Origin of the sequence: Acinetobacter sp. ANC 4910 (genome assembly GCF_004331035.1) — a bacterium.
Classification (GTDB): Bacteria; Pseudomonadota; Gammaproteobacteria; order Pseudomonadales; family Moraxellaceae; genus Acinetobacter.
In genome coordinates this window covers 1-57671 of sequence record NZ_SJNT01000006.1, presented here as the reverse complement: position 1 = coordinate 57671, position 57671 = coordinate 1, and the positions used below count along the sequence as shown (strand labels likewise).

48 protein-coding genes and 1 tRNA gene (1 of these 49 running past the window's edge) are annotated in these 57671 nt (G+C 43.2%); 33 read left to right on the top strand and 16 right to left on the bottom strand.

Translation table 11 applies throughout. The features are described from left to right. Nucleotides 1–384, top strand: partial view of a response regulator gene (locus E0H82_RS08215; RefSeq protein ID WP_116759105.1) — the 3' portion only. Its footprint begins 267 nt before the window's first position; 384 of the gene's 651 nt are visible here — the last part of the coding sequence; its start codon lies off the left edge, out of view; its stop codon occupies nucleotides 382–384. Nucleotides 385–448: 64 nt separating this feature from the next. Here E0H82_RS08215 and E0H82_RS08210 read toward each other — a convergent pair whose 3' ends face one another. Continuing rightward, nucleotides 449–1216 carry a hypothetical protein gene (locus E0H82_RS08210; RefSeq protein ID WP_131264184.1) on the bottom strand — a complete coding sequence of 256 codons (768 nt, stop codon included), beginning with the start codon at nucleotides 1214–1216 and terminating at the stop codon, nucleotides 449–451. 435 nt (nucleotides 1217–1651) lie between these two features. Next, on the bottom strand, nucleotides 1652–5143 hold the full coding sequence (locus tag E0H82_RS08205; protein WP_131264183.1) for a PAS domain-containing hybrid sensor histidine kinase/response regulator: 3492 nt from the start codon (nucleotides 5141–5143) through the stop codon (nucleotides 1652–1654). Between the two features lie 184 nt (nucleotides 5144–5327). Between E0H82_RS08205 and E0H82_RS08200 the strand changes: the two genes are divergently transcribed. The 4 genes from E0H82_RS08200 to E0H82_RS08185 all read left to right on the top strand — a co-directional run bounded on the left by E0H82_RS08200 (nucleotide 5328) and on the right by E0H82_RS08185 (nucleotide 10400). Next, entirely contained in the window at nucleotides 5328–5660 is a 333-nt protein-coding gene (locus E0H82_RS08200; RefSeq protein ID WP_131264182.1) for a DUF485 domain-containing protein, read from the top strand. Continuing rightward, nucleotides 5660–7375: a cation acetate symporter gene (locus tag E0H82_RS08195; protein WP_131264181.1), complete on the top strand. Its 1716-nt coding sequence runs from the start codon at nucleotides 5660–5662 to the stop codon at nucleotides 7373–7375. Before E0H82_RS08200 ends, E0H82_RS08195 begins: the two co-directional genes overlap by 1 nt. Before the next feature lie 199 nt (nucleotides 7376–7574). Next, a complete protein-coding gene (locus tag E0H82_RS08190) occupies nucleotides 7575–8258 on the top strand; it encodes an ion channel (RefSeq protein WP_131264180.1) in 684 nt (227 codons plus the stop codon). A gap of 168 nt (nucleotides 8259–8426) precedes the next feature. Next, the gene (locus E0H82_RS08185; protein ID WP_131264179.1) at nucleotides 8427–10400 is read left to right on the top strand and encodes a BCCT family transporter; all 1974 of its coding nucleotides are present in this window, start codon (nucleotides 8427–8429) and stop codon (nucleotides 10398–10400) included. 52 nt (nucleotides 10401–10452) lie between these two features. Here the strand turns inward: E0H82_RS08185 and omp33-36 are convergent, their stop codons facing one another. Beyond that, nucleotides 10453–11355: a porin Omp33-36 gene (gene omp33-36, locus E0H82_RS08180; RefSeq protein WP_131264178.1), complete on the bottom strand. Its 903-nt coding sequence runs from the start codon at nucleotides 11353–11355 to the stop codon at nucleotides 10453–10455. Nucleotides 11356–12432: 1077 nt separating this feature from the next. Here omp33-36 and blaOXA point away from each other — a divergent pair. Next, entirely contained in the window at nucleotides 12433–13266 is an 834-nt protein-coding gene (gene blaOXA / locus E0H82_RS08175) for an OXA-1036 family carbapenem-hydrolyzing class D beta-lactamase (protein ID WP_131264323.1), read from the top strand. A 200-nt stretch (nucleotides 13267–13466) separates the two neighbouring features. After that, nucleotides 13467–15170, top strand: coding sequence for a GGDEF domain-containing protein (locus E0H82_RS08170; protein WP_131264177.1), 1704 nt, complete (start codon nucleotides 13467–13469; stop codon nucleotides 15168–15170). Between the two features lie 34 nt (nucleotides 15171–15204). Here E0H82_RS08170 and E0H82_RS08165 read toward each other — a convergent pair whose 3' ends face one another. The 3 genes from E0H82_RS08165 to uvrA form a co-directional block, all read right to left on the bottom strand. After that, nucleotides 15205–15999, bottom strand: coding sequence for a toxin-antitoxin system YwqK family antitoxin (locus E0H82_RS08165; protein WP_165492935.1), 795 nt, complete (start codon nucleotides 15997–15999; stop codon nucleotides 15205–15207). 325 nt (nucleotides 16000–16324) lie between these two features. Next, nucleotides 16325–17194 (bottom strand): AbiJ-NTD4 domain-containing protein, encoded by an 870-nt coding sequence (locus E0H82_RS08160; RefSeq protein WP_131264175.1) that lies wholly within the window; start codon nucleotides 17192–17194, stop codon nucleotides 16325–16327. Nucleotides 17195–17311: 117 nt separating this feature from the next. Next, nucleotides 17312–20143 carry an excinuclease ABC subunit UvrA gene (gene uvrA / locus E0H82_RS08155; protein ID WP_131264174.1) on the bottom strand — a complete coding sequence of 944 codons (2832 nt, stop codon included), beginning with the start codon at nucleotides 20141–20143 and terminating at the stop codon, nucleotides 17312–17314. Between the two features lie 245 nt (nucleotides 20144–20388). On the opposite strand from uvrA, the gene E0H82_RS08150 reads away from it, so the two are divergent. The 4 genes from E0H82_RS08150 (at nucleotide 20389) to E0H82_RS08135 (ending at nucleotide 23117) form a co-directional block, all read left to right on the top strand. Next, nucleotides 20389–20991 (top strand): TetR/AcrR family transcriptional regulator, encoded by a 603-nt coding sequence (locus E0H82_RS08150; protein WP_131264173.1) that lies wholly within the window; start codon nucleotides 20389–20391, stop codon nucleotides 20989–20991. 3 nt (nucleotides 20992–20994) lie between these two features. Then, entirely contained in the window at nucleotides 20995–21972 is a 978-nt protein-coding gene (locus E0H82_RS08145) for a zinc-binding dehydrogenase (protein WP_131264172.1), read from the top strand. Nucleotides 21973–22041: 69 nt separating this feature from the next. After that, the gene (locus E0H82_RS08140; RefSeq protein WP_131264171.1) at nucleotides 22042–22395 is read left to right on the top strand and encodes a DUF1304 domain-containing protein; all 354 of its coding nucleotides are present in this window, start codon (nucleotides 22042–22044) and stop codon (nucleotides 22393–22395) included. Nucleotides 22396–22775: 380 nt separating this feature from the next. Further along, a complete protein-coding gene (locus E0H82_RS08135; RefSeq protein ID WP_016168795.1) occupies nucleotides 22776–23117 on the top strand; it encodes a GlpM family protein in 342 nt (113 codons plus the stop codon). Nucleotides 23118–23160: 43 nt separating this feature from the next. Here E0H82_RS08135 and E0H82_RS08130 read toward each other — a convergent pair whose 3' ends face one another. The 3 genes from E0H82_RS08130 to tenA form a co-directional block, all read right to left on the bottom strand. Beyond that, complete coding sequence (locus E0H82_RS08130) at nucleotides 23161–23967, bottom strand: SDR family NAD(P)-dependent oxidoreductase (RefSeq protein WP_131264170.1); 807 nt, start codon at nucleotides 23965–23967, stop codon at nucleotides 23161–23163. A 93-nt stretch (nucleotides 23968–24060) separates the two neighbouring features. Beyond that, complete coding sequence (locus E0H82_RS08125; protein WP_131264322.1) at nucleotides 24061–24432, bottom strand: MerR family transcriptional regulator; 372 nt, start codon at nucleotides 24430–24432, stop codon at nucleotides 24061–24063. Between the two features lie 68 nt (nucleotides 24433–24500). After that, nucleotides 24501–25175 carry a thiaminase II gene (gene tenA, locus E0H82_RS08120; protein WP_131264169.1) on the bottom strand — a complete coding sequence of 225 codons (675 nt, stop codon included), beginning with the start codon at nucleotides 25173–25175 and terminating at the stop codon, nucleotides 24501–24503. A gap of 210 nt (nucleotides 25176–25385) precedes the next feature. Here tenA and E0H82_RS08115 point away from each other — a divergent pair, with 210 nt between their 5' ends. The 7 genes from E0H82_RS08115 to E0H82_RS08085 all read left to right on the top strand — a co-directional run bounded on the left by E0H82_RS08115 (nucleotide 25386) and on the right by E0H82_RS08085 (nucleotide 34514). Further along, complete coding sequence (locus tag E0H82_RS08115) at nucleotides 25386–26462, top strand: DUF475 domain-containing protein (RefSeq protein ID WP_131264168.1); 1077 nt, start codon at nucleotides 25386–25388, stop codon at nucleotides 26460–26462. Between the two features lie 159 nt (nucleotides 26463–26621). Beyond that, entirely contained in the window at nucleotides 26622–27986 is a 1365-nt protein-coding gene (locus tag E0H82_RS08110; RefSeq protein ID WP_131264167.1) for an MFS transporter, read from the top strand. Nucleotides 27987–28037: 51 nt separating this feature from the next. After that, a complete protein-coding gene (gene ssb / locus E0H82_RS08105; RefSeq protein WP_116759084.1) occupies nucleotides 28038–28619 on the top strand; it encodes a single-stranded DNA-binding protein in 582 nt (193 codons plus the stop codon). A gap of 889 nt (nucleotides 28620–29508) precedes the next feature. Then, nucleotides 29509–30228, top strand: coding sequence for an ABC transporter ATP-binding protein (locus E0H82_RS08100; RefSeq protein WP_131264166.1), 720 nt, complete (start codon nucleotides 29509–29511; stop codon nucleotides 30226–30228). Beyond that, entirely contained in the window at nucleotides 30225–31178 is a 954-nt protein-coding gene (locus tag E0H82_RS08095) for an efflux RND transporter periplasmic adaptor subunit (RefSeq protein WP_131264165.1), read from the top strand. The genes E0H82_RS08100 and E0H82_RS08095 overlap by 4 nt, the downstream gene beginning before the upstream one ends. Before the next feature lie 37 nt (nucleotides 31179–31215). Beyond that, a complete protein-coding gene (locus tag E0H82_RS08090; protein WP_131264164.1) occupies nucleotides 31216–32409 on the top strand; it encodes an ABC transporter permease in 1194 nt (397 codons plus the stop codon). A 665-nt stretch (nucleotides 32410–33074) separates the two neighbouring features. Then, a complete protein-coding gene (locus tag E0H82_RS08085; RefSeq protein ID WP_131264163.1) occupies nucleotides 33075–34514 on the top strand; it encodes an amino acid permease in 1440 nt (479 codons plus the stop codon). Between the two features lie 66 nt (nucleotides 34515–34580). On the opposite strand, the gene E0H82_RS08080 is transcribed toward E0H82_RS08085, so the two are convergent. Then, the gene (locus E0H82_RS08080) at nucleotides 34581–36080 is read right to left on the bottom strand and encodes a PLP-dependent aminotransferase family protein (RefSeq protein WP_213073960.1); all 1500 of its coding nucleotides are present in this window, start codon (nucleotides 36078–36080) and stop codon (nucleotides 34581–34583) included. Nucleotides 36081–36236: 156 nt separating this feature from the next. Between E0H82_RS08080 and gabT the strand changes: the two genes are divergently transcribed. From gabT to ahpC, 3 genes are all read left to right on the top strand, one after another. After that, nucleotides 36237–37535 carry a 4-aminobutyrate--2-oxoglutarate transaminase gene (gabT, locus tag E0H82_RS08075; protein ID WP_131264161.1) on the top strand — a complete coding sequence of 433 codons (1299 nt, stop codon included), beginning with the start codon at nucleotides 36237–36239 and terminating at the stop codon, nucleotides 37533–37535. Next, entirely contained in the window at nucleotides 37532–38989 is a 1458-nt protein-coding gene (locus E0H82_RS08070) for an NAD-dependent succinate-semialdehyde dehydrogenase (protein ID WP_131264160.1), read from the top strand. Before gabT ends, E0H82_RS08070 begins: the two co-directional genes overlap by 4 nt. Nucleotides 38990–39207: 218 nt before the next feature. After that, nucleotides 39208–39771, top strand: a complete 564-nt coding sequence (gene ahpC, locus E0H82_RS08065; protein WP_131264159.1) for an alkyl hydroperoxide reductase subunit C — start codon at nucleotides 39208–39210, stop codon at nucleotides 39769–39771. Between the two features lie 93 nt (nucleotides 39772–39864). Here the strand turns inward: ahpC and E0H82_RS08060 are convergent, their stop codons facing one another. Next, entirely contained in the window at nucleotides 39865–40821 is a 957-nt protein-coding gene (locus tag E0H82_RS08060; protein ID WP_131264158.1) for a LysR substrate-binding domain-containing protein, read from the bottom strand. 84 nt (nucleotides 40822–40905) lie between these two features. Beyond that, nucleotides 40906–41532, bottom strand: coding sequence for an isochorismate family cysteine hydrolase YcaC (gene ycaC, locus E0H82_RS08055; protein WP_131264157.1), 627 nt, complete (start codon nucleotides 41530–41532; stop codon nucleotides 40906–40908). Nucleotides 41533–41839: 307 nt separating this feature from the next. Here ycaC and E0H82_RS08050 point away from each other — a divergent pair, with 307 nt between their 5' ends. The 3 genes from E0H82_RS08050 (at nucleotide 41840) to E0H82_RS08040 (ending at nucleotide 45306) form a co-directional block, all read left to right on the top strand. Further along, a complete protein-coding gene (locus E0H82_RS08050) occupies nucleotides 41840–42727 on the top strand; it encodes a pirin family protein (protein WP_131264156.1) in 888 nt (295 codons plus the stop codon). A gap of 436 nt (nucleotides 42728–43163) precedes the next feature. After that, nucleotides 43164–44462, top strand: coding sequence for an FAD-dependent oxidoreductase (locus E0H82_RS08045; protein WP_116759076.1), 1299 nt, complete (start codon nucleotides 43164–43166; stop codon nucleotides 44460–44462). Nucleotides 44463–44466: 4 nt separating this feature from the next. Beyond that, complete coding sequence (locus E0H82_RS08040) at nucleotides 44467–45306, top strand: SAM-dependent methyltransferase (RefSeq protein ID WP_131264155.1); 840 nt, start codon at nucleotides 44467–44469, stop codon at nucleotides 45304–45306. Nucleotides 45307–45361: 55 nt separating this feature from the next. Here E0H82_RS08040 and E0H82_RS08035 read toward each other — a convergent pair. The 3 genes from E0H82_RS08035 to E0H82_RS08025 form a co-directional block, all read right to left on the bottom strand. Next, nucleotides 45362–45437 (bottom strand) — tRNA-Thr (locus E0H82_RS08035). 126 nt (nucleotides 45438–45563) lie between these two features. Then, nucleotides 45564–45704, bottom strand: coding sequence for a hypothetical protein (locus E0H82_RS16680; protein ID WP_228258639.1), 141 nt, complete (start codon nucleotides 45702–45704; stop codon nucleotides 45564–45566). A gap of 225 nt (nucleotides 45705–45929) precedes the next feature. Next, nucleotides 45930–47174 carry an MFS transporter gene (locus tag E0H82_RS08025; protein WP_131264154.1) on the bottom strand — a complete coding sequence of 415 codons (1245 nt, stop codon included), beginning with the start codon at nucleotides 47172–47174 and terminating at the stop codon, nucleotides 45930–45932. Nucleotides 47175–47295: 121 nt separating this feature from the next. Between E0H82_RS08025 and E0H82_RS08020 the strand changes: the two genes are divergently transcribed. Both E0H82_RS08020 and E0H82_RS08015 read left to right on the top strand, forming a co-directional pair. Beyond that, nucleotides 47296–48216: a LysR family transcriptional regulator gene (locus E0H82_RS08020; RefSeq protein ID WP_131264321.1), complete on the top strand. Its 921-nt coding sequence runs from the start codon at nucleotides 47296–47298 to the stop codon at nucleotides 48214–48216. Between the two features lie 158 nt (nucleotides 48217–48374). Next, nucleotides 48375–48839 (top strand): surface-adhesin E family protein, encoded by a 465-nt coding sequence (locus tag E0H82_RS08015; protein ID WP_131264153.1) that lies wholly within the window; start codon nucleotides 48375–48377, stop codon nucleotides 48837–48839. A gap of 23 nt (nucleotides 48840–48862) precedes the next feature. On the opposite strand, the gene E0H82_RS08010 is transcribed toward E0H82_RS08015, so the two are convergent. Then, nucleotides 48863–49744 carry a LysR family transcriptional regulator gene (locus E0H82_RS08010; RefSeq protein ID WP_131264152.1) on the bottom strand — a complete coding sequence of 294 codons (882 nt, stop codon included), beginning with the start codon at nucleotides 49742–49744 and terminating at the stop codon, nucleotides 48863–48865. A gap of 169 nt (nucleotides 49745–49913) precedes the next feature. Between E0H82_RS08010 and E0H82_RS08005 the strand changes: the two genes are divergently transcribed. From E0H82_RS08005 to E0H82_RS07975, 7 genes are all read left to right on the top strand, one after another. Further along, nucleotides 49914–51431 (top strand): CoA-acylating methylmalonate-semialdehyde dehydrogenase, encoded by a 1518-nt coding sequence (locus E0H82_RS08005; protein ID WP_131264151.1) that lies wholly within the window; start codon nucleotides 49914–49916, stop codon nucleotides 51429–51431. Nucleotides 51432–51442: 11 nt separating this feature from the next. Further along, nucleotides 51443–52333, top strand: coding sequence for a 3-hydroxyisobutyrate dehydrogenase (mmsB, locus tag E0H82_RS08000; protein ID WP_131264150.1), 891 nt, complete (start codon nucleotides 51443–51445; stop codon nucleotides 52331–52333). Between the two features lie 85 nt (nucleotides 52334–52418). Beyond that, nucleotides 52419–54080, top strand: coding sequence for an AMP-binding protein (locus E0H82_RS07995; RefSeq protein WP_131264149.1), 1662 nt, complete (start codon nucleotides 52419–52421; stop codon nucleotides 54078–54080). Between the two features lie 120 nt (nucleotides 54081–54200). Further along, entirely contained in the window at nucleotides 54201–55325 is a 1125-nt protein-coding gene (locus E0H82_RS07990) for an acyl-CoA dehydrogenase family protein (RefSeq protein ID WP_131264320.1), read from the top strand. Nucleotides 55326–55418: 93 nt separating this feature from the next. Beyond that, nucleotides 55419–56222 (top strand): enoyl-CoA hydratase, encoded by an 804-nt coding sequence (locus E0H82_RS07985; RefSeq protein ID WP_131264148.1) that lies wholly within the window; start codon nucleotides 55419–55421, stop codon nucleotides 56220–56222. Between the two features lie 15 nt (nucleotides 56223–56237). Next, on the top strand, nucleotides 56238–57296 hold the full coding sequence (locus E0H82_RS07980) for an enoyl-CoA hydratase/isomerase family protein (protein ID WP_131264147.1): 1059 nt from the start codon (nucleotides 56238–56240) through the stop codon (nucleotides 57294–57296). Between the two features lie 137 nt (nucleotides 57297–57433). Then, a partial coding sequence (locus E0H82_RS07975) for a transposase (protein ID WP_171458274.1) occupies nucleotides 57434–57671 on the top strand: 238 nt, incomplete at its 3' end.

The following is a 57671-nucleotide window of genomic DNA, read 5'->3' as shown; positions in this document are numbered from 1 at the left end:
ATTCAGCGTGCCATTGCACATGGTGCTATGGGCTATATTCCGAAGTCAGCGCATCCGAGCCATATTGGTGAAGCGATTCGCCAAGTCTTGGAAGGTGAAATTTGGTTACCACCAAATTTACCAAGCAATATGACTTTTGATCCGCGTGCAGCAGATGAAACTGAATTGGCAGAGCGCATTCAATCGCTGACCCCACAACAGTTCCGTGTGTTAATGATGGTTGCGGAAGGTTTGCTTAATAAGCAGATTGCCTATGAACTGGATGTATCAGAAGCCACGATTAAAGCACACGTGACGGCCATTTTCCGTAAATTAGGGGTGCAAAATCGTACTCAGGCGGTATTGGCCATTAATGCTTTGAATATTGATGAAAAGAAAATGTAAGGCTGTGAAGCACAAAAAATAAAGACCTATTAGAGGTCTTTATTTTTGTCTATATAAAACTGTATTAAGCCAAACAGTCTTGTTTGTACACGGTGTTGTCACAATAAAGTGGATTGAGTGCACATTCCAATTCATCAATTTGTTCTTGGCTAATATAACCTTTCGATTTTAAATATTCTGCGACGCGATCATCTCTTAAGCTCAAGAATGCAGCGTCATAGACGCCTAAATCTACAAACAATGCAGCGGTTTCTAAACTGTTAAAACGGTCAAGATAGATTTGATTGTCATGCATGAGGAAGATGTGATCGTATGGGTCATTTACATCGACCATCAACCAATTTGCCAATTCAAGCGGTGGTGTTTTAATAAAGAGTAGATCAGACAGTTCATCAAATTGGCTGGTGTCCAACTGGTCTAAATTGGTTTTCACTTTACCCAACCATGCTTTGAATACCAGTACAGCACCGCCACGAAGTAACATGCTCCAAATTTGATGACGAATTGCAGGGCTTAAACTGCGTGTTTCGGCTTGGAGCACTTGTAACAGTTTTTCCTCTTGTAGCGTGAGTTTTTCAAACAGGCCTAGCCCTTGTGGTTTATATTCAGCAGGGGTAAACACATCAAAATTGAGTTCGTCAAAAACTTGCAGTGCAAGCGGGACAGCACTTTGATAGAGGGTATTCAGCGCTTCAACATGAGTTGGGGTAATTTTACTTTGTTCAAATATCTGGTTCCAATCAATATCAGGCAGTAGTGCATTCACACCATAAAGGCGATGGAATTGTTGAGCTTGATGTAAATCATGTGGAACCATGTCTGAAATGTTCATGGAGGTCTCCTGAAAGCTTGTACAATGTGGGCGAGCATTGACAATTGAGCCATTGGTCTTGTGAATTTTTTTGCTCGGGGATGTCCTCATTTATGGAATTTCTACTTTGGAAAATGTATAAGACTAAAGTCGTATATGGTGGAAAATAAGTAATAAATATCAATAAAATGATGAGGTTGAAATTTTGTAACTAAGTGTACAACTGTACATTAATGTAACCTGAATGAATCTGCCATAGCCAAAAAAACAAAAGGCGAGAATGACTCCCTAATTTTTTGTAATTTTTTTATTTTCAATCATTTAATTTTATATATAGCCGTTGCAAATGGCATGGACTAAAATTTTTTGCCGTTGTTGAGGTCATAGTTGGCATTTTAAAGCAAAATGGTGCATTCAGAACACTCTGAATGCACCGTAGATTTGTACAATCGGAGCTTAGTCACTGGAAATTTTTAGTCCAGATAACCATGATCTGAGCGAGGCAGGCTTTAAAGGTTTCCTTAACAAGACAATGTTCAGTTCTTTTAAAGTCTGTGGCAATTCAGGATCAGAGTCTGCCGTAATGAGTGCGACGGGTACTTTTTCTTGACGATTTTGCAAAATAAAGTCCAGTCCTATTTTTTCATCATTTAAATGTTGGTCGACCAACCACACCTGAATGTTTTCTTGCTGAATTAAGGCAAGGGCTTGCTCAGGTTCTGTGGCTTTAAAGACTTGATAGCCCCATTTGGTTAGTAGGGTACTCATTCCTTCTAAAATGGTTTCATCATTGTCCAAGCATAAAATCCGATAGGCTTTGGTTTTTAATGGAATAGCCTGCACAGGTGTAGTGGTGATTTTGGGTGCTGCGACTACGGGTACTTCAATCATGAAGCAAGAGCCTTTCCCGAGTTCGGAATAGACATGTACTGGATAATCTAACAGGCCTGTCATGCGTTGTACGATTGCCAAACCTAGCCCTAGCCCCTGTTCACCCCAAGGGGAGGTGTGTCCGCAACGCTCAAACTCTTGAAACAGCTTGATTCGCTGCTCTTCAGCAATACCAGGCCCAGTATCCCAAACTCCAATCCGAATATGCTGTGGGCGTTCTGAAGCACGCAGAACCCCCACAATGACCCGTCCTTTGGCTGTATAGCGTAAGGCATTGCTGACAAAGTTCTGAATAATACGGCGAATCCATTGTGGGTCGGTATCAATCCAGAACTGAGCATCATGCACATGCAGTTGAATACCACGTTGTGCTGCAATCGATTTAAACTGTAATTCTAAGTCGCTCAACAAGTCATGTAGCGGATAGGCTTGACGTTTCGGTTGAATTGTACCGCCTTCTAAGCGAGCAATATCCAATAATGCCGATAACATACTTTCCGCACCATGCAACGCACGATCTAGTTGTTGTAAGGTTTTACGGTCTTCTTCGGATTGAACACTTTGCTCTAAAGCTGTACTGAACAAACGTGCAGCATGCATGGGTTGTAACAGGTCATGACTGGCTGCGGCAATAAATCGGCTTTTCGACATATTGGCTTTATCTGCCTGTTCACGTGCTACTTGTTGTTCTGTCAAAGCATCAGCAAGCTGTTGGGTCCGATCTTGCACCCGTGCCTCTAACATCGCTTCATTTTCTCGGAATGCGGTAATGTCGGCAAAGGTGGTCACAAACCCCCCACCTTCAATCGGATTACCACGCATTTGAATGACGCGACCATCTTTACGAATCCGTTCAAATTCGTGTGCACTGCCGACTTTCATCCAGTGAATACGCTTACGCACATGTTCTTCAACTGAACCTGGTCCACATTCACCACGTTCTGCGTTATACCGAATCAAATCGGCAATTGGGCAACCGACATAGGCCAGATCTTTAGGATAATCGAATAATTTAAGATATTGATTATTCCACGCCACCAAGCACATGTTTTCATCGACCACACTCACGCCTTGGGTCATGTGATCGATCATGGTCATAATCAGGTTTTGATTAAAGCGTTGCCATTGAGAGGCTTGGTCTAAAATATTGGCTACTTGCCCCAAAGCTAAGCCATTATTGACCATCGCGGTCGTCAATAAGGTACGTGCAGACGCTGCACCAATGGTGCCCGCCAAATACTGTTCCGTAAAGCGCCACCACATGCCATTGGCGCTGCTGTTGGCATTTAAAACCACATTATTTTGCTGACAGAATTGTTCAAAAGCTCGGGTTGTAGGTCCATCTCCAGTAATACGTTTGGCTAAGGTAATTAAATCTGCAACTTTTAAGCGTGCTACATCATGATGTAAATAGTTGATTTCAGAAGATGTATTTTGTGCAGGCAAGGGCTTGGTTTCATAATAGAAGAAGCTTTCGGCTTGAATCTGTTCTGCAATACTTGGTCTGAAAATACGAGAAATCCAAATGTACAGCAGAATGTTGAGTCCCAAAGCCCAAATCACGCCGTGGGTTAATGGAGCAAAAGATTCAAAACCCAGTAGGGCTTCTGGACGTAACCAGCTCATGCCGAATGGGCCATGAAGTAAAAACTGCATGGTGAAAGCGGTGTAATCTTCGGGGAAGCTGCGTAATATGGTGGGGAGCAATAGGGTATAAGCCCACATCATGAAACCAACACTTAATCCTGCGTAAACACCTTGTTTACTCCCGCCACGCCAGTACAAGCCGCCAATCAGGGCAGGGGCAAATTGTGCCACGGCACTAAAAGCCAATAAGCCAAATACAGAGAGCTGATTAATATCATTAAAGAAACGAAAGAATAAAAAGCCCAGTAACATGACTGCTAAAATACAGACGCGACGGGTGAATTTCAGTACCAAAGGCATGCGTTTATCATGCCGAGAAAGGAAATTAAAGTGCCATAGAGCAGGCATGATCAAGTCATTGCTGAGCATAATCGACAATGCGACTGAAGACACCAATAACATGCCTGTCGAGGCAGAGAATCCACCTAAAAATGCCAAGATGGTGAGCCAATCTTGATTGTAACTAATGGGCAGTGAAAGTACTGCAACATCGGGAATCGCTAAATATTCAGGTGCAGCATGTAATGCCCAACTAGCAATCGGAATAATGGCCAGTGTGGTGAGAATCAGATAAATGGCAAACCAGCGTCGTGCACCACGAATATGTTTTTCATCACGCAATTCGACCACGGCCACATGGAATTGGCGGGGTAAACAGATGATGGCTAAAGCGGCTAACAGCGTTTGAATCCAGAAGGTTTCCGGTACGCCAAAAAGTTGGACATCTTTGAAAGTTTTGGCCACATCATGCGAAATTTGTCCGAGATTTTCAGGCTCGGCGAAAACAAAGAAAATGGCCACGCACAGCAAGGCGAATAATTTGACGAAAGATTCAAACGCCACAGCAAGCATTAATCCACCATGCTGTTCGGTATTGGCGATCTGCCTTGTGCCGAAAATCATAGCCAAAATAGCCAGAATCCCTGTCAGGAAAAGCACACTGTTGGTGGTGCTTTCCAACCCCGTATTTTGTTGCAAGATAACGGTTGCACTCAGCGCAATCGCGCGCAGTTGCAGTGCAAGATAAGGAATAATGGCAATTACAGCCAAAATGGTGACCAGTGACGCCAAGGGGCCACTTTTACCATAGCGTGCTGCCATAAAGTCGGCAATTGAAGAAATGGCATGGTGTTGGCGCACACGACCGAGCCTGCGCCAAATGTCATAGCCCAAAGCAACGAACAGTAAGGGACCTAAATAAATCGGCAGAAAGATAATGCCTTCCCGAACTGCGGCACCTGTTGCACCGTAAAAAGTCCATGAAGAACAATACACGCCTAAAGTTAAGCTGAATAACAGCATCCGTCCGCGCGTGCTTAGACGAGTTGCATGTTTTTCGCCATAGAAGGCACAAATAAAAAGTAATACGATGTAAAGGGCGAGAACGCCAATAATAAGCCAACTGTTCATAGTGCCGAATTGTCCCGAGTTACGGGCTTATCATAGCCTATTCAAGTTCATGGCAGTTTGATTTGATTAAAATTTAACGACCAAAGTCTAAATTACAAGAACCCTACAACATTGTTAAGTTTGTATACGAAATAATTCAAATTAAAAATGCGTCTATGGCTGGACGCTTCACAGGAGCAAGATTATGGATGAGGTTCAGGTAAACCAGATTCTACAAAATCCCAAATTTAAGGAAATGGTCAGTCGCAAAAGTAAACTCAGCTGGACACTGACGACCATTATGTTAGTTGTGTATGTTGGTTTCATGCTGTTGGTTGGCTATAACAAAGAGTTTTTGATGACTTCAGCCAGTGGTGGTGTGACCACGATTGGTATGCCATTGGGTTTAAGCATTATTGTATTGTCTTTCGTTTTATGTGCCGTGTATTCGTATATTGCGAATAACAAACTCGATCCATTAAATGAAGAAGCAATGCGTGAAGTCAAAGCAATTGCGCAAGAGAAAGGACAGCACTAATGAAATGGAATTCGTTGAAAGCACTTACAGTCGCTGCAACTACCCTATTGGCTTCAAGTGTTGCACTTGCGAGTCCAGATTTAGGTACAGCTGAACAACAAGCGACCAACTGGCATGCGATTATCATGTTTGCCATTTTTGTTGGTTTTACCTTGTTTATTACCAAATGGGCGGCAAAACAAACCACCAGCACCACAGACTTCTATACAGCAGGTGGTGGGATTTCAGGTTTCCAAAATGGTTTAGCAATTGCGGGTGACTATATGTCCGCAGCGTCATTCTTGGGTATTTCCGCAATGGTTTTCAGCTCAGGTTTTGACGGCTTGCTGTATTCATTGGGTTTCATGGTGGGTTGGCCAATCGTATTGTTCTTGGTGGCTGAACGTTTACGTAACTTAGGTAAGTTCAACTTATCTGACGTGGTGTCATTCCGTTTAGCGGAAAAACCAGTACGTACACTTGCAGCAGTCAGTTCATTGGTTGTGGTGGCGTTCTATCTGATTGCTCAGATGGTGGGTGCGGGTCAGCTGATTAAACTTTTATTTGGTTTGAACTACAACATTGCTGTGGTGATTGTTGGTCTTCTTATGATGGCTTACGTAATCTTCGGTGGGATGTTGGCAACGACTTGGGTACAGATTATTAAAGCGGTAATGCTTTTGTCTGGCGCAACATTCATGGCATTTATGGTCATGAAAGGCGTGGGCTTCAGCTTCGCTGAAATGTTCTCTCAATCGATTGATGTTTTTGCAAAAGTACATGAAATTACTGTATCTGAAGCAGGCAATATCATGGGCCCTGGTAAACTGGCAGCGAACCCAATTGATGCGATTTCTTTAGGTCTTGCATTGATGTTCGGTACAGCAGGTCTACCTCACATCTTAATGCGTTTCTTTACCGTTAAAGATGCAAAAGAAGCACGTAAATCAGTGGTTGTAGCAACAGGTTTCATTGGCTACTTCTACCTTTTAACCTTCATTATCGGCTTTGGTGCGATCCTTTATGTATCGAACAACCCACAGTTCCTTGATGTTGCGAAAATGGCAATGACTGGCAAGCTAGAGCTTGTTGGTGGTAACAACATGGCTGCGGTTCACTTGTCTGATGCACTTGGCGGTGACTTGTTCATGGGCTTCATTTCAGCAGTGGCGTTCGCAACCATTCTTGCAGTTGTTGCAGGTCTAACATTGTCTGGTGCTTCAGCAATCTCGCATGACTTGTATGCAAACGTATTCAAGAAAGGTCAAACTACACCTGAATCTGAACTTCGCATGTCTAAAATTGCAACTTTAGGTTTGGCTATTTTTGCGATGATTTTGGGTATTTTGTTCGAAAAACAAAACGTTGCTTTCATGGTAGGTCTAGCATTCTCTGTAGCGGCATGTGCGAACTTCCCAGTACTTGTATTGTCAATGTTCTGGAAAGGTTTAACCACACGTGGTGCGGTCATGGGTGGCCTTGCGGGTCTAATCACTGCAGTTGTACTGATTGTCTTAGCGAAAGCAGTTTGGGTCGATACATTGGGTATTTCTGATACGCCAATCAACCCATTCAATGGTCCAGCAATCTTTGCAATGCCATTGGCATTCTTCTGCTGCTGGTTGTTCTCTGTGACAGATAACTCTGCACGTGCTCAAGCAGAACGTAAAGCATTTGATGCACAGTATGTACGCTCTATGACAGGTATTGGTATTTCAGGCGCATCTGATCACTAATTCTGTATCAAGCAATAAAAAAGCTCCGTTAGGGGCTTTTTTATTGTGTATTCAAAGTCACACAATAATGAACACCAAATATCTACTAGACCCAACTCACTAAATACGCTAAAACAGAATCAGCAAAAGAAAAGATTCCTCAAAAACAAGTAAAAACAAAGATTTGAGATAACTCCATTTATTGATAAGGCAGACCAATATGCAAGTGATGATCGACTTCTGGAAAGGATTTCGCTTATTGCCATCGGCATGGTTATTGTTGGTTCAATTTTGTATGTTGTGGCTGTCGATAATCGGTCATCGGGGGTTGTCATATCGGGCATTTATGTGGTGTCTGGGGGTATTGGCCTTACTCATCATTGCCAAAGTAATTCGACAAACGCCGGTTTATACTTTTTTGGGTTTAAGCTTTGTCGGAGGGGCTTTTATTTTTTCTTTTCTTATTTTGTTGGGCTTCGACACCGTAGCGATACAGGTTATTGCACACAGTTTTGAAAGTTTGGCTTATTTTTTGGCAGCCTATGGTTTGGTCCGTTATATGTTTGCAGACCGTTATTTAACCAAAGATGAAATGTTTGCAGCAGGTGCTGTGTTTACGCTCATCGCTTGGGGTTTTGCGTTCTTATACAATATTTGCCAACTCCTGATGCCCAATAGTTTCCAAAGTCCAACTGCGGGTCTGCAATCTTGGTTGAACCTGTTATTTTTAAGTTTTAGTTTACAGTCTGCTACAGGGCTATCCGATATTATGCCAATGACTCCAGCAACGCGTATTTTGGCGATGTTACAAATGTTTTGCGGCGTCATGTATTTGGCCTTAATTGTGTCCAGACTCATTGCGCTACAATATATTCGGCATAATCCTCGCCAAAATAATGACTAATGCAACGCGGTAAATCGTTACAGGAATTGAACTGCCTCGGCTGACAATATTTATTATCATCATCAAGAATTGTTAAAATTTAACAGATTCACTTCTTAATAAGACTCGCGAAATTAACCTGATTGGTTTCATCTTTTTTACATTTATAAAAATCTTCTGGGGGAAATTATGCCTTCCATCAAGACGTCTCCATTTGCCAATGTCAAACGGAATGTATTTTTAAGTACTGTCGCCATTATCGTGCTCTTTTTGGCTTTAATTTTATTTGACCCAAGTGGTTTTGAAAATTTAACCAAGCATTTAAATCAATGGATTATTGATTCTTTTAGCTGGTTTTATGTTTTAGCAGTTGCGTTCTTTCTTATTTTACTTATTTTTGTCGCTATGTCGGATATGGGTAAAATTAAACTGGGACCCGATCATAGTAGTCCCGAATACAGTAAAAGCTCTTGGTTTGCGATGCTATTTACTGCTGGTATGGGAATTGGACTGATGTTTTTTGGCGTGGCTGAACCCGTCATGCATTATGTCAATCCACCGACTGGAGAAGGGGAAACTTTAGCTGCGGCCCAACAAGCAATGCGGATTACTTTTTTCCATTGGGGCTTACATGCATGGGCCATCTACGCACTAGTGGGATTATCACTGGCTTACTTTTCTTTTCGGCATAATTTGCCGCTTAAAGTCCGCTCAGCATTGTATCCGCTGGTCGGCAAAAAAATATATGGTCCTGTGGGTGATGCAGTCGACACCTTTGCAACTTTGGGCACCATTTTTGGGGTAGCCACCACACTCGGTTTTGGGGTCACACAAATTAATTCAGGCTTGAATTACTTATTCGGTATTCAGCAAAGTGTTGCTATTCAAGTGGGGCTGATTATTTTTGTCAGCTTTTTAGCGGCATTATCGGTCGGCTTTGGTTTGGATAAAGGGATTAAACGCCTGTCTGAGCTGAATCTGATTCTTGCTCTGGTTTTACTCTTATTCGTTTTTTTCGCGAGTTCCTCAATTTATATCCTACAAACCAGCATTCAAAATGCAGGGCAATATATCTCCAACTTGTTCACGATGACCTTCAACTTGTACGCCTACCAACCCAATGGCTGGATTGGTGGTTGGACCATTATGTATTGGGCATGGTGGATTTCATGGTCACCATTTGTCGGGATGTTTATTGCCCGGGTATCCCGTGGACGCAGTATTCGAGAGTTTATTGTGGGCGTGTTATTTATCCCGACAGGTTTTACTTTAATCTGGATGGGCTTTATGGGTAATGCGGCGCTGTTCAGTATTATTCACGATGGGCAAAGCTCCTTGATTGCAGCGGTGCAGCAAGATTCATCCGTGGCACTATTTGAGTTTCTGACACATCTTCCATTTGCACAAATTTCTTGCCTGATTGCAACGGTACTGGTGGTGCTATTCTTTGTCACTTCTGCCGATTCAGGCTCACTTGTGATTGATTACTTAACCGCAGAAAGTGAAAACTCACCTTTATGGCAGCGATTATTTTGGACGGTTTTAATTGCACTGCTCTCGATTATTTTGTTGGTGGCAGGTGGCTTGGCAGCATTACAGTCCGCCACCATTATGAGTGCTTTACCATTTACCTTTATTATGTTGTTAATGTGTTGGGGTTTAATCAAAGCACTCCGTTTGGATTTGACCAAAATGCAAGCGCTGCAAGAAGCCCGTATTACACCACGAGCCATTCAAAATCCACGCAGTTGGCAACAGCGTTTGGGATTGATCATGCATTATCCGCATACCCAACAAGAAGTGGAACAGTTTATTCAACAAGATGTGCAGCACGCTTTTCTGCAAGTACAAAAGGAATTTCAGCGCCGTCAGCTTGAAGTGACCATTCGACCGATTGAACAGGGATTGCAATTGCGCGTTGATCATCACAATGAAATCAATTTTATTTACCAAGTCGTTTCACGTAAAACTCAGCCGCCGAGTTTTATGGCAGATGCACGAGAGCAAGATCAGCCGTTCTATCAAGCTGAAGTTTTCTTGCGCGAAGGTGGACAAAATTATGATGTGATGGATTGGACCTTGGAGGATTTACTGCAAGATATTATTGATCAGTACGAACGTCATCTTCATTTCTTGAGTTTGGTTCGTAGCCCGAACGTATAAGCAATAAAAAAGGACGCATGTAGCGTCCTTTTTTGATTCAGTGTCTAATCAATTAGAAACGGAATTTAGCATTTAAGCCAACAGTTTGCGTATCACCAGCATATGAAACCGCTTGGCCTTTATCTGCTTGGTAGTTAGCATTTACGTAACTCGCACCTACAGCAACTGCTGGAGTGATGAAGTAGTTCACGTTTGCACCCCAAGCTGAGTCAGGTGTACCTTCGTAGCTAGATTCAGCATAAGAAGCGCCAACACTTAATTTAGGGTTTAAATAAAGGTCAGTTTTCAATTGGTATGCAGTTGCATCACCGTAAACAAGGCCAGATTCAAAACCGATTGACATGTTTGTGCCGTCAATGTTGCCTACATATTTAGTACGCGCTGTGATTGCATCTTGGTCTTCACCAATCGTTGCAGTTTCACCAACAGCTTTAACCGCACCATTGCTCATTACGTTGAACGCATCAAGAGCAAATTGGTCAGCAACGTTGGTATAACCTACAGCAACCAAGAAGTTTGGCGCAGCTAAAGCACCCACTTCCAATGCATAACGGTCACCGTTGTCTTCAAGAGTAGCAGTTTGGTTGTTTTTCGCATCTAAAATTGTGTGGCTGTAAGACGCGCTTGCATATACAGGTACAAATTTAGTTGGTACATAAGCTTCAGCTTTAGCGCCGTAGTTATGTGCAGTAACATCAAAACCGTTCGAACTTAATTCAGCATAGTTATATGCCAAAGAAACATTAGACGCTTGGTTTAAGAAAGCTGCTTCAGCTAATGGACCTTTAGAAGAATCTACATCTTTAAAGTAGTAAGTACCTTGCACACCACCAGTAAAGTCTTTGTCATTTACAGTGGTATCTGCGTACTCAGACTGACCTTGTACTTCGAATTGGTATGCTTGAGCACCGGTCATGGCTAATAATAATGCAGTGGCTAAACCGAGTTTTTTCATGAGTGTTACCAGTTTGTTAGAATGGATTAAACAAGTGGCATTGTATTGTAACAATTTATTTAGTCAATTAAACCCGTGTTACAGATTGCAGCGCGCATATACATGGAATAAGTGATGTACAGAAAGTAGACAAATGGAAAAATTTGTGTCAACCTTTTAAAAAAGACAGGGATTACAATTAAATAAGTTCATTCTTTTCTCATTTTTCGGCACAAGAATGCGGCCAAACAAGATGGCCTTTTAATTGCAAAAAAGAATGGATTATTTGAAAATAATTGTCAAAAACAATGATAAATTTCATTAAATTGCAGCAATGATTTATGACTCATCCTGAATAATTGTTCAAAATTTAATTAAATATTGCGAAAAATGTAACATTTGGATTTTTAATAAGCTATTTTCTGCCGTTAATGAGACTTGTTTCGCTTAATTTGTATTAAATGTGTTTTTATATAAAACAAAGCAATTTAATCGGCTTTACATCTGAAGAAAAGAAAGACATAATAATTGAGTAATCAGATCATGTTTCATGCAAATAGTGTGATAGCTGCCTGATTCTCCACAAAAAGTTTTAGTTTAGTTTATCGCCCAACTTTCCCCAAGGTTGGGCTTTTTTTTGCTTTTAAAAACATGAATTGTGACTTAAAAATATCAACATAGCACTAGAGGGGCTAAGGTGGTGTATGTTTGCAATCGACTGGGTTATAAGGAGTCAGTGAACTTGTCGCAATGCATTTTAGTTATGGGAGATGTGCCTTAAATAGGCAGATTAGGGAAGTATTAAATTGATATATTGCACCAATATGGTGCTTCAATGCTGTGAATTGAGTTGATCTTAACATTTGGATTTAATTACATAATAAAAAAAATCCCAGTTTAAATAAATAAACCGGGATTTTTTCGCCAAAAAACAGGGAAATTTAAAAATATCTGCTGAGGATGAAATTAAAAACGCCCTAATGTTGTGCATTATGCACCATAATGGATCAAAAGTAAACAAATTCAATGAAATTTATTCCGTTTGGTCAAAATCTGGCTATGATAGGTCTAAAAGTGAGGGAGCAAGTCAGCATGTGGATGCTAAAAGGTTTATCTTGTTCGGTTTTAAGTTGGATGCTGTTAAGTGCATGCAGTCAGCAACCCGTCAAAGATCAAATGCAGCAACAGTCGATGATGCAACAACCACGATTGGTTGAGTTGAATCATATGTTTCAAGCAGTAGATAGCAGAGTGGTCTTTGTGACTTATGATGGGGAAAAATGGCAACGTTTTGGGAATGATTTACAACGTGCTGAAACGGCATATATTCCAGCTTCGACCTTTAAAATATTAAATGCTTTAATTGGTTTGCAGCAGCATAAAACCACGACCACTGAAGTATTTGCATGGGATGGTAAAGCACGTGCATTTAAAAGTTGGGAAAAAGACATGACTTTGGCACAGGCAATGCAAGCGTCAGCAGTTCCTGTCTATCAAACTTTAGCACGACGTATTGGTCGGCCGCTGATGCAAAAGGAGCTTCGTCGTGTCGGTTATGGAAATGCTCAGATTGGTTCACAGGTCGACCGTTTTTGGTTAGATGGACCCTTAAAAATTACACCGCAACAAGAAGTTGAGTTTGCCTACCGATTAGCAAACAAGGCGTTACCTTTTGATATACAGGTTCAACAAGAGGTGAAAGAAATGTTGTATGTGGAGCGTCGAGGTACTGCCAAATTGTATGCTAAGTCAGGATGGGGTGCCGATGTACAGCCGCAGGTGGGTTGGTATGTTGGATGGGTGGAACAACCCAACGGCAAAATTTTGGCTTTTGCCTTAAATATGCAGATGCAGAATGAGCAGCAATTGGCAATGCGTAAACAACTCACACTAGATGCTTTAGATAAACTTGGTATTTTTCCTTATTTATAAGGCAAAAATATAGGCTTCAGGGCAAATGAGATGAACGCAGTTTAAGGCTGCCTTTGGGTATGCAATCCGTTAGGCTAAATTTAAATGTCTTAAGGCAAAGCAAAGATAACAAATTAAAATATCGTGTTTCAGCGTTGCATCTTTTATCAATGTTATGGTTTAACTATAAAGAAGCAACTTAGCGAAATTTAATCATATTCATGGCAACATTACGGTCAGAAAATATAAGTCAACGATTATTGGGTGCAATGTTGGTCATTGTCCTGTCGTTACTTTTTATTTCCGTACCCCTTATTTTAAAAAGCCACCAAAATTACCAACAGGCGCAGTTGTCTTTAACAGAAATTCAGAGTCTGCGTGCAGTTGCTGAATTATCCAATAAAATTTCACGTGAACGTGCACCCAGCAATAAAGTCATGTCGAGTACAGTTGAAGAATATGCACACAACCGACAAGAATTAGCCGAATATCGACGCGGCGTCGATCAGCATATTCAAAGCACAATTTTACGCTTGAATGAGGCAGGGTTTAATACTGAAGCGGCTGAAATTGTGACGCAATTACAACCGCAGCTACAACAAGGGCGTGATGCTGTAGATGCTTATGCCACTTTGCCTCGTACACAACGCAATATGGAACAATTGGATGCTGCCATATTACAGATGTTTGCGGCATGGGATGCAAGTCATAATATATTGAAACATATGGTGATTCACTCACAAAGCCTAGATGAGCATACCTCAAATTATTATACTTTGATTTTAATTTTAGCCGATTTGCGTGATCAAGCAGGGCGGGTCGCATCTAATGTGATTGCCCCTGTAACCTTTAAACAGAAAATGCCTGATAGTAATTTGGCCCGTTCCTTACAAACTCAGCATCAAGCACATTATTTATGGGATTTGGTGAATACCATTTTGCCTGAACAAGATAAAACTGCTGAATTTATGCAATTACATGAAAAAGTAAGAACGGATTTTCTTGAGCAGGGCATAAGTACGGTACAACAATTGATACAAGACAGCATTTCAGGACGACCTTACGAATTATCGGGTACCGAGTTAACCCAAAAAATTGTCGATAAATTCAGTTCTGTCGTGAATTTGCAAACCTATATTTTAGATTATAGTTTGCAAGTGGCAGAACGAGAGAAATTACAGGCGAAACGCCAATTTTATCTGACCCTTTTTGTGACCACCATTTCTTTGTTTGCTGCTTTATTTACCATGATCTATGCACGTCGTAAGGTTTTTGAACCTTTAATTCAGGCGCGAGAAACAATTTTGAATTTATCTCAAGGCTCAAAACTTGAGACAACAGAAGCATTACAGCATGGTTCAGGGGTAGATTCATTGTTTACGGCAATACGTAAATTAGAAAGCATGTTGCAGCAACGAGATACTTTGGAGTTTCAATTAAAAAATATTGCCAATTCTGATGCTTTAACTGGGGTGGCAAATCGTTTGGCTTTAGAGAGCTATATCCGACATTTAGAAAGTCAGCCTAAAAAACTCGAGAAATTGTGTTTAATTGTGATTGATATTGATGATTTTAAACAAGTGAATGATCAGTATGGACATATGATTGGAGACAAAGTCATTCAGATGGTGGCAAACATTTTAAAAGCCAATGTACGTACTACAGATTTAATTGTACGTTACGGAGGTGATGAATTTCTGGTCTTACTTGAGCAAATGAGTGAGATAGAAGCGCTGAACATTGCCGATCAGATTCGGCGTGATGTGGGCAGGGCAAATATGCAGGTGGGGCTTGTCCCCGATTTACATGTGTCTGTCAGTGCGGGCTATGCCATCGGTGGTGCAAGTTGGTTGGAATTATTTCATAAAGCCGATCAGTCTTTATTTAAAGCGAAGGCGAAAGGGAAAAATGCGGTGCAAGGTTAGACCGATCACCGCATCAATCAGTATTTATTCAGAATTATTCTTCATCTTGATAGCTGCTAAGACAGCTATTGCGGGCGCGAGGTTTGCCGGCTTGGTTCCAACACTGGGCTTGGACAATACTTCCTGCATCGTAAGTTAAGACAGCTTCGGGCATGCCATCTTCGTACCAAATTTCATAGCGGTTTTGTCTGAGACCGTTGCGGTATTCTCCGCGGCGTTCCAATTTACCGTTGTGAAACCATTGTTTGAGTTCGCCACGCATCTCACCATGTTCAAAGCGTACATAGGTCCATGGCTTGCCGTCGGCATACCAACGTTGTTTCATGCCATTTTGTAGCTCATCTCTATATTTCATGGACAGTGCCAATTGTCCATTCGAGTGCCAAATACGATATTCTCCATCAGGAATGCCGTGGTTCATTGTCGACTCTTGCTCTTTTAAGCCATTGGCATGCCAGAAGGTGAGTTTGCCATGATAACTTCCATCTTCGTATTCAATTTTGCTGCGTATTTTTCCATTGGGATAATAACTTTCAAATGTTCCCGAACCTTGCATTTGATCTGGAAAATGCACCAGATGTTCGCATTCGCTGGCTTTGCTGGATGGTTTTTGTGTGGTGATAAAGCCTGAGGTTAAGGGGCTTTGGTCGGCATAGAAATATTGCACTAGCCATGATTTTGAAGAGCCACCTGCTTGAATGCTGGGTGTGCATTGGGGATGGTCTTGCCATGGGTCATCGCTGCCATCGGATTCTGAAGTGAAAACAACCATATTTTCATTGATATAGCCATCGGCGAAGGTGTATAGGGAAACAAGTCCCAAAGACATGCTGAGAAGGAATGCTTTCATGATTTTGATAATGTAATTGAGTTATTGAAAAGTCATAGGGCTTCTGTTTTGATAAAAGCCGAGTCGGATTTTACGTGATTTGAATTTAAATTGATAAATAGAATTTAGATTTTGATGTTAAGTGATTTGAATATCAGTTTAATTCTTATCATGTCCTCATATTTAAGTAGCAGTTTTGATTTTAGTTGCGTAGGAGTTGCCTCACTTTTGATTGGGCAAAAGTGACAAAACCCATGTGTTTGACGGATGCTCAGTCCCTTGGACACAGTCAAATGGGCGACCTCCATGTCGCCTGTCATGTGATTTAGTTTTGGGCTTTGGTTTTTTCAATCAAATAATTAATAAAGTTGGTGCAGGCAACCAGCATAAATTTTGCATCGGTATAGATGACAGTGGATGAGTTAGGAGAACCATGACGTACCCCATCTTCATCTGACGAATATCCGTATAATTTATTTAAACTTTCCATAAGAGTTGGATGTAAATTGTATTTAGATCTTAATTTAGGAATCGCTTTTCCTAAAGGAATGGAATTATCTTCGAGAAGTTGCATTGCTAAAGCTTCTACACCGCTAATCGATTCTTTAATTGAATTTCTATAATCAGGTTTTTGACGATCTGACATCAGTTTTAAAGCTTGATTAAGATGTTGTTGAACACCTGAATATTGATCTGTATTTTCTAAAGCATCTTCGATAGATTGGATTTCTTGTTCAGATGTGATTTCAATGATTTGATCATTAATAATTCTATATGCTGAGTTTTCTTCTTGAAGTGATTGATTTAGGGCATTTATAAATTCATTCTTGAAATATGTGGATTCATGATAACCATAATGAGGATATCGCTCTAATATGGCTTCAATAAAGCTATAAATCTGATGCCATTCAAATTCTTGTAGAATATTATTCCTGATTAAAGTTCTGAAGGTATTCAAAGATGATGGTGAAGTATCAACCGTTTCATTAAAGAATGTACGCCATAGATGGATTACTAAAATTTCTAAATTTGAGTGTGGAATATAATCAATTTCATCATTAAGAATAGATGTATATCTAGAAAAAATGAAAATTACTAAGTTATTCCAAATTTCAGTTTTCAAGTTTTGGCTAATGAAATCTTTCTGAATAATTTCACGAACAGGCTTATAACCATATCTTTCTGAAAACCGCATTATTTACCCCAAAAGTTTTATTTAATTTTTATGTTTATTTAAATCCTCCCTAACCCTCCTTTGGGAAAGGAGGGAATTTCCCCTCTTTTTTAAAGAGGGGTTGGGGAGATTCTAAAATCACTTCAACAATGGCTTCAAGAACCTTGCTGTATGTGAAATTTTATTTTTCACGACGTCTTCTGGTGTACCTTCAGCAATAATCTGACCGCCGCCCGCACCACCTTCAGGACCTAAGTCAATAATCCAGTCTGCGGTTTTCACCACATCCAAATTATGCTCAATCACCACAATGGTGTTCCCTTTGTTGCGAAGCTCATGCAGGATGTCGAGCAACTTGGCAATGTCATGGAAATGCAGACCTGTGGTCGGTTCATCCAGTACATACAAGGTTTTACCCGTATCACGTTTTGCCAACTCACGTGCCAGTTTTACCCGTTGAGCTTCACCGCCAGACAGTGTAGTTGCTGATTGTCCCAAACGGATATAACCCAAACCCACTTGGTTCAAGGTTTCTAAACGGCGGTGAATGACTGGAATGGCATCGAAGAAATGCATGGCATCTTCAACCGTCATGTCCAACACATCAGAAATGTTTTTGCCTTTATAGCCGACTTCCAAGGTTTCACGGTTATAGCGTTTGCCATGACAGTTATCACAGGGCACGTACATATCGGGTAAGAAGTGCATGGCGACTTTAATCATGCCGTCGCCTTCACAGGCTTCACAGCGTCCGCCTTTCACGTTAAAGGAGAAACGACCTGCCGCATAACCGCGGGCTTTGGCTTCTGGCGTTTGGGCAAATAACTCACGAATTGGGGTAAATAAACCCGTATAGGTGGCAGGATTCGAGCGCGGAGTACGTCCAATCGGGCTTTGGTCAATATCCACGACTTTATCGAGGAATTGCAAGCCATCAATCGAGTCAAACTTTTCAGCAGTTAAAGTCGTTGCACCATTGAGTTGAGTTGCAGCCAATGGCAATAAGGTACGGTTAATCAGTGTCGATTTTCCTGAACCCGACACACCTGTAACACAGGTCATCACACCCAGTGGAATGGTGAGATCGACATTTTTTAGATTGTGTCCCGCTGCACCCATGAGCTTAATCTGTTCGTCAGGACGTGGTGGTTGCGTGCGTTGCGTAGGCACAGCAATTTTGAGTTTTCCAGACAGATATTGCCCTGTGAGTGAATCTTCATGGCGTGCCAATTCTTCTGCCGTACCTTCGGCAATAATCGCACCACCATGCACGCCCGCACCTGGGCCAATATCAATAATATGATCGGCAGCACGAATCGCATCTTCATCATGTTCGACCACCAACACGGTATTGCCGAGGTCACGCAAGCGCACTAAGGTTTCCAGTAGACGGTCATTGTCACGTTGATGCAGACCAATCGAGGGTTCATCCAGCACGTACATGACGCCCATCAATCCTGCACCAATTTGCGAAGCTAGACGAATACGCTGTGCTTCACCGCCCGACAGGGTTTCGGCCGAACGTGACAGGCTCAGATAGTTCAACCCGACAGACACGAGGAAGTGTAAGCGTTCACGAATTTCTTTAAAAATTTTGTCGGCAATTTCACCTTTGGCACCGGTTAAATTTAGGCTTTGGTAATAGGTCTCAGCATCACCAATCGACATTTGGGTAATCTCGGCAATGGTTTTGTCTTTGACCCGTACATTGCGCGAAATTTCGTTTAAACGTGAACCACCACAGGCATCACAAGCCGCATTGGATAAATACTGTGCCAAATCATCGCGTACATAGTTACTTTCAGTTTCACGGTAACGACGCTCAAGATGCGGCAAAATCCCTTCAAAAGGTTGTACGCGATTGTGTTTACGCCCACGCTCATCGATATAACTCAAATCGACCTTTTCTTTGCCTGTGCCGTATAAAAACTTCTTCTGGGTGTCTTTATCCAGTTCGTGCCACGGAGTATCTAAAGAAAATTCAAAATGATCTGCAACTTTTTGAATCATGCTGTAGTAATAAGGACGCTGTCTGTCCCAACCACGAATAGCCCCCTGACTGATGGACAGTTCTGAATTTGGAATGAGTTTGTCGGCGCTGAAATGGCTGCGTGTGCCTAAACCATCACAGACCGGGCAGGCACCAAAGGGATTGTTAAAGGAAAATAGGCGGGGTTCTAGTTCTGCTACAGCACGGTCACATTTAGGACAAGAGTGTTTGGCAGAAAAGACGCGGTCAGGATGTTCGCCTTTCATCCATGACAGTACCGCAATATCACCGCCTAAACGTAGAGCGGTTTCAAAACTTTCTGCAATACGGTTGCCCAAGTCATCACGGACTTTAAAGCGGTCAACCACCACTTCAATGGTGTGTTTTTTCTTTTTGTCCAGTTCAGGCGGCGAATCAATATCAATAATTTCCCCATCGACACGGGCACGAACAAAACCTTGGCTTTGCAGTTGTTCAAACAGGTTGCTGTATTCGCCTTTTCGCTCGCGTACCACAGGCGCAAGTAACATTAAGGCGGTGCCTTCTTCAAGGGCTTTGACTGCATCAACCATTTCTGAAATGGTTTGTGCCACCATTGGGAGGTCATGTTCAGGGCAAAAAGGCGTGCCAACCCGCGCATAGAGTAGGCGTAGATAGTCGTAAATTTCAGTAATAGTGCCCACGGTAGAACGAGGGTTATGGCTGGTGGACTTCTGTTCAATGGCAATCGCAGGACTTAAGCCTTCAATCGAGTCAACCTCAGGTTTTTCCATTTGCGATAAAAACTGACGTGCATAGGCAGACAGCGATTCTACATAGCGGCGCTGACCTTCGGCATACAAGGTATCGAAAGCGAGAGAGGATTTACCTGAACCTGAGAGTCCCGTAATCACCACAAACTTGTCGCGGGGAATATCGAGGCTCACATTTTTTAAATTGTGGGTACGTGCACCTCGAATACGGATATGACTTTGGCTCATGAAAACATCTCAATTATTGTGCAAATAGAAACTTATATGATAGCGCTTTAAAATTGTTCAAGTCAGTGATCTGGGTTTTTAAACGACAAATCATGACGGATGAATTATCCCTGAACAATCTCGCGTATTTTAAGTCGCTATTATTAACATTCATTTGCCGTAGTGGCTACTACTGTAGAAATTTAACCGTCCAAGTTACATAAATTTACTAGACGACTGGTCTAATATTAAAATATAGTCAGCTCATGAAACGATCAAGTAAAAGTGAAGCCACCCGCCAGCATATTCTCGACACCAGTTTTCCACTGGTGTTACAGAAAGGTTTTGTCGGGGTGGGGCTGCAAGAAATCTTAAAAGCCTGTGACGTGCCGAAAGGTTCGTTCTACCATTATTTTGCCTCAAAAGAAGCCTTTGGCTGTGCCTTATTAGAGCAGTACATCAGCGATTATAAAGATCAGGTGGAGCAGTTGTGGCAACTGACGGACGGCAGTGCTTATGCGCGATTGATGGCGTTATGGCAGGCGTGGATTGAAGACCCGATTCGGGGTGGTTGGGCGGAAAACTGTCTGATTGTGAAATTAGCAGCCGAAGTATCTGACTTGTCTGAAGATATGCGTCAAATCCTGAATTTCGGGGTAAATAAATTAACTGAACGGGTTGCGGCTTTGCTTATAGAAGGGCAGCAGGAAGGTTCTATCCCCACACATATTCAGCCTGTAAAAATGGCGCAAGTGATGTATCAATTGTGGTTAGGTGCAGCCTTGCTGGCCAAATTGGCACAAGACAAAGCTCCTTTGCATCTGGCACTCGAAACCACACACAACCTCTTACAACCCATCAAGGATTAACCCATGCGTAGTATCATTCATCGTCGTTTTGGCGAACCAGTTGATGTATTAGAACAAGCAGATATGCTGCAACCTGAACCGAAAGCAGGGCAAGTCCGTTTAAAAGTGATTTTATCCCCGATTCATAACCATGATGTGTGGACAGTCCGTGGCAGTTATGGCTATAAGCCTGAATTACCTGTCATTGGGGGGAGTGAAGCGGTTGGAGTAATTGATGCATTGGGTGAAGGTGTCACAGGTTTTGAATTGGGACAGCGTGTTTCTGTTGCAGGTATTCATGGCAGTTGGGCAGAATATTGTCTGGCACCCGCAGCAGCACTGATTCCTTTACCTGATGCGATTCCAGATGAATTGGCCGCACAACTGATTGCCATGCCTCTCAGTTCTTTAATGTTATTGGATTTTGCCAACTTAGAGTCAGGTCAGTGGATGATTCAAAACACTGCCAATGGTGCAGTGGGTAAAACCGTGGCGATGGTGGCACAAGCACGTGGCATTCATGTGATTAACTTAGTCCGTCGTCAAGAAGCGGTTACCGAAATGACTGCTTTAGGCATTCAAAATGTGGTGGCAACTGATCAAGCCGATTGGAAAGCCCAAGTCAAAGCCATTCAGGGGGATCAGCCATTGATGGTTGGGGTCGACTCGATTGGAGGTAAAGCCAGCGGTGAGTTGTTGAACTTATTGGGTGAAAATTCCTTATTAGTTTCCTTCGGTAGCATGACGGGTGAAACCATGCAGATCGAGTCAGGCGATTTAATCTTTAAACAAGCCACAATCAAAGGATTTTGGGCGAGTGTGGTGAATCAGCACATGCCTGCGGAACGTAAAAAAGCCTTGGTGATGGAATTATTAACCCTCGCGGCACAGCAGAAACTGACCTTACCTGTCGAAGGAATTTATACCTTTGATCAGGTGTCGCAAGCCACGGAAAAATCAACCCAAGCAGCACGCCAAGGTAAAGTGTTATTTAAACCTTAATTTTGAAGATTGAAGTGGGCTGAAAGGCTCACTTTTGCCATCGCAGATAAAACAACAAGGAAAATAAAAATGTTGGGACAAATTTTAGTGGGACTCATTGCAGTTTTGCATGTGTATATTTTAGTGCTAGAAATGTTTTTATGGGATAAACCCTACGGCTTGAAAGCCTTTGGTAACACTCCTGAAAAAGCCCAATTGACCAAGGTTATGGCACAAAATCAGGGCTTGTATAATGGCTTTTTGGCGGCAGGTTTATTCTGGTCATTGTGTGCACCTGAAAGCTATGCCTTAGCTTTGGCCAATTTCTTTTTGGGCTGTGTATTGGTGGCAGGGATTTATGGAGGGATGACCGCCAGTAAAAAAATTATTTATATTCAGGCAGTGCCTGCGCTATTGGCGTTGTTGGCGGTCAATTTACTTTAAATGTTCAATTGCATTGAGGTGTTCCCAACCTATAGAGAACACCTCTGCTGCGGTTGAATTAGCAAGCCAAGCCTAGTTGACGCTCAAAAATAGACTCAACGGACTCGAAGGCATGTTGTCTTGGAAGATCCTGATGTTGGCACGCATAAACATTGATGTCTTTTTCTAAAATTTGTAGAAAGTTATTCTAGTATTGTGCAAAATTTTACACCAATAGAGCATACGCCCCGTATATCTGGAAGCAGATAGATGAGGCGGAATTGGCTTGAAATCCAAATTTTATTCTAGATATTTCCACCAAATTCACATGCAAATCGGCCTTTAGAAGCGCAGAATACGTGGCTTGGCTAGATGGTGAAAGTATTGGGTAGAAGCGAAGTATGTGGGCATTATTTTTAAAATGTATGTTGGGTGCAGCAGTCGTGCTGCTGATTTCCATTTTATCCAAAAGTAAGGCTTTTTATATTGCGGGCTTGGTTCCGCTGTTTCCCACTTTTGCACTGATTGCACATGTGATTGTGTACCAACAAAAAGGGGCAGAAGCCTTACAAAAAACAGCGTTATTTGGCCTATGGTCTCTGATTCCTTATGCCATTTATTTAGCAGCCGTTTATGTGTTGGCGACGCGCATGTCGATGTGGTCATGTTTGGGCGTAGCGACACTCAGTTGGGTCGTGGCTGCGGCAGGCTTAATTTATGCGTGGCAAATATTTCAGCATTGAAAAGATTAAGCAAAGGTTCTTAATCTTTTCAATTGGTATGTATTTATGATGCTTTCAGAACGCGGTCTTTGAGAATACGTTCAGCCATACGAAGCATTTTCTTGCGAGACAAAATACGGGGCAATTGAGCGGTGAGATAGTTGCTACACCCGACAATCACAGATGTTTTGTTTTGATCGATGGCTACTAATGTGGCTGAAACGACGTCATCAACTGAAGAGCTTTTCATGCCGCGAGTATCGGCATTTGCCACTTGTGTAAAGTTGGTTTCGGTATTGCCAGGACAAACCGCCAAGAATTTAACCCCTGAAGATGCATATTCTCCTGCAAGTGCTTCAGTAAAATTAAGCACGTAAGATTTGCTTGCTCCATAGACCGCAATATAAGGCAAAGGCTGGAAAGCCGCTGTCGATGCGATATTGATCATGATGCCTTTTTTACTCGCCAGCATTTGTGGCAAAAATAAATAGCATAAAGACGTTACACTATTCATGTTGAGCATGATCATTTCATTGTAGGTCGCGGCAGATTGATCCAGAAATTGACTCCATTTTCCAAATCCAGCGTTGTTAATTAAAATCTCGACCGATAATTTTCGTGCTTGCACCTCATCAAACAGCTTTTGCGCTGCATGTGGTTGAGCCAAATCTAAACCAATGACTTCAACCTGAATGTTATATTTTTTTTCAAGCTCATTGGCTAACTCATTCAGTTTTTGCTCAGAGCGCGCGGTTAAAATTAAGTGGATGCCTAAAGACGCAAGCTTTTGTGCATAGGCTTTGCCGATTCCTGAAGATGCGCCTGTAATTAATGCTGTTGAATTTTTAAATGTAGAAAGATGAGAACTCATTTTATAAATCCGTAATAAAAGGAGTTATGACCATAAACCTTTCCCCTAAGGACAGAGTCAAGCTTTAATTTACAGGCATGTTGATTGACTGGGTTATACAGCGCTGGTGTCGGTCATATAGGTTTGAGTAATTTCATCTTCCAGTTGCTTTAAGTTTTCTTGTAAACGGTTTAAGGCGTGTTGGTGTTCTAAAATTTGCTGATGCTTATTGGCGATTAACGCCTTCGCTACTTCTACAGGAAATCGGTTCTGTTGATATTTTAAAACAGAAAGGTCATAAAGTTCGGAAAGACTAAATCCGACTGCTTGGGCAAGACGAATCATCTTAACTGATTGGACATCAATCGCTGCATAAATACGATAATTTCCTTTTCTCTTCGCAACGGGTAATAAACCGAGTTTTTCATAATGCCGAATGGCTTTCGGGGTGGTGCCTGTTAAAGCAGCCAATTCTCCAATATACATATTTTTCTCAATCACTTTAAAGATGATCACGCGCCAAAGACCCATGATCAGTTTCATATATGCTTCAATTATAGGTGGTCTAAACCCAACCATTGTTTTTGATGATAAGCACTATCCCAGAATAACCATTCCAGTGTTGCTCCCATGCGATACGCCGCATGCATTTTTTCTAAAGTGTCAGCATCGCAACGTGCAGCGACTTTATTTACGGTGGCAATGACATTGTGCACGGCGGTATGGAATTCTTCACCGGCATAAGTATCGATCCAAGCTTGGTAGGGATTATTCGGTACAGATTGCTGCACAATGTCTTGACCGACTTCGGCATAAATCCAGAAGCAAGGGAGCAAGGCAGCCAGTACCACAGGATAACTTTCCGCCCATGCAGTCGCACTTAAAAATGACGTGTAATGATGACAAGCCAAGGTCAGTGGCGTGGTTTCAAACTGGTGTTTAGAGACATTGAATTCTTGCATAAAGCTGTCATGTAGACTACGTTCAACCACAATCGCAATTTTGGCGGCTTCCGAAAATTGCATGACGTCATCGGCTTCATACGCTTTTGCTGCACATACCGCTAATGCGCGGCCATAAGCCAATAAATAATGTGCATCTTGAATGACATAATGAGAAAAGGCTTCACGGCTGAGTGTGCCTCGGGCAAGCTCTTGATTGAAGGGCTGTGCTAAAGTTTCTTGGTAGAGGTCGAGATTACGCTGCCACAATTGTTCAGAAAAAAGCATGCGGGTTTCCTGGTCTATCTTTACAAATTATGGTGACTAGACTAACTCAAGCATGCCCAATAGACGACCCATTTTTGCTGTGCTTGGCTCGTGGCAGAAAAAATCGCAGAACAATTTTGGTTTGGCGTGTAAAAGCGTCATAATATCGCGCATGAATTTTTATGCTGTAGTCATGCTATGGCACTCTTATTATCCAAAGGTCACTTCGTTATGATGAAACATTTTGGTTTCTCTATCTTATTTACGATTGTGTGTCTTGCAATTTCTGCTTATTGGGGCTTTACGCATGGTCCTGAAGCAGGCTTGAAGACCATGTTTACTGCGTTGACCATTACCGCTATTTTGGCGGTGATGGAAGTTTCTTTGTCGTTTGATAATGCGGTCGTGAATGCTTCAGTACTCCGCGGATGGGATCATTTTTGGAAAATGATCTTCTTGACGGTCGGTATTGTGATTGCTGTATTTGGTATGCGTCTGGTGTTCCCTATTGTGATTGTGGCAGTAACTGCCGATATGGGTATGCTGGACGTGGTGAACATGGCATTGAATGAGCCACAGCAATATTCAGAAAAATTGATGGCCCATCATGCTGAAATTGCTGCCTTTGGTGGTGCGTTCTTATTGCTGGTGTTCTTGAATTTCTTCTTTGATGAAGGTAAAGACACCCATTGGTTCAGATGGTTAGAGCGTCGTTTAGCCAATTTAGCCAACGTCCCTGCAATGTCCGTCTTTATTTCACTGATTGCGTTATTGATTATGGCAGCCAATGTTGCCGATGCTGAACGTTTGTTGGTGACGATGGCGGGTATTTGGGGCATCGTGGTGTATATCGGTGTGCAAGTGCTCAGTCATTTGTTGGGTGGCGAACCTGAAATTGATGAAGATGGCAATGCCGTGGCACATGATGCCAGTGGTGCATCTACAGGCGTGATTAAAGCTGGTTTAGGGGGCTTTATTTATCTGGAAGTATTAGATGCCTCATTCAGTTTTGATGGCGTGATTGGTGCATTTGCGATTACTTCGGATGTGGTCATCATTATGCTGGGTCTGGCGATTGGTGCAATGTTTGTCCGTTCAATGACCATTTATCTGGTCGAAAAAGGCACACTCGATGCCTACATTTTCCTTGAACATGGTGCACATTATGCGATTGGTGCTTTAGCCTTCATTATGTTGGCCAGTGGTACAGGCGTGCATGTTCCAGAAGTGGTGACGGGTTTAATTGGTGTAGCCTTTATTGTTTGGGCAGTTATTGCCTCCATTCAATATAGCAAGCGTCAAGGCTAGTAAGGCTCAGTTCTTCATGTGAACGAAATGTCTACACAGTAGAATTCAGGGTGCATTGAATTGCGCCCTTTTTTCTTGAGATAATTCCAGAATCGCCACGCATTCGTATCTGAATGCTGTAGCATAACCTCCAAATTCAACGCATTTAAGTCTATTGATATGATGAATTCCTTAGAACGCCGCTCGACCTTTGCTTTAAGCAGTATTTTTGCATTGCGCATGTTGGGTCTGTTCATGATTATCCCAGTCTTTTCCGTGGCTGGTCAGTCGTATCAACATGCGACACCTGCGTTGATTGGTTTAGCAGTAGGCGTCTATGGATTAAGCCAAGCCATTTTACAAATTCCTTTTAGCTTGATTGCCGATCGTTTTAGCCGTAAACCTTTGGTGGTGCTGGGCTTGTTGTTGTTTGCAATTGGTGGTGCAGTCGCGGCGATGTCAGACAGCATTTATGGCGTGATTATTGGTCGTGCCATTGCAGGTGCGGGTGCGGTTTCTGCGGTGGTTATGGCCTTACTGGCAGATGTCACCCGTGAAGAACAGCGCACCAAAGCCATGGCTGCCATGGGAATGAGTATTGGTTTGTCTTTTGTGGTGGCATTTAGTTTGGGACCATGGCTCACCAGTTTGGTAGGAATTTCAGGGCTGTTTTGGGTGACAACCATTATGGGCTTGGCGGCCATTGCCATGTTGTTGCTGGTACCGAAAGTGACCCGACATCATAAAAACTTCCAGCAAGGTTATCTGGCTCAACTGAAACAAGTCTTGAAAATGTCAGATCTGAATCGGTTACATGTGTCCGTATTTGCTTTGCATTTATTGCTCACGGCAATGTTTATCTATGTGCCATCTCAATTAATTGAATTTGCAAAAATTCCATTAGCCAAGCATGGTCTAATTTATCTCCCGTTATTGGTCATTAGCCTGTTTTTTGCCTTTCCTAGTATTATTGTGGCGGAAAAATATCGCAAAATGCGCAGTATTTTCCTCACTGCAATTGCAGGCATCATTTTAGGTTTAATCACGTTGATTTTTGGCTATGAGTCCAAATATATCTTATTGATCGGGTTGGGTTTATTTTTCATTGCCTTTAATGTCATGGAAGCGTTATTGCCATCGTGGCTGTCTAAAGTTGCACCGATTCAGTCCAAAGCCACCGCGATGGGCGTAAATGCCAGCAGTCAGTTTTTAGGGGCATTTTTTGGCGGTACGTTGGGAGGTCAACTATTGATGCTGAATAACACCGCATTGGGTTGGAGTATCCTCACGGCAATTGCTATAATTTGGCTATTCATCAGTTTTGGATTGGCTCAACCACGTTATCTTTCATCGTTGGTGTTGCGCTTACCCGAGAATAAACAAACAGATGAGTGGACTTCGCAACTTTTAGCGATCCGTGGTATTGAAGAAGTCGTGGTGATGTCAGACCAGCAAGTGGCCTATGTGAAAGTGGACAAGCAACGAATTGATGAAGCTGCGCGACAACATTTAACGCACTTGTTGGGGAAAGAGGTAGCCATTTAAGCATAACTCTTATAAAGTAAATAATAGAAATAGATAGGAAGTAAACATCAGATGCGCGGTGTAAATAAAGTTATTTTAGTGGGCACATTAGGCCGAGATCCAGAGACGAAAACTTTTCCGAATGGGGGTTCGCTGACTCAGTTTTCAATCGCAACCAGCGATTCTTGGACTGACAAAAGCACAGGTGAACGTAAAGAACAAACTGAATGGCACCGTATTGTGTTGCACAATCGTTTAGGTGAAATTGCTCAGCAATATTTACGTAAAGGTTCGAAGGTTTATATTGAAGGTTCATTGCGTACGCGTCAATGGACAGATCAAAATGGCCAAGAACGCTACACCACAGAGATTCGTGGTGAACAAATGCAAATGCTCGATTCAAACCGTCAGCAAGGTGAAGGTGTACCGAGTGATAACGCAGGGTTTAACCAACCACGTTTCAATAATAACCAAAACAGTGGTTATGGCAATAACACAGGTTATAACAACAATAACAACCAAGGTTATGGCAACACTGGTGGTTTTAATAATAATCCAGCAGGTGGCAATACCCAAGGGGGCTATAGCAATACACCTAAAGCCGCACCTTCTGCGCCAACACCAGCAGATTTGGATGATGATTTACCATTTTAAATCATATATTTAAGTAATTTGTTAGGTTGTTTCAAATTTATTTGTTTTAAATTTATTTAAACTCAATTACTTAAACAGAGAAGTAGCCTCTTTTATTTTGTAAATAAGAGAGGCTATTTTTTTACTATAGAAAATATTAAGTTCAACATGCATATAGCATTTATTTTGTTGTGATATGCCTATATTAAATTTTTACAATTGTTGTGAAATTGAATGACATTTACGTTCAGTTGACTTGTATATAAATTTGAATTTATTTCATAAATAAATTGATCATCATTTTGAGATAAATTTTTTTAAAAATGTGGCTTTCAGTAGAGCAAAGATACGCAGACTTTTGCTCAAGACCTTAAGCATTTAGGCCCTCACTATGGAAAACTGAATAGCCACCGATTTTGTAGCCACCTTTGAGTTAGATAGAATGGATAATTAATCAGGTACTTACGAACAGCAACCCTATGTCTAAGAATTCATAATCAGCATTATTCCTGCCTGCAAGCATCCTCATACCGCCATCACTTCGATAGCATTAAGTATGGCATGAATGCCCACTTTGTCAGAGACAGCGCATGATTGATTTTATTGTAGAAGTCCCGCCTAGTAATTAAATTCTAGACCGCTAAAAATTCCATTGATCTGCGGTGATTCCATAGTATATGTTATCTATTAGAATAAAATTCAATCAAAAGAGAATTGCTTGATCCGCCATGATATTGATCTATAACGCAGCGGACATCGAGATGAAAGCCATAAGAGCGTAGCTGGCCGAGTACGCCGTTTTCCGCACACGCGATGCTAAGCATTTCAACGAAGTTGTTGGTCTGGGCGACGCAAGGATTGGTCAGATCAAACCTTACTTTCTGCGACAAGACAGAGGGATAAAAGAATAATGAAGCCGAGTCAAGATATTGCCGTCAAGTGTTCTGGTGTCACGAAGGACTATGGTGTCGGTGATGCAAAGGTGACCGCATTACGTGGCATCAATCTTGATGTTTATCAAGGTGAGTTGCTTATCTTGGCTGGTCCTTCAGGCTGTGGCAAAACAACCCTGATTTCAATTATCGGCGGTATTTTGAAACGCGATGCAGGCCAATGTACGGTACTTGGCAAAGACTTGGAAAACATGAATACAGCCGAGCGAGCGCGTTTTCGTGGAACGACTATTGGTTTTGTTTTTCAGGCTTTTAACTTGCTCCCGACATTGACTGCCGCTGAAAACGTTGCTGTGCCACTCTTAATCAGCGGCGAAGAACGCAAGTTTGCCATTCAATGTGCTCGGGCTGCTCTGGATCAGGTCGGGCTTTCGGAACGCGCAGATGCACTCCCTAGCCAACTCAGTGGTGGGCAACAGCAGCGTGTGGCAATCGCACGTGCGCTTGTGCACAATCCTAAAATCATCATTTGCGATGAACCGACAAGTAATCTGGATCATGCCACTGGACATGCCATGATGGAGATTCTGCGAAATGTCGCGCAAGCACCAGACCGTGCGTTGGTGGTCGTAACACATGACACTCGGATTTATGAATTCGCCGACCGCATCGCGCACATGGATGACGGGAAGATTGCCGAAGTGACTGTTGGCGCTAAGGAGGCACAAGTGCAATGATGCGTAAATATCTGCTCCCAATACTCGCACTGATAGGGTTGTTACTGGCCGTCACGATGGTACTGATTGGTAACAGGCAACCCGCTATAGACCAACCAGCCGTACTGTCGCCAAAATCACCTTTCGCGACCTATGTCGCTGGAGCAGGTATTGTGGAGGCAAGCACTGGAAATATTATTGTCGGTTCACCCGTATCCGGTATTGTGGTCGAGCTCTACGTAAATGAAGGCAGCCAAGTGGATGTTGGTGACAAGCTGTTCAAAATCGATGATCGTGAACAGCGGGCACAACTCATACCCGCAGCGGCAAAAGTCACAGAAATAGCCGCGCATCTCGCGCAAGCCAAGAGCCAATTCGAACTCGCTAACAGCTTATCGGATAAACGCGCGATTAGCGTCGAGGAGTTAAACAATCGGCGTTTTGCAGTCAAACTTGCCGAGGCAGAGCTAGTATCAGCCCAAGCACAGGTCAAGCAAATTCAGATGGATATTGAAAGGCATACTGTACGCGCCTTAGTCCGTGGTCGAATATTACAAAACAAAATGCGTATTGGTGCATTCGTACAGGATGGTGCTCCCAGCGATTCTTCGATGTTGCTCGGGAACGATGCTCGGCTATTCGTACGTGCTGATATCGATGAGAACGATGCATGGCGGGTTCAACCGGGTGCGCGTGCCGTGGCATTTGTGCGTGGGAATCCGAAATTACAAACTGCACTGAAATTTGAGCGAGTTGATCCGTATGTGTTGCCAAAAACCTCACTGACGGGCGATAGCGCCGAGCGGGTCGATACTCGTGCCTTGCAGGTTATTTATAGTTTTGATCACACCGCTTTGCCGATTTACGTTGGGCAGCAAGTTGATGTGTTCATTGAGACGGAAGTAAGCAAATCTTCGAAGGGTCAGTTTCCTCAATCTACGTCAACGCCATCTTCTGTGAAGATACCGTGATTATCCTGTCAGCCTGTATGCATGAAGGAGCACCACAATGTTACGCATAGCCTTAAAAATGCTGTTGGGTGATCGCGCCAAATATTTGGGCTTAATCTTTGGCATTACATTTACGTCATTTTTGGTGACATTTGCTGCATCGTATTTTGCTGGAATCATGACGCGCGGTTACGCGCCCATTACCGAGAACGGCACCGTAGATGTATGGGTGATGGATCCTGCAGTAAACTCAGTCGAGCAAACGACCAATATGTCCCTGCAAGCATTGGCACGAGTCCGCAGTGTTGCTGGGGTACAGTCAGCGGTACCGCTCATGTTTGCCACAGCAGATGTCCGTTTTCCAGACGGGCATTACCAGCCCTTTCAGGTGATTGGTGTTGATGATGCAACCTTGGTCGGCATGCCATCCATCCAGAATGATGTGATGCCCAGCTTGCTGAGAGTACCAGATGCTGGGGTGATTGATGCGGGGGGAACTAGCGGTAAGCTGGAGACCTCATTTCAAATTTCAGATCAATCGCCACATGGCAAATTGGATTTTGATGCACCAACCCGTGAACTGGCAAAAGGTGATGAATTACTCGTCAATGATCACAGCGTGCGGATTCTTGGTCAATCGCAAGGGCTTCCCCGATTCCCACCGCGTCCATTGCTATATACGACTTTTTCGAACGCGACTCGAATTTTACCACCGGAACGACGTCAACTTACATTCGTGCTTGTAACTGCTGCACCGCAGGTGAGTCCTGAAGACTTGGCGATTCGCATTGAGTCGGCAACGGGTTTGCGTGCGCGTACGTCTGCAGAGTTTAAATCCGATACTGTTCATTGGTTTCTGGTTAACTCCGAAGATGTGGGTGACATTGCAGCAATGCTTACTTTAGCCATGTCAGTCGGCTTTGGTGTAACAGGAGTCATGCTCTACATGTTCACCAACGAAAACCTGCGTAATTATGCTGTACTCAGTGCAATGGGTGCCACACCCAGACTTCTTTTGACGATGGTATTCGCTCAGGCTGGTCTATGCGGACTGCTTGGGACTGGTTTGGGGCTGGGGCTCTGTGCCATTATCGGGCAGTTGGCAATCATGGCTGGATATCCATTCCGGATGATGTGGTTCACACCTTTACTGGGCGCTGTGACGGTTGTGTTGGTTAGCGTAGTTGCTGCTGCGTTAAGCGTACGCCCTGTCTTGAAGTTGGAACCAAGCCTAGTATTTTCGGGGCGTTGAGTGATGGTAGTCCAATTGGACCAATTAAATTGTATTTATAGGCTGATCTACGCTTAAATTTATTGTAAATACATATTTTACAATAAAGATTGTATTTATTTTTTTTAAGTTTTTGATTTTATTTTGAAATTGTATGGTTAACCGTGTTAATGAAGGCAAATACGTCAATCCAGTTGCTTCTAAACACTTAAAACCTTCTTGGCCTGGCTAGGAAGGTTTTTTATTTAGTCTGACTACATAATGTCAAGCCATACTAAAGTTATAGATAATAAATAACCGACGCATTTTAGAATATTGAGTACTCTAGCAAGCATGTATTTTAATGGTTTATTGATTATAACAATTTGATATATATCTATTTTTATATTGAATATGAGCTGTATTTAGCAGTTATTAATATTGAATAATAACATAAACGCACAAAAATGGTGCACAAGAACAACAATTGGCTCTTTCCTTCATAAGAAAAATGGCTCTCGTTTCTTGAGTGCCAAAACGACAAATTAAGCCTATATAGAAGTATGCATACGGAAACGTCGGATTTGCCCACTCAATCCTTTCTTTTTAGGCGATTGGGCAGATTCACCAAAAAATTAGGAATATTGATGACCTAGAGTAAACCGACTTTGGGACAGCTATATTTCTATCATGTTAAGGAAAATTGTATGGCTGGACATCAAACGTCAGGAGCCAACGGCTCTCAAGGCTTACATAACGGGCTTAAATCTCGCCATTTGACCATGATTTCTATTGCGGGTGTCATTGGTGGTTCTTTATTTGTCGGTTCAGGCAGTATTATTTATAACACTGGACCTGTCGTTTTTCTCACTTATGCTTTAGGTGGTTTATTGGTTTGGTTCATCATGCGTATGCTTGGTGAAATGGCCGTTTTAAACCCAGACAGTGGTTCTTTTTCAACTTATGCTGACCGTGCCATTGGGCGTTGGGCGGGTTTTTCGATTGGTTGGTTATATTGGTGTACGCTCGCCATGCTCATGGGCTGGGAAGCTTATGTTGCAGGTAAAATTTTACATAATTGGTTTCCATTTATCCCAATCTGGGCCTATATGGTGGTCGTGATGGGTGCTTTGGTCGCGGTCAATTTACAAAATGTGAAGAATTACGGTGAATTCGAATTCTGGTTTGCCCTCATCAAAGTCATCGCGATTGTCATTTTCCTTGTGCTGGGTAGTTTAGCGATTATGCACTTATGGCCGTGGGGCAATCCTGCTGCATCGGGTATCAGTAATTTGACATCACAAGGCTTTATGCCAAATGGGGCATCCTCGGTCATTACCGCCTTACTGGGGGTGATGTTTGCCTATATTGGGGCTGAGATTGTGACCGTAGCCGCAGCAGAATCAGCGAATCCTTCTAAAGAAATTCGTAAGGCTTCTAACTCAGTCGTTTGGCGTATTATTTTGTTCTATGTGGGTTCAATGTTTGTGGCAGTGTGTTTAATTCCGCACAACAATGAACTTTTGAAAGATTCGACTTGGGGTACGTATAGTGTAACCTTGACCGCATTAGGCATTCCTGGCGCACGTCATATTGTCAACTTTGTTGTGCTCACTTCGGTTTGTAGCTGCTTTAACTCTGCACTATATACCTGTTCACGTATGTTGTTCTCTTTAGGCAAACGTGGGGATGCACCGAAGAGTTTTGGGACATTGAACCGTCATGGCAGTCCAGCGGTAGGCGTGATTGTCTCTTGTTTCTTCTCTGTCATTGCGGTGATTTTAACGGCAAGCAAGAGTATGGATGTTTATGATGTATTCATGCTCACTACAGGTGCAGCGACGCTATACGTGTATTTGGCAATTGCTTATTCGCAACTCCGCATGCGTAAAAAACTTGAAGCAGAAGGGGTTCAAATCGACTTTAAAATGTGGATGTTCCCTTATGTGACTTATGGTGTGATCATTGCCATTATTGGGGCAATTCTGACCATGTTAATTGAAGGCACCTATTTTAAAGAGGTGATCTACACCACAGTATTGTTTGGTACGATTGTGTTCTTTGGCGTATTGTCGGAAAAACTAGGTTGGGGCAAAGAGCGTAGAGCATCCCATTTAGCACATAGCAATACAGAAAAACTGGTTTAATTTGCGTTAGTCTGAATTGAAAAAAAAGAGTCTCCAATAGGAGACTCTTTTTTTCACATAAAATCATTAATTCACGGTGGGTACGCCGGCTTCACGCAGACATTGTAATAGCACACCAAATGACATCACCATATCGCGCTCATTCACACACGCAAAGCCCATTAGCAGTCCACGCTGCGCGCGTGCATGTGAGTGCATATAGTATTGCGACAATGGGCGAACTTTAATGCCGCGTTCTAAGGCTGTGGAGGCAATGGCAACATCATCGCATTGTTCAGGCAGTCTCATGACCAAATGTAGCCCTGAATCATGACTGTATTCGTGGACAAATTCGGGACCCAAGTAGCGATGGATTAAATCGACCAGATAAGCACGACGCTTACCATACAGAAGACGCATACGTCGAATATGCGCTTCATAATGTCCTTCACGAATAAACACTGCTAAGGCTTTTTGTTCGAGTAAATGTCCACCACGATACAATTCTGCGGCCAAGATTCGTAACGGTGAAAACAGCGAACGGGGCACCACCAAGTAGCCAATACGTAGCGCAGGATAAATGGTTTTACTGAACGTTCCCATGTAAATGACGGGAGCATCTGACTCTAAACCTTGCAGTGATGGATAAGGTTGTCCCGAAAAGCGGAATTCACTGTCGTAGTCATCTTCCACAATCCAGCTATTATTTTGTTTGGCAATACTCAAAAGCTGCTTGCGTCGTTCTAAACTCAGATGCGAGCCTAATGGGTATTGATGTGACGGTGTCACAAAAATCAGCTTGGGTGGTTTTTTCGGATTCTGTTCTGGAATAATCCCGTCAGCATCTACAGGCATAGGAAGAATGTCGAGACCATTAATACGCAAAGTATTACGCATGCCCCAATAGGCAGGATCTTCAATCCAAACTTGATCGCCAATATCACACAGGGCACGTGAAACCAGATCAATCGCTTGATGGATGCCTTCGGTAATAATAATTTGGTCGGTATCGCATTGAACTGAGCGAGCGACACGTAAATAATCGGCCAGTGCACTACGTAGCTCTAAACAGCCCCCCGCATTGCTGTAAATTAATTGTTCAATATTGGGTTCACGGTTTAAACGTGCTTGAATCCGACTAAAAATATGGTGCGGAAATTCAGTCACATCAGGCGCACCAGGTACAAAAGCTCCCCATTGATGTGGAGATGCTGCGGCATGTCCCATCACTTGTGTGCCACGTTGTGATAAAGACGCATTTTTTTTGGCTTTGGCAATCCCTTCAACTTTTTTGCCATGAATGGTGTTTAAAAACACTTCGGGTAAGTGTTCTGCAACCCAAGTACCATGACCTGTACGTGCTTCTAAATAACCTTCGGCTTGCAGTTGCTCGTAGGCAGACAGCACGGTATTGCGTGATACCTTGACTTCACTGGCCAAATCACGAGAGGCAGGTAAACGCGTTTTAGGCTGAATGACGCCTTCGGTAATCGCACCTCTCAAGCAACGGAATAAACGCTGATGCAGCTTACCTTCCGTATCCTGCTGGAGACGTTGTAATAAATGATCACCTAACAAACTGCGCAATTGGCTCTCTCCTACAGTTAAAAAGTGGCTCTGGTCAGTTGAGCCAAGAAACGCGAAATTACAGTCATAGGCAGTCATTGTAAAGCATCCTGAAATTAGGCGAACGGATGCATAGACCAAAGCTGTAATTGACGATGAAAAAATGAGGAAAAAATAATGGATGCTAATCATTCTGCACTCAATGCGCGTAAACAGCAAGCAACCCCACGCGGCGTAGGCGTGATGTGTCAGTGGTATGCAGAAAAAGCAGAAAATGCCACAATTTGGGATAAAGATGGCAATGAATACATCGACTTTGCTGGTGGTATTGCGGTATTGAATACAGGTCACCGTCATCCAAAAGTGATTGCGGCTGTGACTGAACAGTTAACCAAATTCACCCATACGGCTTACCAAGTAACACCATACGAAAGCTATGTAACTTTGGCTGAGCGTATCAATGAGCGCGCACCAATTGCAGGTCAAGCTAAAACTGCATTCTTCACGACAGGTGCTGAAGCAGTTGAAAATGCGGTAAAAATTGCACGTTCTTACACAGGCCGTCACGGTATTATTACGTTTGGTAACGGTTTCCACGGTCGTTCATTCATGACGATGGCAATGACAGGTAAAACTGCACCGTACAAACGCGATTTTGGTGTAATGCCTGGTGGCGTATTCCATGCGCGTTACCCAGTAGCATCTAAAGGTATTTCTGTTGATGCGGCCATTGAAAGCGTTGAAAACATTTTCAGCGAAGACGTATCTGCACATGATGTAGCAGCCATTGTGCTTGAGCCAGTACAAGGTGAAGGCGGTTTTAACGTTGTTCCTGCGGAATTCTTAAAGCGTTTACGTACAATTTGCGACCAACACGGTATTTTGTTGATTGCTGATGAAGTTCAAACTGGTTTTGCGCGTACAGGTAAATTGTTCGCAATGGATCATTACGAAACTAAAGCTGACTTGATCACTATGGCGAAAAGCCTTGGTGGCGGTTTCCCAATTTCAGGTGTAGTGGGTCGTATCGACGTAATGGATGCGCCAAACCCAGGTGGTTTAGGTGGTACTTACGCGGGTAACCCAATTGCAGTTGCAGCAGCACACGCAGTAATTGATGCGATTGAAGAAGAACAGCTTTGCGAACGTGCCAATGTTTTAGGCGCAGAATTAGTGACTGTGTTGAAGCAAATTCAAGCTGAAACGACGATTGTGAACGATATTCGTGCATTAGGTTCTATGGTTGCTGTTGAAGTTGAAAATGCGGATATCGCAAAAGCTGTACAAACTTTTGCAATGCAGAAAGGTTTGTTGCTGTTAACTTGTGGTAAAAATGGCAACGTACTTCGTTTCCTATACCCACTGACCATTCCAACAGAACAATTCCGTCAAGCTTTAGACATTTTAAAACAAGGTTTTGATTCTTTAGCATTGCCAGCAACTGTTGAGGCGCAAACTGCGGAGCAATCAGCATGATTCAACAAGGATTGCAATATTTATTAGCACATCCTGATATTGCCCTTGAAGCACCTGCTTCAAGTGGCTTTATTGAAGTTCAAGATGCAGCGACTGGCGAAAGCCTTGCATGGGTAAAAACCTATGATCAAGCGGGCGTCGAAGCAGCCATTCAGCGTTCAGAACAAGCACAAGCACTTTGGAAAAAGCAAACCGCTTTACATCGTGCCGATATCTTGTGGGCATGGTATGAATTGATGCTTGAGCATAAGGAAAACTTGGCACAGTTGTTAACGGCTGAACAAGGTAAACCTTTGCTTGAAGCACGCGGTGAAATTGCCTATGCAGCTTCATTTATTCGTTGGTTTGCAGAACAAGCGCGTCGTATTGATGGTGCAATTCTTCCTCCAACGCAAGCGCATCAGCGTTTGGTGGTGATCAAGCAAGCGATTGGTGTGACTGCGGCTATTACGCCGTGGAACTTCCCAGCCGCGATGATTACCCGTAAAGCAGCACCTGCACTTGCAGCGGGTTGTTCAATGTTGGTGAAACCAGCGGAACAAACTCCATTATCGGCTTATGCATTAGAAGTGTTGGCGTTGCAAGCAGGCTTGCCACAAGACCTTCTGTTGAACATTACCGGTGATGCAGTTGAAGTGGGTCAAACATTGTGTAACAGCGATGTGGTCCGTAAATTGAGCTTCACAGGTTCGACGCCAGTGGGTCGTATTTTGATGCAGCAATGTGCACCAACCATCAAAAAACTCTCTTTAGAGTTGGGTGGTAATGCGCCTGTGATCGTATTTGATGATGCGAATCTTGATCAAGCCGTTCAAGGCGTGATGATGAGCAAATTCCGTAACAGCGGTCAAACTTGTGTTTGTGCCAACCGTATCTATGTGCAAGCGGGCATTTATGATGCCCTTTGCGAGCGCTTAGTGGCTGAAGTTGCGAAATTAAAAGTGGGTGATGGTCGTGTCGAAGGCTCGACGCAAGGTCCATTGATTGATGCGAAAGCCGTGGCTAAAGTGCAGTCGCATATCGATGATGCTCAAGCGAAAGGTGCAAAAGTACTGATCGGTGGTCAATTACATGCCTTGGGTAAAACCTTCTTTGAACCAACGGTTCTGCGTGATGTAACGCAAGACATGCGTGTTGCGAAAGAAGAAACTTTTGGTCCATTGGCACCTTTATTCCGCTTTGAAACTGAAGCTGAAGCGATTGCACTGGCAAATGACACTGAGTTTGGCTTAGCCAGCTATATCTTTACCCAAAGTGCTGCACGTCAATGGCGTGTGGGCGAAGCGTTAGAATATGGCATGGTGGGTGTAAACACAGGCGCGATTTCGAATGAAGTTGCTCCGTTTGGTGGTGTGAAACAGTCAGGCTTAGGCCGTGAAGGTTCAGAGTGGGGCATCGATGAGTACTTAGAAATGAAGTACATGTGTATCGATGTGACTGACCCTTCAGCATAATCTTTGCTGTTGATTGAAAATGCTGGTGATGGCTTCGGCGGTCACCAGCATTTTTATTTGTATCGGACAAAATCATTAAAAAGGAAAATAGCATCTAAATTTTAAATCTATAAAACCGATTAAAATTATAAAAAACTACGGTTTTACCTATGAAATGAAATTCCTTATCCTTGGTTTCAAGTTAAGCAAATACTGTAACCAATACTGAGGAAAAGCACATGAGTTTAATCAATACTGAAATCAAACCCTTCAACGCAACAGCTTATAAAAATGGTGAATTTGTTCAAGTCTCTGAACAGAATTTTTATGGAAAATGGTCGGTTGTGTTTTTCTATCCTGCCGATTTTACTTTTGTCTGTCCAACCGAATTGGGTGATTTAGCCGATCATTATGCTGAATTTCAAAAAATGGGGGTGGAGATCTATTCAGTTTCGACTGATACCCATTTCACGCATAAAGCATGGCATGACAGTTCAGAAGAAATTAAGAAAATCCAATATTCTATGATTGGTGATCCGACTTGGATCTTGGCGAAAAACTTTGAAGTGCTGATTGAAGCAGAAGGTTTGGCAGATCGTGGTACATTTGTGATTGACCCTGAGGGGAAAATCCAAATGATTGAAATTAATGCGGGCGGTGTGGGGCGTGACGCGCAGGAGTTGTTGCGTAAAGTTAAAGCAGCCCAGTATGTGCATGCACATCCGGGTGAAGTGTGCCCTGCAAAATGGAAAGAAGGTGATGCGACTTTAGCACCATCGATTGACCTGATTGGTAAAATTTAAACCGAAAGCAGTTTGAATTTAAAAAATCCAGAACTTTGGTTCTGGATTTTTTTTAAATTCAAAGATGATTCAATTCCAATTGGGATTGCTGTTTTAAGGTCTATTAAATGACACAGGATGATTCATTGGGGATAGATAGCCCGGTTGCTCCTGTGCCAATGCGCGCAAACCTGTCATGAGCACCTGAATTAATTTCTCTACAACCAGACGTTGTCCTTTACGAGAAGCATAAACCAATTGCACCGTACCAAGGTTGGAACACCACTCCGGTAAAATATGAATCAGTTTTCCTGAAGTGATATCGTGTTCAACGGTTAAATAAGGTAGATCTGCAATGCCTAAACCATCCAGTGCAGCAAAATAAACCCCCGCCAAGTCATTACATTTCAGGCGTGGCTGTAAGGGTATTTCAATGCTTTCATTACGACCTCGATGATGTAAATGCCAAGCATACTGAGTTTTTTGTGTCCCCAGTACAACGCTTGGATAATCACCAAGTTCAGTAATCAGTTGAATGCGATGACCTTGTAATAGAGAGGGGCTGGCAACCAAGCAATGTGTGGTTTGCATCACATCACGTACGACAACGTTGGCATCTTCATTGACCGAAAAGTTGGTTCGTAGCGCAAGATCAATATCATCATGTAAGACATCGACCCGACGGCTGGTCAATTCGAGTTCAACCTCAACCCGTGGGTAATCTTTCAGAAATTGGGTGAGAATATGACGGACTTGGTATTGCAACATCACGGAGGGACAACTGATTTTGACCAAACCTTGGGGTTCATTTTTCTGTTGAAGCAGGACACTTTCAGCACATTCGACTTGCGCTATCACTTTACAACATTCTTCATAAAACGCTTGTCCCAACGCGGTCACTTTAAAATGTCGGGTCGAACGTTGAATGAGGGTGATGTTAAATTGGTGCTCTAAATCAAGAATCCGTCGACTGAGCTTAGACTTGGTCATTTGACTGGCTTCGCTGGCTGCACTGAATCCACCATGCTTGACCACTAAATAAAAATAATAGTAGTCATCAAATGAACGCATTTGCCACCTCTGTTGGTCATGTTATGTGAAGTTTAAAGCGCATTACAGCATTTGTATCATGCTGTAATGCCGCTTGGTTTTATCTTATTTTTGTCCCGTATTTTGATTATAGCTATTTATGAGGTTGCGGTAATCAGGAATATGGTTAGAGAAGAGCGTACCCAATCCCTCAATATCATTTCGCCAGTCACGATGTAGTTCACACGCCATACCAAACCAAGTCATGAGTTGAGCACCAGCTTGTGACATACGCTCCCATGCGGCATCACGGGTCAAGGCATTAAACGTGCCTGAAGCATCGGTAATGACAAACACTTCAAAATCCTCTTCCAGTGCGGAAAGGGCTGGAAATGCCACACAGACCTCGGTCACAACACCAGCAATAATCAGTTGCTTTTTACCTGTAGCTTTAATGGCTTTGACAAAGTCCTCATTGTCCCATGCATTAATTTGTCCGGGACGGGCAATATACGGTGCATCGGGGAACATTCCTTTTAACTCTGGAACCAGAGGTCCGTTTGGACCATTTTCAAAACTGGTGGTCAGAATGGTAGGCAAATTAAAATATTTGGCGGCATCGGCTAATGCCAAGACATTGTTTTTGAATTTATCGGGGTCGATGTCGCGCACCAAAGACAACAGTCCAGTTTGATGATCGACCAGCAACACGGCAGCATTATTTTTATCTAAGCGAGTATAAGGTTTACCCATTTTCTTATTCCTTTAGTGGACAGACAGAGAAGTCAGCCATGCACATTGTTATGCTGAGAGCATGGTTGCGTTGTTGTTATATTAATCAGAGACTCGATTGAGCTTAAAGGATGATCTTGGGAAAGATTGTCTTATTTTTGAGATAGTTTTGTTGTTGTACTCAACACGTAAATAAAAATATATCAATTCAATATCTTGGGGTGATTGTTGTAAAAATAGGAAGGTGTATTGCACAGACAGACTAGGTGCCGCACTTTAAAATGCTTAACATGGCAGCATGTTAAATCCTAGAGATAGGAGTTTTGAAATGAAAAAAATTACTGGCGTGTATCGTAACCAAAATATGCATTGGGTAGGAGATGGTTTCCCTGTTAGAAATCTATTTTCTTATGACCGTTTAGGACAAGCCATTAGCCCATTTTTGCTGTTGGATTATGCCGCGCCGTATCCATTTACACCTACTAAAGAACAGCATGGTGTAGGTTCACATCCGCATCGCGGCTTTGAAACCGTGACCATTGCTTATCAAGGTGCAGTGACGCATAAAGATTCTAGTGGTGGTGGTGGCACCATTCAAACTGGTGATGTGCAGTGGATGACTGCGGGTTCAGGCTTGGTGCATGAAGAATTTCACTCGACTGAATTTGCTGAGCAAGGCGGTTTGTTTGAAATGGCGCAGTTGTGGGTGAATTTACCCGCAGCCGATAAAATGACAGCCCCGCAATATCAGGCCATTCAAGCTCAAGAGATTCCTGTGATTCACTTTGAAGATGAAGCTGGGTATTTACGTGTGATTGCGGGTACGTATGCAGAGCAGCAAGGTGCGGCTGCGACCTTTAGTCCAGTGAATGTCTGGGATGGCATGCTGAAAGCGGGTCACCGCCAAGATGTATTTGTGCCAGTTGATCACAACACCTTGGTTGTGGTGTTACAAGGTGAGATGCTCTTGAATGGTCATCAAAAAGTATTGGACAACTCGATTGTGTTATTTGCACATGATGCTGAACCACAGATTCAGTTGGAAGCGCTTACTGCTGATGCGAAATTCTTAATTTTGACAGGAAAACCGTTGAATGAACCGATTCAGGGGTATGGTCCGTTTGTGATGAATACCAAACAGGAAATCATTCAGGCCTTTGAAGACTTCAATCAAGGTAAATTTGGTGAGATTCCAGTTCAGGAACATCATCGCTAAGCCTTTTAGCCAGTCTAAATGTTGTAAATTGTAGAAAAAAGAAGAAGCCCCGAAGTGATTCGGGGCTTTTTGCGCTTTAAGCTTTGTTGTGGATGACACAGATGTTATCAATTAGATTTGCATAGTGCCATATTTGGGTTAGTGTGATGTAGTTGTCATTTTTATGCGGTATATGATACTTACTTTTGGCTTGCTTGTAAAATTGAAAGTGACAGATAAATGTATCTAATTCACTAATTTTAAACAAAAAATAAAAAATATATGCTTTAAAAAACGATTTTGTTTGAAAAATGAGCATAAATAAGTCATCGATTTGGCGGGCTAAAATTAAATTGTTAACGAATTTTAAAAGCATGGATTCTGGCATTTTTTAATAGTCTGTTTTGTGGCCCTGTGGTACATAATTTCCTTAATGTGTAACTGACGGATAATAACTTTGGATATTGCAGTTATTGGTAGTGGCATGGCTGGGCTGGCTACCGCGAGAATTCTTAAAGATGCTGGACATAACATTACAATTTTTGAAGCCTTACCAGGCCGTGGAATGGATAGTCACAGTACTGAATTTGAAGGCGGTCTGATTGATGCACCTTTGCGTGTCATGAATCCACACTTGTGGAAAAACACCTTAAGTTTAGCAACGTATTTAGGGATTCAAACTTACCCAGTACGAACCTATATGGCATGTAGTTGGTTATTTGAAGATAAAACCGAAACATGGCTCACCACAACACGTACCCGTATTGGTAATTTCCCAATTATCAATAACCGTAAAGGCATCAAACAATATGGTTGGCGCTTGGTTAAAGGCATGTTGCAGTTAAAAACCGCGATTTCTCAATTTTTTAAATCTGAGAATCAAGAGATTACCTTGGCAGAATTCATTAATCAGAATGATATTGAAGAAGTCTTCTGGCATGGTGCGGTGATGCCAGTGTTGTACACCATTTGTACCTGTAACCCGAAGACCATTGGTGACTGGCCGGCAAAACCATTGTTGACCTTCTTACGTCAACTCACCGATGGTGATGCTTTGTTGCGTATGCAAGGCGGTACGCCAGCCTTGGTAGATAAGCTCATTCAAGGCATTGAAATCCGCAGTGGTTCAGCCATTAGCCATGTGAAAGAGCAAGGCGATAAAGTGCTGGTGGAAAATTCCGCTGGGGAAAGCTATCAATTTGACCGTGTGGTGATTGCAACCCCGACCAATAAAATTGATACCTTCCTTGATCAAGCACAATTTAAAGACGATATTGATTTATTAAAGCAATTTAAATTTGAACAAGGTCAATTGGTCATTCATACCGACACCTCTGTCATGCCACCGAAGCGTAAAGACTGGGCAGTGTTGAGCTATATGATGGATCGTAAATTTACCCGTCAGCAATTCACGGTCTGGTTAAACGCAGTTGAGCCAAGCCTTGTGGGTAAAAACCCAGTGTTCCAAACTTGGCGTCCAGTGACTGAAATTGATCCGAAAAAGATCATTTCCAGTGTGACGTTAACCCGTGCGGTAGTAAACTCAGAAACCGTGGCATTGAATAAACAACTCCAAGAGCGTCATAAACAATTAAACCGTAAAGTGTTCTACTGCGGTTCTTGGTCATGTGATGGCTTACCAATCTTGGAATCGGCGGTAACCTCTGCCATGAATATTGCTGAGATTTTTGGTGCACCATTGCCGTTCGTAGGCTTAAAGCCTAAAGTAGAGGTTGCTCCGCAACTCGGCTACTAAGTTCATGAAATGGCTCCAACAGCTTCGTACAGAGGTTTCCCAACATAAATATGCCATCAATGCAAAATTATTAGGGGACAGCAGCGAACTGGCTTGGAGCAATTTGGGATACTGGTCTGAAACACATCAGACCTATCCCGAAGCTTGTCGTACCCTTGCCGATCATCTGGCACACAGTGTGCAGTTAACTGCGTCCGATCATCTTCTAGATTTGGGCTGTGGGCAGGGGGCAAGCGTACTGCATTGGCAGCAGAATTATCAGGTCAAACATATTGAAGCGGTTGAATTACAACCTAAATGCGTACAACAAATTCAAACAGCAATTCCCAAGCTGAAAGCCATTCATTGCCAATCTTTTTTAAATTTAAAACAAATTTCCTTTCACCAAGCTTTTGATGTGGTGCTGTGTATCGATGCGGCCTATCACAGTGCTTTGAATTCATTTTTAAATTCAGTTACGCCTGTTTTAAATTCAAAAGGGCGTTTGGCATTTCATTACTTAATTTTAAGCCCGAAGTTTTTGAATTTAAATGCCGTGGAAAAAATGCAGTTGGCCTTGTTGCTTAAAGCTGCCGATGTGAATTTAAAAAACTTGCCTGATGAAGTTGCTGTACAGCAACAGTTGGCGCAAGCGGGGTTTGAACAGATTCAAATTGAGGATTGTTCTGAACCCGTATTGAGTGGCTTTGCCCGATATATTCAGCAGCAGACAACAGCACCGCAGACTGAAGAGCAATATACGGCTTTTGATCTGATGAAGATTCAGTTGACGGCAAAATTGTGTCAGCGTTTATTTGAGCAAGGCGTGGTGCAATATGTGCAAGTGACCGCACAAAAGAAATAAAAATGTAGGCTTGAAAACAACAAAAGCCCACTAATAAATAGTGAGCTTAAGTGAATGGTGCCGGCACACGGATTCGAACTGTGGACCTACTGATTACAAGTCAGTTGCTCTACCAACTGAGCTATGCCGGCATCTTGTGCTGTGCATTTTACATTAAGTTGTTTTGAATGCAAGCCAAAAAATGAACGATTGAATGCTGGCTACGATGAATTAAATCTCAGTTTCTACTTATCCCGTGGTTTTGTCTAAAACACAGGCTATTTTAGGCTGTAGATCCAAGTATGAAGACATTCACCTGTCTCGAGAAAAGCGGCTTGTACTGGGCTACAGACATAGCCTTCATCTTCAAATTCATCGAGTACTGTCCAGTGTTGAGCTGAATTTTCCGAGAAAAACACAAAACTTTATACCAGTAAGGGTATTTGCATTGAGCACAATATCTGGAAAGTCTAAGTTTTTTCCTAAACTTTGAGCAGATAATTCACCATACACAACGGATTCTGTTTATGTAACGCCAATATTTTCTACAAGATGTGCATTCATATCATTTGGTTTCAAGACGCCATAAACAAATTAACTCAACATGATCACCCATTGTTGCAGGTATGATGAATTCAGAATTCTTAAGCAGAGTGTTGAGGATGAACTTTAACTAAACACAGACCAATACCAGCCAGTACGAAGACCAGAGCCAGTAGCACAACCCCTAACCATCCTGCATGTAACCAAAACCATCCTCCTGCCGAACCGATAATGCTCGAACCGAGATAGTAAAACAGTAAATATAACGAAGTCGCATGTCCTTTGTTTTCGTGAGCTGTGGCACCGACCAAGCCACTACAGAGGGCGTGGGCAATAAAAAAGCCCGTGGTAATCAATGCCACACCTAAAATAATGACCCAGAGGTTTGGCGCCAAGGTGCAGGCAATCCCCAATCCTATGCAGATAAAACCGCCAATGATCACGCTTTGTCGACCATATTGCTGTGCCAAACGACCTGCCAGTGACGAAGACACCATGCCCAAACTATAAGAGAGAAAAATGAGACTGATTTGGGTTTGACTCAAAAAGTAAGGAGCTGCATCGAGTCGGAAGGTAATATAGTTAAACAGGGTCACAAAAATACTGGTCAACACAAAGCCCAGTGCATAGAGACGTAATAAAGAACGATTACGAAGATGAGAGCACCATGCTTGCACATGGAAATTTAAATTTAGCCCTTTTTTGGCGACAAAATGCCGAGAAGGGGGCAGTAAATATAAGAAACCGAAGGCGCAGAGCAAACACAACATGCCCAGTAAACCCAAGGCCGCTTGCCAGTTGACCCATTCAATCAGCATGCCCATGCCAACTCGGCCCATCATACCGCCAAAAGCCGTTCCCGCAATATACAGTCCCATGGTTTGTGCCAAGGCTTTGGGGTCCATTTCTTCTGCAATCCATGCCATGGTCACCGCCGGAACTCCACCCAATACAAATCCTTCCAAAGCCCGTGTGGCAAGAAAGGTGTACCACTGTGGAATAAACATCGCCAAGATATTCAGTCCAGCCGCACAAGCCATGGACATGAAAATAACATTGCGACGACCTAAAGCTTGTGAGAAAGCGCTGGAGAGTACGATGGAAACAGCCAAGAAGGCCGTGGTTAGGGATAATGCCAATGCACTATTGGCAGGACTGACCGCAAAGGTTTGGGTAAACGCAGGCAGTAAAGGTTGTACACAATAAATCAGCGAGAAACTGGCAAATCCCACCAAGAACAGGGCCAGCCCTGCACGGTAATATGTACTCGTACCCGATTCAATCCATGATTCGGATAGAGGGGCGATGGGGGAAAGTTCTGGATTTGAAGAAGCAGGGCTAAGCATCTGAATTTCCAACAGCCAACATGTTTGGCTTGCGTGATCATTTACAGAATAAGCCTAGCAGTGCGATGGTTATCTTTCTAATATATTTGAGTCTATAGCAATATATGTTTTATATATGAATATCGAGCTGCGCCATATTCGCTATTTCTTAACTGTGGCAGAAGAAAAAAACTTTACCCGTGCAGCACAACGCCTGTGTATGAGTCAGCCACCCTTGAGTATGCAAATTCGTGATTTGGAAGAGAGTATTGGCGCAGAATTATTCCTGCGAACCTCGCAAGGAGTCGTGTTGACCGCAGTTGGGCAAGCTTTTCTTACTGCGGTTGAACCTCTGCAACATCAATTGGACGATGCCATTCAGTTGGCACGCCATGTTTCTAATGGTGAGGTGGGGCAGTTACGTTTGGGTTTTACAGGTACTTCAATGCTGAACCCTTTAATTCCAGAAAGCATTCGGCGTTATCAGCAGCAGTACCCCAAAGTTGGATTAAAACTGGAAGAAGCCAATTCCCTGAAATTAATTGACTATGTGTTGGAAGACCGACTGGATGTTGCCATTATTCGTCCACCTCGACAAATTCATAGCAGTTTAGCCATACAACAGCTGTTGAATGAAGCATTAATTGCGGCGGTTTCTGTACGCCGTGATTTAGCGCAGGGTGAGCAACCTTTACAGGTGACCTGCTTACGTGAGCACGAAATGATTTTGTCCCCCCGCAGCGTCAGTGCAGGTTTATATGATGCAGTGACTGACGCCTGTCAGCAAGCAGGCTTTGAACCCAAACTGGGTCAGAGTGCACCACAGATTGTCTCGATTTTATCTTTGGTGGCGGCTAATTTGGGGGTGTCGATGGTGCCCGAATCTTCGCAGCAATTACAAATTCAGGGCGTGGTCTATCGAGCTTTTGCCGAACCAGCACCTACAGTTGGGTTAGCGGTCATTTATAAACAGCATTTAGCCACTCAACTGGCGATTAATTTTGCCAGCATCTTGCAAATGGTCTGCCATCAGGATGCTAAATATTCCTCAGAGTCGATCTAGAGTGCCAACCAGTCATGCAAATGTTGCCTAATCTGTGCTAGAAATATTGAATTTTAATTGGTATAAATCTAATTATTTCAGTATGTTAGTTATTTTTTGTTATGTGATTTATGGGTTGAAGTTGCTATAATCCCTGCGTCTATCTGGGGGATAGTATTGTGTTAAATCGTGTGTTGATCAGTTTTCTAAGCTTGTTTTGGGGCGTATCTGCATGTGCCGAGTGGACTTACGTCAATGCCAATTATGACCGTTCACAATATATGTATATTGATTTTAATCGAGTGAAAGTGACGGATGTAAAAAGTAACGAAGTTGAGTACTGGGTAAAATATCTGATTAAAACTGATAAAGAAAAAGATGGCTTGGAACTGGGTGATTATTCCTTGGCCTTGTACCGTGTTGGCTGTGACAGCGCACAATATAGTATTCGCTCATCAGCGAACTTTAAAAGAAATGGTTCCTTGATCAGTAGCCAAAATTACACCGCCAGTCAGACCCGAGCAATTATTCCCAATACAGCACTGGATTACACGGCAGAAATGGTCTGCAATGTTTTACCACAGCGCCAAAAAGTGGATCGTTTGGAACAGCTCACTCGACGTATCGCGATGGGGGAATACTGATAAAACTGCCTGCCTAGTTTGTCTTAATCCATTAGAATACGTTGTTTGAGGTCAGCCTGTTTACGCAGATAATCCCAGACCAATTTAATCCGTGGCTCATGTTGTAGGTCGACAAACGTTAGCATCCAAAAGGTATGCGTAAAGCGTACCTGCTCGGGCAGAACTTGTTCTAAGTCGGGCTGATCATGGGCCAGAAATTGCGGCAAAATGGCCAAGCCTGCGCCTGCATTCACCGCAATTTGCTGCGCTAAAATACTGCTGCTGCGAAAATTTGCGGTTAGGGGAATCGGCAGGCGTTCTAAGCAATATAGCTCCGAACTATAAATCAGATCATCAATATAATTGACAAAACGATGGTTGGCTAAATCTTCCATTTGCTGAATAGGCGGATGCTGTGTCAGATAACGCTTGCTGCCATAAATTTTTAAACAATAATCGGTCAGTCGGGTAATGATATAGGGACCCGATTTCGGACGATCAATCGAAATCACGATATCCGCTTCACGATGCGACAGCTTCATCATCTTGGGAACAGGAATCAGGTCGATAGTAAGCAGCGGAAATTGCTGCGACAGTTCTGCCAATAACTGGGTCAAAAACGCTGTGCCAAAACCTTCTGGTGCACCAATTCGTACGCGACCTTCAAGTGGCTGTTGCGGTTTTTGAATTTGCAAAAAAGCCTGTTCCATTTGCTCTACGCGCGGCACCAGTGCCATGCCATCGACGGTGAGTTCATAACCTGTGGCTTCACGTTTAAACAGCGGTGTACCTAACGCGACTTCTAAGGATTGTATCCGTCGTGCCACAGTACTGTGCTCAACCCCAATAATCCGTGCTGCATTGGTCAGAGTTTTGGCACGTGCCAAGACCAAAAAAAATTGCAGATGATCCCAATCTACTTTCATTTTTTATTTTCCACATCCTGTGCAAAATTGCACAACCATCGTGCACCAATCTGCATTGGTGGTCAAAGTTTTCTTTGCTAGTCTGATTTGAAATACAGAAATTGAATATACGGTTTAAGTCGTATGTTTCAACAGTGACACAATAAAAATGAATACCTATGGAGAGGTTATGAATACGGTTTCAAACATTCAGATTACTACAGCTAAATTATTGATTAACGGTGAGTTTGTCGAGTCAAAAACCCAGCAATGGCAAGACATTGTTAATCCAGCAACTCAAGAAGTCATTGGTTTAGTTCCTTTTGCAACGCCTGAAGAAGTACAGGCTGCGATTGCTTCGGCAAAAGCGGCATTTGCGAGTTGGCGAGAAACCCCAATTCAAGCGCGTATGCGTATTATGCTGAAACTACAGCAACTGATTCGTGACAATGCCAAGAAAATTGCACAGGTGCTGACGGCAGAACAGGGTAAAACTTTGGCGGATGCTGAAGGTGATATTCAGCGTGGTTTAGAAGTGGTGGAACATGCGTGTTCAATTGGCACGTTGCAAATGGGCGAATATACCGAAGGGGTGGCACGTGGGGTAGATACCTATACTTTACAGCAACCTTTGGGTGTCTGTGCGGGCATTACTCCATTTAACTTCCCTGCAATGATTCCTTTGTGGATGTTCCCCATGGCAATCGTCTGCGGTAATACCTTTGTTTTGAAGCCATCTGAACAAGATCCGCTCTCCACCATGATGTTGGTCGAGTTGGCAATCGAAGCAGGTATTCCCGCAGGCGTACTGAATGTGGTGCATGGCGGCAAAGATGTGGTCGATGCACTGTGTACGCATCAAGACATTAAAGCCATTTCCTTTGTTGGTTCGACTGCTGTTGGCACGCATGTCTATAACTTGGCAGGTCAACATGGCAAGCGCGTGCAATCGATGATGGGTGCAAAAAACCATGTGGTGGTGATGCCTGATGCCAATAAAGAACAAACCCTAAATGCCATGGTCGGTGCAGCCTTTGGTGCGGCAGGGCAACGTTGTATGGCACTTTCAGTTGCAGTCATGGTCGGTGATAGTAAACACTGGATCAATGAATTGGTTGCAAAAGCCAAAACCTTAAGCGTGAATGCGGGGCATGAGCCGAATACGGACATTGGTCCTGTAATTTCACCGCGTGCTAAAGCCCGTGTGATTGATTTAATTAACAGTGGTGTAGAACAAGGCGCTGAATTGTTACTGGATGGTCGCGATATTCAAGTCCAAGGCTATGAAAATGGCAACTTTGTCGGGGCAACGGTGTTTAGCAATGTCACCACGGCTATGCGTATTTATAAAGAAGAAATCTTTGGCCCTGTACTGACCATTCTCTGTGTGGAGACTTTGGATGAGGCGATTGAACTGGTCAATGCCAATCCATTTGGTAATGGCGTAGGCTTATTTACCCAAAGTGGTGCAGTAGCACGGACCTTCCAAAACCGTATTGATATTGGTCAAGTGGGCATCAATATTCCAATTCCAGTCCCTGTGCCATTCTTTAGCTTTACAGGTTCGCGCGGCTCAAAGCTCGGTGACTTAGGCCCTTATGGTAAACAGGCGGTACAGTTCTATACGCAAACCAAAACCATTACCAGCCGTTGGTTTGAAGACAGTCAAGAAGCAGGGGAAGTCAATACCACCATCAGTTTACGCTAAGGAGTAGCGAGATGAAGATAGCTTTCATTGGTTTAGGGAATATGGGCGGTTCGATGGCACAGAACCTGCTCAAAGCAGGGCAAACGGTGTTAGGTTATGACTTGAGTGAAAAAGCCTTACAACAGTTTGCTGAAAGTGGAGGGATTGTTTGTGACAGTCCGCAAGCTGCGGCTGAGCAAGCAGATGTGGTCATCAGTATGTTGCCCGCAGCCAAGCATGTACGTGACGTGTATTTGGGTGAAACGGGGATTCTGGCGGTGATGCGGGCAGGTAGTCTCTGTATCGACTCTAGTACCATCGACCCGCAAACCATTAAAGATGTTGCTGCTGAGGGCTTGAAGCATCAAGTTCAGGTCTGTGACGCGCCTGTGTCTGGTGGCACCATTGGCGCCAAAGCGGGGACCTTGACCTTTATGGTTGGTGCCGATGACGTGACCTATGAGCGCGTGCAGCCGATTTTAAGCTTTATGGGCAAAAACACGGTGCATTGTGGTGCGGTGGGTGCAGGGCAAATTGCTAAAATTTGCAATAATATGATTCTCGGTATTTCCATGGCGGCCGTGGCAGAAGGCATGGCTTTGGGCAGCCGATTGGGCATTGATACACATGCCCTTGCAGGGGTGATCAATAGCTCAAGTGGTCGTTGCTGGAGTTCGGAAATCTGTAATCCATGGCCAGATATTAGTCCAAATGCACCCGCAGGACGTGGTTATACCGACGGTTTTGCCTCGCAACTCATGCTCAAAGATTTAGGTTTGGCCATTGAAGCGGCAGGCCAAGTCAAGCAACCTGTATTACTCGGGGGTTTGGCACAGCAGCTGTATCAACAACTGTGTTTGCAAGGCAATGCACATTTAGATTTTTCCAGCATTATCCAGCAGTATTTACCCCGAGAAAATTGATTTAAAAGAAATGAAAGGGTGCAATGAATGCACCCTATAAGAAACCCCTTGTCGTGAATAACAAAAATGTGACTGAGGTGAAAGGATGGCTTCAAATTATTTACAAGTGCAGCAAAATTTTGATTTGCAACAGGCTGCACAACGGTTTCTATCAGGTTCAATCGATGCACTGAATGCGTGTTATGAATGTTGCGATCGACATGCTTTGCCAGGGCGGATTGCTTTGTTTTGGCAGGGTAAAGATGGTCGTAAAGAGCAATATACCTTTCGAGAGTTACAACAACGTGCCAGCCAATTTGCCAACTTTTTAAAGTCGCAAGGGGTGTCTAAAGGTGACCGCGTTTCTGGTTTATTGCCACGAACACCAGAGCTGATTATTACCATTTTAGCGACATGGCGGATTGGTGCAGTCTACCAACCTTTATTTACTGCGTTTGGCCCGAAAGCCATTGAGCACCGCTTACAGTTGGCACAAAGTAAACTGGTGGTAACCGATGTGGGCAATCGTGAAAAATTGCACGACGTAGAGGGTTGCCCTGCAATTGTGACGGTCACGGGAGCCAAAGGCACAGGACTGTATCAGGGAGATTATAGCTTTTGGGCAGAAGTAAACCGTCAGTCTGATCAGTGCGAATTGGAGATGATGAACATCCAAGATCCATTCTTATTGATGTTTACATCAGGCACGACAGGCCCTGCTAAACCCTTACAAGTGCCACTGAAAGCGCTGATTGCATTTGGTGGCTATATGCAAGATGCGATTGGTTTAAGAGCTGAAGATTCGTTTTGGAATATTGCCGATCCGGGTTGGGCCTATGGATTGTATTACGGCATTATTGGTCCGCTCTTATTGGGTCATCCGACCATTTTTTATGAAGGTGCATTTACTGCCGACAGTCTATGCCAGATTGTAAATGACTATGGCGTGAATAACTTGGCAGGTGCACCCACAGCTTACCGCATGATGATGGCGGCTGATCCGAAGCAAATGGCAAAATTACACGGCAAATTCCGTGTCGTCAGCAGTGCAGGTGAGCCATTGAATCCTGAAGTGTTTCGCTGGTTCAAACAAGTATTAGATGCACCAATCTATGACCATTATGGCCAAACCGAAGTGGGAATGGTGGTGTGTAATCATCATGCGCTAGAACATGAGGTTCGAGCAGGCTCGGCCGGTTTTGCCAGTCCCGGCTATCGTGTTGTGGCACTAGATGAACAGGGTAATGAACTGGGTGCAGATACCCCAGGAATTTTAGCGGTGGATATTAGCCAGTCCCCGATGATGTGGTTTGGCGGTTATCAAGAAAGTCGTAAATCGCCATTTATTGGACATTATTATTTAACGGGTGATACCGCTGAAATACATGCTGATGGCAGCATGAGTTTTGTCGGACGCAGTGATGATGTGATTACCACGTCGGGCTATCGTGTGGGGCCCTTTGATGTGGAAAGTGCCTTGTTGGAACATGATGCAGTGATTGAAGCTGCCGTGATTGGTGTGCCTGATCCTGAGCGTACAGAGGTGATAAAGGCTTTTGTGATTTTGTCTGGTGAAAGTGCAGCCAGTGCTGAACTCGAAAATGAACTAAGCCAATTTGTGAAAAAACGCTTATCTGCTCATGCTTATCCGCGTTTGATTGAATTTGTGACTGAACTTCCCAAAACCCCAAGTGGAAAAATTCAGCGCTTTTTACTGCGTAATCAGGAAATTGCCAAGCAACAAACAACGGTAACTGCTGCAAGCTAAGATATTGTAAGGAAAGAAATTATGCAATCTACTGAAGGACAAGCTCACATGCAGGATATGGTAAAAAGTTTTGATCACGACCAGATAAAACCGACGGCCAGTGAGTGGGATCGACAAGGCATGTTTTTTGAAGAACAACTCTTGATTCAGGACATGGCAAAAAGTTTTGCCCAAGAACAAATTAAACCCTATGCCAGTGAGTGGGATCGACAGGGTACTTTCCCAGCTCAAGCCTTACAGCAAATGGGGCAATTGGGTTTTATGGGCATGTTGGTGCCAGAAGAATGGGGTGGTTCAGCAACAGGAAACTTGGCCTATGTACTGGCACTGGAAGAAATTGCCGCTGCGGATGGTGCAACATCGGCCATTATGAGTGTGCATAATTCAGTGGGTTGCGTGCCGATTTTGAAATTTGGCAGCGAAGAACAAAAGCAACAATTTCTCGTGCCTTTAGCCAAAGGGGAAATGATCGGGGCTTTTGCACTAACTGAACCGCATACTGGTTCTGATGCCGCAGCCATTAAAACCCGTGCCGTGAAAGATGGCGACCATTACATTATCAATGGGGCCAAGCAATTTATTACTTCAGGGCATAACGCAGGCGTGATTATCGTGTTTGCCGTGACCGATCCGAGCGCTGGAAAAAAAGGCATGAGTGCTTTTTTAGTCCCGCGTAATACGCCGGGTTATGAAGTGATTCGGGTCGAAGAAAAATTGGGTTTACATGCCTCTGACACCTGTCAAATTGCCCTGACCGATGTGCGTGTGCACAAAAGTATGTTGTTGGGCAAAGAAGGCGAAGGCTTAAAAATTGCCTTGTCTAATTTGGAGGGCGGACGCATTGGCATTGCCGCGCAGGCTGTTGGATTGGCGCGCGCTGCTTTGGAGGAAGCCACCCGTTATGCCAAGGAGCGTGTAGCTTTTGGAAAGCCAATTTTTGAACAGCAAGCAGTGTCGTTCCGACTTGCCAGTATGGTGACAGAAATTGCCGCGGCACGTCAGTTGATGCATCAGGCAGCACGTTTAAAAGAAGCGGGTCAACCGTGTTTAACCGAAGCGTCGATGGCGAAGCTGTTTGCCTCTGAAATGACTGAGCGGGTCTGTTCGCATGCCCTACAAATCTTTGGGGGTTATGGCTATCTGAAAGATTTTCCAATTGAGCGGATTTATCGTGATGCTCGGATTTGTCAGATTTACGAAGGCACCAGTGATATTCAACGCTTGGTGATTGCCCGTAGTTTATAAACCCAATATCGAAAAAACTGACCCTTGCACATGTGAGTGATCACGAGATTTTAACGTTACATGTGCATTGGTCTATAGAAGAAGGATCGCAACATGCAATGGGAAAAAAATTTCATCGAAGATTTACAGTGGGACACAATTTTAGTTGAAAAGCGCAAAGGCGTCGGGGTGATTACCCTGAATCGTCCTCAAGCGCTGAATGCCTTGAATAGTCAACTGATTGCTGAAATTAACCAAGCCTTAGACCAGTTTGAACGCGATGCTGAAATTGGCTGTATGGTGTTGGCAGGTTCGGAAAAAGCCTTTGCGGCAGGTGCCGATATTAAAGAAATGGCCGAGCTGAATTTCCCGAATATCTATTTTGATGACTTTTTCCATTTGGCAGATCGGATTGCACAGCGTCGCAAACCCTTGATTGCTGCGGTGAGTGGCTATGCACTGGGGGGCGGCTGTGAGTTGGCCTTGATGTGTGATTTTATCTATTGTGCGGATAATGCCAAATTTGGTTTGCCTGAAGTAACTCTGGGTGTGATTCCAGGTATTGGCGGAACGCAACGTTTAACCTTGGCCTTGGGTAAAGCCAAAGCCATGGAAATGTGTTTAACCGCACGGCAAATGGGCGCGGTTGAGGCAGAACAAACTGGTTTAGTGGCGCGCGTCCTACCGAAAGAGGAATTATTGGCCTATACCTTAGAGGCTGCGGAGAAAATAGCACAGCGATCTCTGACTGCCACCATGATGATTAAAGAAAGCATTAATCGCGCCTTTGAAGTGAGCTTAAGTGAAGGATTACGATTTGAACGTCGTACTTTCCATTCCATTTTTGCAACTGTAGACCAGAAAGAAGGCATGAAGGCCTTTGTGGAAAAGCGACCAGCCCAATTTAAAAATCAATAAATAAGGAGTCTGTGCATGGGAAATAATTTACAGATTAGTGTCCAAGGACATTTGGGTGTGATTACGCTAGATCGCGCGAGTCATCTGAATGCACTGTCCTTAAGCATGATTCATGGTATTAGCCAGCAGTTAGAACTATGGTCCGAAGACGATCAGGTTCAAGCTGTTTTGATCAACTCCAATAGCCCAAAAGCTTTTTGTGCAGGTGGCGATATTCGTTTCCTCTATGACAGTTATCAAAATGGAACCGCCAATTATCAGCGCTATTTTGCAGATGAATATCACATGCTGAAGAGCCTGCGCCAATATGCGAAACCTGTCATAGTGTTTTTAGATGGCTATGTCTTGGGTGGGGGTTTTGGTTTGGCGCAAGCTTGCCAGATTATTGTCAGTAGTGAGAAATCTCGTTTTGCCATGCCAGAAACTGTGATTGGCTTTTTCCCCGATGTGGGCGCAACCCATTTCTTATCTCGTTTAGACGATATCGGCGTGTATATGGCAGTGACGGGTGAACAGATCAGCAGTAGCGATGCCTTGCATTTAGATTTAATTGACTATTTGGTGACGAGTGACCACTTAGCGCAGTTGCTCACTGAGTTGGCGCAGGCACCACAGTTGAATCAACAACTGATTGAACAGACCATTGTACGTTATTTAAAAGAACCTGCACCCAGTGAATTAAAACAGTATGAAGAGGCGATTCGGCAGCATTTTTCACATACTGAATTGGCCCAAATTGAGGACAGCCTAGCCCATACATTAGAGAGTGACTATATGGATTGGGCTGAAAAAATCTTAGCAAATTTGCAGCAACGTTCTTTGTTGGCCAAGCAAATCAGCCTAAAGTTACAGCATGTCGGGCGTGGGCTATCTTTAGAGCAATGCATGCAATTAGAACGGGATTTACAAGATATCTGGTTTGAGCAAGGCGACATGATTGAAGGTGTAAGGGCTTTGTTGATTGATAAGGATAAACAGCCGAAATGGCAAACTGAAAACCCTAAACTGATGCAGATGTTTGAAGAGCTTTTACCACCTTCACGCCAACAGCGTCAGGCGAGTGTGCAAGTGTAACTTTGCTTTTAATCCGTACAGAAAATCCTCCAAAATATTGGGGGATTTTTTATAGAGTCAATTGGTGCTTTATATCCTTAGATGGCTTTGTTGCACAAAGCTGTTCTTAAGGGCTTCTTCAGCAATATAATTTTCAAATGAAGAAGCCTACACACAAAATCTACCGCACAACCAATTGGCCCGCATATAACCGAGCTCTCATTAATCGTGGAAATATTGCCATTTGGTTCGATCCAAAAACACAATGGTATGCACTAACAAGTAGTAAACAAGGTCGAAGTCAAACCTATTCCGACATAGCAATTCAATGCTGTTTGATGATCAAATCTCTATTTAGACTCACTCTACGCATGGTTACTGGCTTTGTTCAAAGCT

Excerpts from the sequence above, each read along its gene's own strand:
- E0H82_RS08210 (WP_131264184.1), bottom strand. The coding sequence starts at position 1,216 with ATGAACATTTCAGACATGGTTCCACATGATTTACATCAAGCTCAACAA.
- E0H82_RS08205 (WP_131264183.1), bottom strand. The coding sequence starts at position 5,143 with ATGAACAGTTGGCTTATTATTGGCGTTCTCGCCCTTTACATCGTATTA.
- E0H82_RS08200 (WP_131264182.1), top strand. The coding sequence starts at position 5,328 with ATGGATGAGGTTCAGGTAAACCAGATTCTACAAAATCCCAAATTTAAG.
- E0H82_RS08195 (WP_131264181.1), top strand. The coding sequence starts at position 5,660 with ATGAAATGGAATTCGTTGAAAGCACTTACAGTCGCTGCAACTACCCTA.
- E0H82_RS08190 (WP_131264180.1), top strand. The coding sequence starts at position 7,575 with ATGCAAGTGATGATCGACTTCTGGAAAGGATTTCGCTTATTGCCATCG.
- E0H82_RS08185 (WP_131264179.1), top strand. The coding sequence starts at position 8,427 with ATGCCTTCCATCAAGACGTCTCCATTTGCCAATGTCAAACGGAATGTA.
- omp33-36 (WP_131264178.1), bottom strand. The coding sequence starts at position 11,355 with ATGAAAAAACTCGGTTTAGCCACTGCATTATTATTAGCCATGACCGGT.
- blaOXA (WP_131264323.1), top strand. The coding sequence starts at position 12,433 with ATGCTAAAAGGTTTATCTTGTTCGGTTTTAAGTTGGATGCTGTTAAGT.
- E0H82_RS08170 (WP_131264177.1), top strand. The coding sequence starts at position 13,467 with ATGGCAACATTACGGTCAGAAAATATAAGTCAACGATTATTGGGTGCA.
- E0H82_RS08165 (WP_165492935.1), bottom strand. The coding sequence starts at position 15,999 with ATGTCTTTGGGACTTGTTTCCCTATACACCTTCGCCGATGGCTATATC.
- E0H82_RS08160 (WP_131264175.1), bottom strand. The coding sequence starts at position 17,194 with ATGCGGTTTTCAGAAAGATATGGTTATAAGCCTGTTCGTGAAATTATT.
- uvrA (WP_131264174.1), bottom strand. The coding sequence starts at position 20,143 with ATGAGCCAAAGTCATATCCGTATTCGAGGTGCACGTACCCACAATTTA.
- E0H82_RS08150 (WP_131264173.1), top strand. The coding sequence starts at position 20,389 with ATGAAACGATCAAGTAAAAGTGAAGCCACCCGCCAGCATATTCTCGAC.
- E0H82_RS08145 (WP_131264172.1), top strand. The coding sequence starts at position 20,995 with ATGCGTAGTATCATTCATCGTCGTTTTGGCGAACCAGTTGATGTATTA.
- E0H82_RS08140 (WP_131264171.1), top strand. The coding sequence starts at position 22,042 with ATGTTGGGACAAATTTTAGTGGGACTCATTGCAGTTTTGCATGTGTAT.
- E0H82_RS08135 (WP_016168795.1), top strand. The coding sequence starts at position 22,776 with ATGTGGGCATTATTTTTAAAATGTATGTTGGGTGCAGCAGTCGTGCTG.
- E0H82_RS08130 (WP_131264170.1), bottom strand. The coding sequence starts at position 23,967 with ATGAGTTCTCATCTTTCTACATTTAAAAATTCAACAGCATTAATTACA.
- E0H82_RS08125 (WP_131264322.1), bottom strand. The coding sequence starts at position 24,432 with ATGTATATTGGAGAATTGGCTGCTTTAACAGGCACCACCCCGAAAGCC.
- tenA (WP_131264169.1), bottom strand. The coding sequence starts at position 25,175 with ATGCTTTTTTCTGAACAATTGTGGCAGCGTAATCTCGACCTCTACCAA.
- E0H82_RS08115 (WP_131264168.1), top strand. The coding sequence starts at position 25,386 with ATGATGAAACATTTTGGTTTCTCTATCTTATTTACGATTGTGTGTCTT.
- E0H82_RS08110 (WP_131264167.1), top strand. The coding sequence starts at position 26,622 with ATGATGAATTCCTTAGAACGCCGCTCGACCTTTGCTTTAAGCAGTATT.
- ssb (WP_116759084.1), top strand. The coding sequence starts at position 28,038 with ATGCGCGGTGTAAATAAAGTTATTTTAGTGGGCACATTAGGCCGAGAT.
- E0H82_RS08100 (WP_131264166.1), top strand. The coding sequence starts at position 29,509 with ATGAAGCCGAGTCAAGATATTGCCGTCAAGTGTTCTGGTGTCACGAAG.
- E0H82_RS08095 (WP_131264165.1), top strand. The coding sequence starts at position 30,225 with ATGATGCGTAAATATCTGCTCCCAATACTCGCACTGATAGGGTTGTTA.
- E0H82_RS08090 (WP_131264164.1), top strand. The coding sequence starts at position 31,216 with ATGTTACGCATAGCCTTAAAAATGCTGTTGGGTGATCGCGCCAAATAT.
- E0H82_RS08085 (WP_131264163.1), top strand. The coding sequence starts at position 33,075 with ATGGCTGGACATCAAACGTCAGGAGCCAACGGCTCTCAAGGCTTACAT.
- gabT (WP_131264161.1), top strand. The coding sequence starts at position 36,237 with ATGGATGCTAATCATTCTGCACTCAATGCGCGTAAACAGCAAGCAACC.
- E0H82_RS08070 (WP_131264160.1), top strand. The coding sequence starts at position 37,532 with ATGATTCAACAAGGATTGCAATATTTATTAGCACATCCTGATATTGCC.
- ahpC (WP_131264159.1), top strand. The coding sequence starts at position 39,208 with ATGAGTTTAATCAATACTGAAATCAAACCCTTCAACGCAACAGCTTAT.
- E0H82_RS08060 (WP_131264158.1), bottom strand. The coding sequence starts at position 40,821 with ATGCGTTCATTTGATGACTACTATTATTTTTATTTAGTGGTCAAGCAT.
- ycaC (WP_131264157.1), bottom strand. The coding sequence starts at position 41,532 with ATGGGTAAACCTTATACTCGCTTAGATAAAAATAATGCTGCCGTGTTG.
- E0H82_RS08050 (WP_131264156.1), top strand. The coding sequence starts at position 41,840 with ATGAAAAAAATTACTGGCGTGTATCGTAACCAAAATATGCATTGGGTA.
- E0H82_RS08040 (WP_131264155.1), top strand. The coding sequence starts at position 44,467 with ATGAAATGGCTCCAACAGCTTCGTACAGAGGTTTCCCAACATAAATAT.
- E0H82_RS08025 (WP_131264154.1), bottom strand. The coding sequence starts at position 47,174 with ATGCTTAGCCCTGCTTCTTCAAATCCAGAACTTTCCCCCATCGCCCCT.
- E0H82_RS08010 (WP_131264152.1), bottom strand. The coding sequence starts at position 49,744 with ATGAAAGTAGATTGGGATCATCTGCAATTTTTTTTGGTCTTGGCACGT.
- E0H82_RS08005 (WP_131264151.1), top strand. The coding sequence starts at position 49,914 with ATGAATACGGTTTCAAACATTCAGATTACTACAGCTAAATTATTGATT.
- mmsB (WP_131264150.1), top strand. The coding sequence starts at position 51,443 with ATGAAGATAGCTTTCATTGGTTTAGGGAATATGGGCGGTTCGATGGCA.
- E0H82_RS07995 (WP_131264149.1), top strand. The coding sequence starts at position 52,419 with ATGGCTTCAAATTATTTACAAGTGCAGCAAAATTTTGATTTGCAACAG.
- E0H82_RS07990 (WP_131264320.1), top strand. The coding sequence starts at position 54,201 with ATGTTTTTTGAAGAACAACTCTTGATTCAGGACATGGCAAAAAGTTTT.
- E0H82_RS07985 (WP_131264148.1), top strand. The coding sequence starts at position 55,419 with ATGCAATGGGAAAAAAATTTCATCGAAGATTTACAGTGGGACACAATT.
- E0H82_RS07980 (WP_131264147.1), top strand. The coding sequence starts at position 56,238 with ATGGGAAATAATTTACAGATTAGTGTCCAAGGACATTTGGGTGTGATT.